Origin of the sequence: Qipengyuania benthica (assembly GCF_030717865.1) — a bacterium.
GTDB classification, from domain to species: Bacteria; Pseudomonadota; Alphaproteobacteria; order Sphingomonadales; family Sphingomonadaceae; genus Qipengyuania; species Qipengyuania benthica.
The window spans coordinates 56,464-110,823 of sequence record NZ_JAVAIL010000001.1; the positions used below are offsets into that span (position 1 = coordinate 56,464).

Below are 54,360 nucleotides of genomic sequence, written 5' to 3' on the forward strand. Positions count from 1 at the left end.
ATATAGGAATTCGCCCGGTCGAGCCGTGGCGGCTCCCGGCCCATCGCTGCGGCGGCCGCGTGCATCCCCGCTACCAAGCCTTGTGCTCCCGCTTCCTCATAGCCCGTCGTGCCATTGATCTGGCCGGCGCAATAGAGCCCGGGAATTGCCTTGGTCTGCAGATCCGAACCCAGCGCTCGCGGATCGATGTGATCGTACTCCACCGCGTAGCCGGGCATCATCATCTCGACCCGTTCGAGCCCCGCCATGCTGCGCAACATCGCGAGCTGCACATCCTCTGGCAGCGATGTGCTTATACCATTGGGATAGACGGTGGCGGTATCCAGCCCCTCGGGTTCGAGGAAGACCTGATGTCCTTCCCGATCGGCAAAGCGATGAATTTTATCCTCGATCGAGGGGCAATAGCGCGGCCCTTGTGCCCCGATCGCGCCCGAGAACAACGGCGAACGATGGAGGTTCGCCGCGATGATCTCGTGGCTGCGCGCATTGGTGCGCGTGATGGCACAGAAAATCTGCGGATTGATCCGCGCTGGCGTGAGCGGCGACATCGTCCACTCCTCGCCGTCCGAATGCTGCTCTTCAAGCTGCGACCAGTCGATCGTGCGACCGTCGAGCCGCGGCGGAGTCCCGGTCTTGAGCCGCTCCATCGGAAGTTCGGCTTCGCGCAACTGTTCGGCCAGGCGCCGCGCCGCGGCCTCTCCGACGCGGCCGCCCTCTTGCCGGACATCACCGCGATAGAGGATGCCGCCGAGGAAGGTGCCCGTGCAAAGGATCACGCGCTCGCCGGCCAACGTGGAACCATCGGCCAGGTCGATGCCGACCACTCGTCCGCCGCTTAGCCGCAGGGCCGCCACTTCGCCCGCGATCATCTCGATGTCGCCCTGCACCGGAAGCATCCGCTGGATCGCCGCGCGGAACAGCACCCGGTCGGCCTGCACGCGCGGACCCCAGACGGCGCTTCCCTTCGAGCGATTGAGCATGCGGTAATGGATCGCCGCAGCATCCGCGGCACGGCCCATCAGCCCGTCCAGAGCATCGATCTCGCGGACCAGATGGCCCTTGCCGATGCCGCCGATTGCGGGATTGCAGCTCATCGCCCCGACCGTCTCGAGATCGAAAGTTACCAGGGCCACCCGCGCGCCCATCCGCCCTGCGACCGCCGCCGCTTCGACCCCGGCGTGTCCGCCGCCCACCACGATGATATCGAATTGCGCCATCTGCTGGCGGATTAGTCGAGCAAAAGCCTCAGGTCAAAGCGCGTGTTTCACGTGAAACATCACTTGCCGATGCAGAACCTCCCGAACAGCGCATCGAGCATGTCCTCGGTCGATGCTCGGCCGAGCAGCCGATCGAAAGAAATCCGCGCCTGCCGCAGGTTCTCACCGATGATCAGCAGGTCGGTGCCCGGTGCGATCACTCCAAGCGCCGTGGCCGCCTCGCCCACCCGCTCGCGCTGCTGCGCATTGAGCGCTGCGGCGCCCGGCTTCGGCAGCAGCCCCCGAGCCCGGGCAATCAAATCTTCTTCGAGCTCGGCGAGCCCCATTCCGGTTACAGCCGAAACTACATGGTCGGGCGCCTGCTTGCCCGGGTCCCCGGTCTCGTCGGCGCGCGACTGGATCTCCAGCGCGCCCGCCGGACCATCGCCCTCACCACCGAGCCACAATACGATATCGGCCCGCTCGAGCTGCTCGCGCGCGCGGTCCATGCCGATCGCCTCGATCGTATCGCCGCCGGCCTCGTGCAGCCCCGCGGTATCGACCAGCAGGAAGGGGACCCCGCCAAAGGCCACCGGACGCTCGATAACGTCGCGGGTGGTCCCGGCGACCGGCGAGGTGATGGCCGCAGCTTCGCGGACCAAAACGTTGAAAAGCGTCGATTTACCGGTATTCGGTGGCCCTGCGAGAACCACCCTGACGCCGTCGCGCAGCCGTTCGACTCCCGGGCGCGCGAGCCACTCGCCCATCGTGCCCACCAGCGCAGAGACTTCGCCGTAGAAGCTCTCGGGCAAATCCCCGACATCGTCCTCGTCGGCAAAATCCAGACTCGCCTCGACCTGCGCGCCAAGATGGAGAACCGCAGCGCGCCAGCTTTCGACCTGCCCCGAGATCGCGCCGCCCAGCGCTGCCTGCGCCGAACGGCGCTGCAATTCGGTTTCAGCCGCAAGCAGATCGGCCAGGCCCTCGGCTTCGGCGAGATCGATGCGTCCATTGGAAAAGGCGCGGCGGGTGAACTCGCCAGGCTCGGCCTTGCGCAAGCCCTCGAGCTTGCCCAACTCGCGCTCCACCGCAGCGAGCACCGCCCTGCCCCCATGACAGTGAAACTCGGCGAGATCCTCGCCGGTGGCGGTCGCAGGGCCGGGAAACCACAGCACCAGCGCGCGGTCGAGCACTTCGCCCTCGGTATCGCGCAAGGCCCGCAGGCTCGCCTGGCGCGGCGCGGGCAGCCGTCCTGCCAGCGCCTCGACCGCAGCGGAGGCAAAAGCCCCGCTGATCCGGATGATCCCGATCGCAGCCGGCGGCGCGCCGCTCGAGACGGCGAAGATGGTATCGCTGGGCAAGCGGTCTGCCGCGCCTAGGTCTTGGATTCGTCCGGGCCCGGCTTCGACGAGGGCTTGTTCGCGTTCGCCCCCTCCATGAAGCTCTGGAACAGCTTGAAGCCCGCCTGCCCCATCGGGGCGAGCTGGCGCGCGTATTCCTGCAGCTTGTCGGTGTCGGAAACGCCCTTCATCGCGCCCGCCATCATGTCGACATAGACCGCATTGGCCTTGCCGACATCGGGCAGCCCCATAAAGGCGCGCGCCTCTTCGGGCGTGCAATCGATTTCCACATGGACCTTCATCGGGCTTCCTCCGTTAGTTCTTGTGCAGCCTATCTGGGTCTGCAAAGCGCGCGAGACAAGCGCACAGCGAAATTCCCCCGAAGGAGAGAAGACCGATGAGCGAGACCGTTTCGATTGCGACCCTGGCCGGCGACGACAGCTTCAAGGCCTATGTCGCCCGCCCCGCCGACGCACCCAAGGCCGCGATCGTGGTGATCCAGGAGATCTTCGGGATCAACGCCGGCATCCGCCGCAAATGCGATCGGCTGGCCGAGGAAGGCTATCTGGCGGTGGCGCCCGATCTGTTCTGGAGGCTCGAGCGCGGGATCGAACTCGACCCCGATGTCGAACCCGAGTTCCAGCGTGCGCTCGAGCTGATGGGCGATTTCGACCAGGATCAGGGCATTCGCGACATCGAGGCTGCGATCACCTGGGCGCGCAAGGAAAGCGGCGGCAAGAAGGTCGGCTGCGTCGGTTACTGTCTGGGCGGCAGGCTCGCCTATATGACCGCTGCGCGCACCGATGTTGACGCCAGCGTGGGCTATTACGGTGTCGGCATCGACGGTCTGCTGCGCGAGAAGCAAGCCATCGCCCATCCGCTGCTGCTGCATATTCCGACCGAGGACGGCTTCGTCGACAAGGACACGCAGAAGGCGATGCACGAAGGTCTGGACGACCACCCCAAGGTGACGCTCTACGATTACGAAGGCCTCGACCACGGCTTCGCGACCGAATTCGGCAAGCGCCGTGCCGAGCAGGCAGCGCAGCTGGCCGACAAGCGCACTGCGGAATTCTTCGAGGAGCATCTGCTCTAGGAGCCGGGTTTGGACCGGCTACCTTTACGCTATGTAATCCCCGCGCTGCTGCTTGCGCTGGTTGCCGCCGCCTGGCTCGTCCCGCCGCTGCACTGGGCGCTGTGGCTGCTCGTCCCGATCACCGGCGTGGCGGTGTGGGACTTCTTCCAGCGCAAGCATACGCTGTGGCGCAATTATCCGCTGTTTGCGCGCATCCGCTGGCTGGCGGAGGATTTGCGCCCTTTCGCGCAGGCCTATTTCGTCGAAAGCGACCTGGAGGGGCGGCCCTTCAGCCACCAGGCGCGGGCGCTGGTCTATGCCCGGGCCAAGGGCGATCTCGATTCGCACCCCATGGGGACCGAACTCGACGTCTATTCCGAGGAGTACGAATGGCTGGGCCATTCGATCGTCCCGCGCGACGAAATTCCCGAATTCTGGAGCGTCGAAGTGGGTGCCGGCACCTGCTCGAAGCCCTATACCACCTCGCTGCTCAACATCTCCGCGATGAGCTTCGGTTCGCTCTCCGCCAGCGCGATCGAGGCGCTCAACGCCGGCGCGGCGATGGGTGGCTTCGCTCACAACACCGGCGAAGGCAGCATCAGCCGCTATCACCGCAAGCCGGGCGGCGATCTGATCTGGGAACTGGGCAGCGGCTATTTCGGCTGCCGCCATCCCGATGGCTCCTTCGATCCGGTAAAATTCCGCGACAATGCCGACACCGATCAGGTCAAGATGATCGAGGTCAAGCTGAGCCAGGGTGCCAAACCGGGCCACGGCGGCGTGCTGCCGGGCACCAAGGTCACCGAGGAGATCGCTGCGGCCCGCGGCGTGCCGGTGGGCGAGACGGTGGTCTCTCCCGCCGCCCATCCGGCCTTCTCCACCCCGATCGAGATGCTCCAGTTCCTTACCGATCTGCGCGAACTGTCGGGCGGCAAGCCGGTCGGGATCAAGCTGTGCGTCGGCCAGCCCCACGAACTCTTCGCGATCGCCAAGGCGATGCTGGAAACCGGGATGCACCCCGATTTCATCACCGTCGACGGGGCCGAGGGCGGAACGGGCGCCGCGCCGCTCGAGCTGAGCAATTCGGTCGGCATGCCGCTGCGCGAAGGACAGATCTTCGTGCGCAACATGCTGGTAGGGATCGGCATGCGCGACAGGGTCAGGATCGCGGCGGCGGGCAAGATCCATTCGGGCGCGCAGATGGCGAAATCCTTCGCGCTCGGCGCAGACTGGTGCAATGCCGCCCGCCCCTTCATGTTCTCGCTGGGCTGCATCCAGTCGATGAACTGCCACACCGGCCATTGCCCGACCGGAGTCGCGACGCAGGAGGAATGGCGCCAGCGCGGGCTCGTGGTCGAGGAAAAGGCCCCGCGCGTGGCGCGCTTCCATCGCGCCACGCTCAAATCGCTGCGGGAAATCGTGGTCGCGATGGGGCTCGAGACGCCATGGGACATCAAACCGCACGACATGCGCGAGCGGCTCAACGGTGCCAGGTCCGACGCGGTCGACCGGATCTACAGCTTCATCGAACCCGGCGCGCTGCTGCAGGATGCCGACGCCACCCCCTTGGCGCGTCACTGGCAGGCTGCACGCGCCGACAGCTTCAGGAGAGTGGAATGACGACGAAAGAAGGTCTCGCTCGCTGGCACAAGGTGCTCGCCGACGGCAGTTCGACCGCGGATCTCGCAGCGATCATCCATCCCGATGCAGTGTTCCATTCCCCCGTCGTGCACACGCCGCAGCGCGGCCGCGACCTGGTCGTCGCCTATCTCGCGGCGGCGGGCCAGACGCTGGGCAACGACAGTTTCCGCTATGTGCGCGAGCTGGTGGACGGTGAGAACGCGATGCTCGAATTCACCACCGAGATGGAGGGGATCGCGGTCAACGGCGTCGATATCATCCGCTTCGACGAAGACGGAATGATCCGGGATTTCAAGGTCATGGTCCGACCGCTCAAGGCGGTGAACAAGGTCTGGGAAATGATGGCCGCGCAGTTGGAGCGCAGCAAGCGCTAGGCCGAACGCTTCTGCGAGACGACCTCGGAATAGGTCAGGAACTCGCCCACCAGCTGCATGCATTGCGGCCCGATGTCGCGCTCGGCGAGGATGTGCAGGATTTCCGCGCCGCCCTCGGAGGCCGATCCCAGACGGCGCATCCGCCAGTTCGGGAAGCACCGCTTAATCGCCGGCTCGCGGACATGGATCGCCAGATCGCAATGACGCGGGTCGCGCTTCAGAACGCCGAGCAATTCGTCGAGCGCCTGCCGCTCGCCTTCCACCAGCTGAAGGAATCGATTCTGGTTGAAGATCAGGAAGCCGGTCACATCGCGCGCAGGGTTGTTGCGCGCCGAGGTCTCGATGATCCTGAAGACCTCGTCGCTGGCCAGATCGGTGCGAGCGCGGCTGGTGTAGACAATGCGTTCCATGGCGTAATCCTTTATACGCCAGTGACTTGCACGATTTTCCCTAGCAAGCGGTTAACCGCAATCGCCGCGCCGGTGACCGGGTGGCGATTGCGCGCACCACCTACTGGTTCATCGTCTCGAAGAAATCCTCGTTGGTCTTGGAATCCTTCATCTTGTCGAGCAGGAATTCCATCGAATCGATGGTGCCCATCTGCATGAGGATGCGGCGCAGCACCCACATCTTCGAGAGCTTGTCCTTCTCGACCAGCAGTTCCTCCTTGCGGGTGCCGGACTTGCCGACATCGAGCGCGGGGAAGATGCGCTTGTCAGCGACCTTGCGGTCGAGCACGATCTCGGAGTTGCCGGTGCCCTTGAACTCTTCGAAGATCACCTCGTCCATCCGGCTGCCGGTATCGATCAGCGCGGTGGCGATGATCGAGAGCGATCCGCCCTCCTCGATGTTGCGCGCCGCGCCGAAGAAGCGCTTGGGACGCTGCAGAGCGTTCGCGTCGACGCCGCCGGTCAGCACTTTGCCCGAGCTGGGCACCACGGTGTTGTAGGCGCGGCCCAGTCGGGTGATCGAATCGAGCAGGATCACCACATCCTTCTTGTGCTCGACCAGACGCTTGGCCTTTTCGATGACCATCTCGGCGACCTGGACGTGGCGGTTGGCGGGCTCGTCGAAGGTCGAGGCGATGACCTCGCCGTTGACCGAACGCTGCATGTCGGTGACTTCCTCGGGGCGCTCGTCGATCAGCAGGACGATCAGGAACACCTCGGGGTGATTGTCGGTGATGGCCTTGGCCATGTTCTGCAGCAGCACGGTCTTGCCGACCCGCGGCGGCGCGACGATCAGCGCGCGCTGGCCCTTGCCTTGGGGCGAGATGATGTCGATCACCCGCGCCGACTTGTCGAGCACGGTCGGATCGAGCGTGTCGAGCGAGAGCTTCTCGTCGGGATAGAGCGGGGTGAGATTGTCGAAATTGGTGCGATGGCGAACCTGGTCGGGATCGTCGTAATTGACCTGCGTCAGCTTGGTCAGCGCGAAATAGCGCTCGCCCTCGCGCGGCGCTCGGATCTCGCCTTCGACCGTATCGCCGGTGCGCAGGCCCCATTTGCGGACCTGATTGGGCGAGACGTAGATATCGTCCGGCCCGGCAAGGTAATTGGCCTCGGGGCTGCGCAGGAAGCCGAAGCCGTCCTGAAGCACCTCGATGGTGCCGATCCCCATGATCTTTTCTTCGTATTCCTCGTCCTCGGCCAGTTCGCGAAGGATGCAGAACATCAGATCCTGGCGCCGCATCGTGGACGCGCCCTCGACCCCGAGTTCCTCGGCCATCGCGACCAGATCGGCCGGCGGTTTCTCTTTCAGATCCTTGAGATGCATGGAAGTGTCTCGAACAATAGGGGAATGGCAATCGTGTGCTGACCGGAAAGTCTGTCTGTCCTGAGGCGATGCGCAGAACGTGCTTGGGGAAAGCGGACCCGGTCCCGTCGAAAAGCGGGACCTGCAACCGGTAGGATGGATGCGGAATTAGGACCGCACTGCGCCTGCGTCAATCGACAAAGCGCAAACGTGGTCTGCCGACGGCTAGAAGGGTTTGATCACCGCCAGCACCACGATCAGCGCCGCAGCCGCACCCGGGACCTCGTTGAGCAGCCTCAGCTTGCGACCGCTGAGCGCGTAATCGCCGCGCGCCAGCTTCTTGGCATAGGCGCTCATCCAGCCGTGATAGCCGGACAAGGCCAGCACCAGCAGCAGCTTGGCGTGGAACCAGCCCTGCGTGTGCGCGCCGGTGGTGACGACCAGCGCCAGCCCCAGGAGCCACACCAGCACCAGCGATGGCGTCAGGATGATCCTGAGCAGCCTCTTCTCGCGCTCGACCCAGCGCGCAGCCTCGTCGGACCCGGTGGGTGCCTCCTGATGATAGACGAAAAAGCGCGGCAGCATGAACAGCCCCGCCATCCAGAAGATCACGAAGATCAGGTGCCCGGCTTTCAGCCAGTAATAGGTCATCGAGAGAATTTCCTGCATCGGCCGCCCATCTAGGCAGCCTGCCTGTCCGCGTCACCCCCTGACGCAGGCGAGCAGCCGCTCCACATGGGCGATCGGGGTCCGGCGGTCGATGCCGTGGCCGAGGTTGAACACATGCGGCCGGTCGGCAAAGGCGTCGAGGATGACGCGGCAGCGCTGCTCGAGCTCATCGCTCCCCGCGAGCAGCAGCAGCGGGTCGAGATTGCCCTGCACCGGCATGCCCTCGGGCAGTTCGCGCGCCGCCCAGAGGGGATCGATGGTCTCGTCCACCCCGACCGCTTGGACGCCGGTCTCGCGCGCATAGGCGGGCAGTTTCTCGCCCGCTCCCTTGGGGAAACCGATCACGGGCAGTTCGGGGAACCGCTCGCGCAAGGCCGCGGTGATCCGGGCGTTGGGAGCCACGACCCAGCGTTCGAACTCGCTCGGCGCCAGGCTCCCAGACCAGCTGTCGAACAGCTGGATCGCCTCGGCCCCCGCCGCGACCTGGCCGCAAAGATAATCGATCGTATGCCCGATGATGGCATCGATGATCGCCTGCATCCCCCCCGGATCGCGATAGGCTAGCGCGCGTGCATCGTGCTGATCGCGGCTGCCCTCGCCCGCGACCATATAGGTCGCGACGGTCCACGGGCTACCTGCAAAGCCGAGCATGGTCACCTGATCGCTCAGCCGTGCCCGGCACAACCGCACCGTCTCGTAGACCGGCTCATAGCGGGTGAGATCGGGCTGCAGGCTCTCGAGCGCTGCATCGACCAATCGCGGGGACAGTTTGGGGCCCTCGCCCGCCAGGAACTCCAGGTGCTGGCCCATGGCGTGGGGCACGATCAGGATGTCCGAGAACAGGATCGCGCCATCGAAGCCGAAGCGCTCGATCGGCTGGAGCGTCACCTCCATCGCAGCGGGACTGTCGTAGACGAGATCGAGAAACCCGCCCTTCTCGGCTCGCAAAGCGCGGTATTCGGGCAGATAGCGCCCCGCCTGCCGCATGAGCCATACGGGCGGTCTGGCCGCGCGTTTGCCGGCGAGAGTGTCGAGCAGGAGACCGGGCATCGCGCGAGTCCAATCCAAAAAAATAAGTATTATAAATAGAGATGATGGAGTCTGTTGGCCCTGTGGAGATCGGGCATAGCGGGCCCCTGCCCGAATTCTCCCGCGATGCAAAGGCTCGCCAGCCGATCCGAATCGCCGCCGCGGCGGAGTCGAGTCATACTTATGCCTGCTGTCCCCAGCCTGTTCACATCCCTTCCGGGCTGTCGACAAGCGTCGGGAGCAATGGACTGGCAACGGGCATGGAATCCGCTCCGAACTTGTCGGCAGGTCTGTCCCGTGGTTTATGCCGGCTCTTCTCCACAGGGCCGGGAACCGCAGTGAGCCGTATCCATCTCCATCTCGTTTCGGACTCCACCGGGGAGACTCTGGAGATGATCGCCAAGGCGGCGATCGCCCAGTTCGAGAACGCCGAGGTGGAGCGGCATTTCTGGCCGATGGTCCGGTCGCGCCAGCATCTCGACCGGATCGTGCCCGAGCTCTCCGCCAATCCCGGCATCGTGCTCTATACGCTGGTCAATCCGGAGACGCGCGCGCGACTCGAGGAGCATTGCCGTCATCTTTCGCTCAATGCGGTACCGGTCCTCGATGGAGTGACCGCCGCGCTCGAGGCCGCGTTGGGGCGCGAGGCGCAAGGAAGGCCCGGACGCCAGCATCTGATGGACGAAGCCTATTTCGACCGCGTCGAGGCGATCCAGTTCACCATCGCGCATGATGACGGGGTCGGATGGGAGAATTGGGAGCAGGCCGATATCCTGCTTGCCGGGGTCTCGCGCTCTTCCAAGACTCCGACCAGCATCTACCTCGCCAATCGCGGCTACAAGGTGGCCAATATCCCGCTGGTGGTCGAAAGCCCGCCGCCGCCCTCGCTGTTCAACCTGCGTCATCCGCTGATCGTCGGTCTGACCACCGCGCCCGAGCGGCTGGTGCAGATCCGGCGCAACCGTCTATTGACGCTCAACGAGCGCACCCAGACCTCCTATGTCGATTCCGAACGCGTCACCACCGAGGTGCAATTCGCGCGGCGGATGTTCGCCGACAATGGCTGGCCGGTGATCGATGTCACCCGCCGCTCGATCGAGGAAACCGCCGCGGCGATCATCAGGCTGCTGGGGGAGCGCCAGCGCCGGGACGATACGCTGTTCGAAGGGGTGAAACCGATATGAGCAGCGGCCTGGAGGGAAGCGGGTTGATCCTCGCCTCGGGCAGTGCCTCGCGCAAGGCGATGCTGGAAGCGGCCGGACTGCGTTTCGAGATCGTCGCTCCCGATGTGGACGAGCGGGCGCTCGAGGCCGAGATGCACGGCGCGCTGGCGGACGAGATCGCCCAGGCGCTATCCGCGGCCAAGGCGGCGGCGGTATCGGCGGCGCATCCCGGCATGCCCGTGCTGGGCAGCGATTCGCTGGTCGAGGTCGGCGGGCGCCGCTTCGACAAACCCGCCAGCCGCGAACAGGCCGTCGAGCATCTGCGCTTCTTCTCGGGCAAGACCATGACTCTCCACAGCGCGGCCGCGCTGGCAAAGGACGGCCGGATCCTCTGGGTCGGGTCCGATTTCGCCCGGCTGCGGGTGCGCGAATTGAGCGAAGCTTTCATCGCGGCCTACCTCGATGCCGAATGGCCCGCGGTATCCTATTGCGTGGGGGTGTTCCGGATCGAAGGCCGGGGCGTGCAGCTGTTCGAGAGCATCATGGGCGATCAGTTCACCGTGCTCGGCATGCCGCTGCTGCAGGTGCTGGCAGCGCTGCGCGAGCGGGGAACCCTGCCCGCATGAACACGCCCTATGCCGAGGTGATCGGCGATCCGATCGCGCAATCCAAATCGCCCGCGATTCACGCCTTCTGGTTGGAGAAGCTCGGGATCGTCGGCGAGTATCGTGCAAGCCGCGTCGCGCCCGAAGGTCTGGCGGCATATCTCGAAATGCGCCGGGGCGACCCGGACTGGCTGGGTTGCAACATAACCATGCCGCACAAGCAGACGGCGATGGCGCTGGTGGACCGGGTCGAACCGCTCGCCCGCAGAGTGGGCGCAATCAACACCGTCCACCGTGCGAAAGATGGCGCGCTGATCGGCCGCAACACCGATGTCGGCGGCTTTCTCGAGCCGCTGGCCGAGCGGCTTGGCGAGCGGCACCTGTTCAGGATGGCGCGGGTGATCGGCACGGGCGGCGCGGCGCGCGCGATCGTGGCGGGTCTGGCCAGCGAAGGCTTCACGCTAGTGCTGGCGGGGCGGGACCCCGAGAAGGCGCGCCTGCTGCTCGACGAACTCGCTCCCCAGGGCGAGCATCATGCCGTTCCGCTGACGACCTTCAGCGATGGCACCGATTTCGCTTTCGACGATCGTGCGGGCTGTTGCGATCTGGTGGTCAACGCCAGCCCGCTCGGCATGCGCGGCCAACCCCCGCTGGCCTTCGACTGGAGCCACGCCCCGCCCGGATCCATCGCCTACGATATCGTCACCGATCCGGTGGAGACCCGCTTCCTGCGGGATGCCCACGCGGCTGGCTTCGCCACCATCGACGGGCTCGCCATGCTGATCGGCCAGGCAGCGCGGGCCTTCGAGCGCTTCTTTGGCACCCCGCCGCCACGCAGGCATGATGCCGAACTGCGCGCAAGGCTCTCCGCGTGACGCGCCCGCTGATCCTGGGTCTCACCGGTTCGATCGGCATGGGCAAGTCGACCGTCGCCGCCATGTTCGAGGCCGCGGGCGTTCCGGTGTTCGATGCGGATGCGGTCGTGCGCTCGATGCAGGGACCGGGCGGAGCGCTCGTCGAAGCGATCGAGGCGGCGTTTCCCGGCAGCACCGGTCCCGAAGGCGTGAAACGCGATGCACTCGGGGAACAGGTGTTCGGCGACAAGGCGGCACTCGCGCGGCTCGAGGCGATCGTCCACCCCGCAGTGGCCGCGCGGCGCGGTGAATTCCTGATCGAGCACGGCGGCGCGCCGATGGTGGTGTTCGATATTCCGCTGCTGTTCGAAAAGGGCGGCGCGAGCCAGGTCGACCAGATCATCGTGGTTTCCGCGCCCGCCGATGTCCAGCGTGCGCGGGTGCTGGCGCGACCGGGCATGACTGCGGACAAATTCGCGCATATCCTCTCGCTTCAGACCCCCGATGCCGACAAGCGCACGCAGGCGGACCATGTGATCCCCACTGGCGTACCGCTGGCAAAAACCGAGCAGCAGGTCCGCGCGCTGATCGAGCGACTCCGGGGGGAACGCGGGTCCTCGTCCTGACGCGGTCCGCCCCTTCAATTCGTGCCTTGAATCCCCGCCTTGAATCCATGGCGAAACGCGCCGATAGACTAAGCAATGCGTGAAATCGTCTTCGATACCGAAACCACCGGACTGGACCCGAAAACCGGCGACAGAATGGTCGAGATCGGCTGCGTCGAGATGGTCGATCTGGTGCCGACCGGGCAGACCTTCCACGCCTATTACAATCCCGAACGCGACATGCCCGCAGGCGCCGAAGCGGTCCACGGGCTTTCGGCGATCTTCCTCGCCGACAAGCCGCTGTTCCGGGATGGCGCGGCGGAATTGCTCGAATTCATCGGCGATTCTCCGCTGGTTGCCCACAACGCCGGGTTCGATTTCGGCTTTCTCAATGCCGAGCTGGGTCTGTGCGGTCTGGAGGCGGTGTGCCTCACCCGGATGATCGACACCGTGGCTCTGGCGAAGAAGCGCCATCCGGGCGCCAAGCTTTCGCTCGACGCGCTGTGCTCGCGCTACGGGATCGACCGGAGCCACCGGGTGAAGCACGGCGCGCTGCTCGATGCCGAATTGCTCGCGCAGGTCTATATCGAGCTCAAGGGAGGGCGGCAGATCGGTCTGGCTCTGGCTGCCGAGATCGAAACGGCGGCTCCCGAAGGTCTGAGCGAGGCGCGCTTGCGCCCGGCACCGACCGGAGAATATCGCTCGCCGCGCCCGCATTCGGCTTCCATCGAGGAACTGGCGCGTCACGCAGCCTTTGTTTCAAAGATGCAACAGCCGCTCTGGCAGCGCTAGCCGGGCCGTCACGGGAATTCCGGCGGGCGGGGCCGGATCGGGATCTGCATGGACCAATGAGGAGAACGATTGCTATGGATATCCGCGTTTCTGGGCACCAGATCGATACCGGCAGCGCGCTGCAGGATTACGTTACCGACCGGCTCAACGGCATGGTGGAGAAATATTTCAGCCGCGCGCTTTCGGCGAATGTCACTTTCGGCAAGCCCTCGGGCGGAGCGTTCAGCAGCGATATCGTGACGCATGTGAACAAGGGACTGATCCTCAAGGCGCATGCCGAGGCACACGACGTCCACCAAGCCTTCGACAAGGCCGCCGGCAAGATGGAAAAGCAGCTGCGCCGCTATAAGCGCCGGGTGCAAGACCGCCATGCCCAGCCGGTTCCGACGGAGATGGAAGAGCAGGCCGGTTACACCATCTTCGCGGCTCCGCAGATCGAGGAAGACGCCGAACAGGCCGATTCACCCCCCGTGGTCGCGGAAACCACCGCCGACATTCCCGAGGCGAGCGTGGCCGATGCGGTGATGATGCTCGATCTGCGCGATACCGGAGCGCTGTTCTTCAAGAACGCCGCCAGCGGCCGGCACAATATGGTCTATCGCCGTCGCGACGGAACGATCGGCTGGGTCGAGCCGCGCTGAGGCGCATGGGTCGACCAAGCGGGGGCAAGGAAAGGATTTCGATGAGCGGCGCCGATACGCACTACCGCGCACTGGAGCGGCTGTACGGTTCGGCGCCGATCAACGCGAAATTCGAGTCCTCGCTCGAGATACTCGGCGAAGGAAGCGCGCGGATCAGCTTCGATGTGACCGAGGCGAGCTATCACGCGGCGGGTGCGGCGCACGGGACGATCTATTTCAAGATGCTCGACGATGCCGCCTTCTATGCCGCCAACACGCTCGCGACCGACCGGTTTCTGCTCACCACCTCGTTCAATTTGCATTTCACCAAGCCGGTCCGCGCGGGCAAGGTGGTGGCCGAGGGTCGCTGGATCAGCGGCCGGCGGCGGGTGCTGGTGGCCGAAGCGCGGCTGGTCGACAGCAGCGGCGAGGAGATCGGGCGCGGCACGGGCACTTTCATGCGCTCGCGAATCGCCCTGTCGAGCCTGCCCGGCTATGTCCCCGCCGAGGGGTGAAGCATGGTCACGCGGCTCCCGACGCATCTCGAGGCGGGGGGAATTCTGCGCCGCGCCCAAGCGGAAGGCGGCTTCGCAACCGTGCTGTCGCGCGGCGAGCGGGACGCGGGCACCATCCTCATATTAACCATGGAACGGGGCGGAAATGCGCGGCTGTGGGAACGTATGCCGCAGCTCGACGGAGGACGCAGCTTCCAGGCAATCATGGACGAAGATGCTGAAAAACCGAACAAAATTCAAGAATACGTGACTCGTCGAGCGGCTCAGGATGCCGATTGCTGGATCATCGAGCTGGATATCGACGGTGCAGACCGCTTCGTCGCTTCGCTGCCGGGTTAACTTGACATGATTTCATTTGAGACTATCTGCCCGGCCACTTCGTGAGCGCAGGCGGCTGGTGCGGCAATAGGGTCGATCGGCAAGCGCGCAGACGGGGGGTGGCCGGCAGGCCCGTGACGAACCGGTTTTGAGTGGCGCTCCTTTTCATGCGCCCGGTTCCAGTCTGCGTCGGGTCCATCCACCGCACAGTACTGCAAAAAAAATGGTTCGCAAGACGATGACTGCCACTGTGGCGGCCGTAGCCGCAGGCACAGTACTTACCTTCGCCGGAGCCGAAACCTCCGGCGCTTTTGCGCAAGATTCCGGCCCCGCGCCCGAATCGATCCAGCTCCCCGAAGAGGTGATGCCGGTGTTCGTCGCCAAGCCGGTGGTTCAGCCGGTCCCGGAAGCCTCGCCGGCCGACGATTTTTCCGATCTTTCGGACCCCCAAGTTTCCGACAGCCCTGCAAGCGCCAGCTCGCTTCAGGAGCTCGTCTCCCAGACTCCGACCGACAGTGCGCTGTCCGAAGAGCTCCACTGCCTTGCCGGCGCGGTCTATTTCGAATCGCGCGGGGAGCCGCTGGCCGGCCAGCTTGCGGTGGCGCAGGTCATCATCAATCGCACCGAATCGCGCCAGTTTCCGGCGAGCTATTGCGGTGTCGTCCATCAGCGGTCGCAATTCTCCTTCGTGAAGAACGGCCGCATGCCGAGCCCCCGCCGGGCTTCCTCGGCCTGGCAACGCGCCAAAGCTATCGCCCGGATTGCGCATCAGGGCACGTGGCAAAGCGAAGCCGATGATTCGCTTTATTTCCACGCCAATTACGTCCGTCCAAGCTGGAGCCGCAGCAAGCAGGCCCGTGCCCGGATCAGCACGCATATCTTCTATCGCTGACTCGGCGCGGCTGCCTGGCGTCGCTCGGACGCGGGGCAGCCGCTAGTCCTCTAGTTTTCTAGTCTTCTAGAGCGACCCAGACCGGCGCATGATCGCTGGCCCTCTCGCGCCCGCGGTGCTCTTTGTCGACGCCCGCAGCCGACAGTCTGTCGGCCAGTTCGGGAGAGAGCAGCAGGTGGTCGATCCGGAAACCGTGGTCCCGGGGCCAGGCACCGGCCTGATAGTCCCAGAAGGTCCACACGCCGCCACACGGGTTGAGCGTGTCGACCGCATCGGTCCAGCCATCGGCCAGCAGCCGGGCATAGGCGTCGCGCGACTCGGGCTGCATCAGCGCATCGCTCGCCATCGCCTTGGGTGACCAGACGTCCTTGTCCTCGGGGATTACGTTGAAATCGCCGACCAGCGCGGTGGGAATCTCCTGCGCCCAGAGCGAAGCTGCATGTTTGCGCAACCGCTCCATCCAGGTCAGCTTGTAGTCGAACTTGGGGCCCGGTTGGGGATTGCCATTGGGCAGGTAGATCGACGCGACCCGCACGCCCGCAACGTCGGCTTCGAGATAGCGCGCCTGCTCGTCGTCGGGATCGCCCGGGAGCCCGCGCTGCGTCTCCACCGGTTCGATGCCGTCGGCGAGGATCGCGACCCCGTTGAAGCCCTTCTGTCCGTGCCAGATGGATTTGTAGCCCAGCGCCTCGAACTCGTCGGCGGGGAAGCCTTCGTCCTGCGTCTTGATCTCCTGCAGGCAGGCCACGGTCGGCCGCGTCTCCTTGAGCCATTCCTTGAGCCGCGGGAGCCGGGCCTTGATCCCGTTGATGTTGAATGTGGCGATTTTCATGGGCCCGCTTGTGCCGCAAAGCGCCGCAGGGGTCTAATTCAAATCCCGAAGCTGGAACCGCAGCCGCAACCGGCGGCGGCCTGCGGGTTCTCGACCTTGAAGGCAGCACCCCCCAGCGATTCGACGAAATCCACCGTGCTCCCGGCCACCAGGTCGAGGCTGACGGGATCGACCACAAGTCGCACGCCTTCGGTTTCGCTGACGAGATCGTCGCCTTCGGCGCCATCGCTGAGGCCGAACCGGTACTGGAAGCCCGAGCAGCCGCCCCCTTCCACCGAAAGCCGCAGGATAGCGGGCTTGGCCTGCTTTTGAGCGATCGCGGCAACGCGTTTCGCAGCGGCGGGAGTGAGGGTGAGCATATCGGCCATGCCTCCGATGTAGGAGCCCGAAGGGCCGCGCTCAAGCGGTTGTGATATATTGCCGCATCTGCGCCGCTTCGTTCTTGATCTCGTCGATCTGTGATTTCACCAGATCGCCGATCGATACGAAGCCGCACATGGTGGTGCCGTCGAGTACCGGAAGATGGCGGATCCGCCGCCGCGTCATCAGGGCCAGCGCATCGTCGACCTTGGTCTGCCGCTCGACCGTGATCGCAGGAGAGGTCATCACCTCGCCCACTACCCGGTCCATACAGGCCGAGCCTTCGCTGGCCAGACGATGGATGACATCGCGCTCGGAGAAGATGCCCACCACTTCGCCAGCTTTCATCACCGGCAGCGCCCCGATCCGACGGGCGTCGAGCAGCGCCACCACATTGCGCACTGCTGCTTCTACATCGCAGGTGACGATGTCCGAACTCGGGCGGCATTCGATCAGTTTGGCGATATCCATTGCATCTCTCCTCATGGCCGATTGCACGACTCTCGCCTCAGAATGCCATTTTCGTCCGCAAATTGCGAATCCTGGCCGCTGCGCCGATTTGTGAGGCCCCGCGAGCCTTGCACTTGGTCCCTGCGATGCCCATGGAGCGGGTCATGGCTCGCAAGTCCCCGCTCGATGATCCGCAAACCGCCGCCTTCGCCTGGGCGCGCTACCGACGGCTGATGCGCTTCATGCTGCTTATTACCGTCGGCGTGGTCGCGCTGGCGGTCGCGCTGCTCTACGATGGCGAGAGCGCGGCCTCGATCCATTACTACATTGCGATCGCGTTGGGGATCGGCTTCACCATGCTGCTGGCAGGGGCGCTGATGGGGCTTGTGTTCCTGTCGTCCGGAACGGGGCACGACGATTCCATCGACGACAAGATGCACTAGGGGTGGCCCCCGGATCAGCCTAGCGGGCGCAGGCGGTATTCTTCCACGGGAACGCCGCCGACGAGATGCTCCTGGATGATCCGCTCGAGCACTTCGGGCGTGCAGGAATGATACCAGACGTAATCGGGATAGACGAGTGCGATGGGGCCGCCTGCGCAGACCTGCAGGCAGTCGGCCTTGGTCCGCTGGAACCCGCCCGAGCCATCGGCGCGGCGCGGCCCGGCGAGGCGCAATTGCTTGAGCCGCCTCTTGAGGAAGCTCCAGGCGAGCTTGCCTTCTTCGCGCGAACAGCATTTCTGCTTTTCGGCCAGCGCGCACAGGAAGATGTGCCGCTCGATGCCATCCCCGGCGATTTTCGCCAGCGCCTTGCCTGCTTTTTCGATCTGCTTCTCGGAATTATTCACTGTCGGGGTCGGCTCCGGGATCAGCTCCGGGCGTCAGCCAGCGATCGAGCCAGGCGAAGACGGTCTGGTGCCATTGCAGCGAATTCTTGGCGTTCAGCACCCAATGGTTTTCCTCCGGAAAGACCAGCAGCTGGCTGGGAATCCCGCGCTCCTGCAAGGCGGTGAAGCTCTGGATGCCCTGGGTGTAGGGGACGCGGAAATCCTTCTGACCGGTGATCACCAGCATCGGGGTCTGCCAGCGATCGACGAAGTTGACCGGGTTCCAGCGCTCGTAGGTCTCCGCCTGCTCCTGATAGCTGCCGCCGAAATCCCAGCGTGGAAACCACAATTCCTCGGTGGCGTAATAGAAGCTGCGCATGTCGAACAGGCCATCGTGCTGGACCAGACAGTCGAACCGCTCTGGCCATTGGCCGGCGATCCAGTTCATCATGTAGCCGCCGTAGGAGGCGCCCATGGCGCAGGCGCGGTTCCCGTCGATCTGCGGATCGAGCGCCAGCGCCGCGGCGAGACCCTTCTGCAGATCCTCCAGCGGCTTGCCACCCCAGTCGCGATTGATCGCGTCGGTGAAGGCCTGGCCATATCCCGTGCTGCCGTGGAAATCGACCGAGATCACCGCATAGCCCTGGCTGGCGAGCACGCGCGGGTTCCAGCGGGTCGACCAGGCGTCGTTGAACGAGCCCTGCGGTCCGCCGTGGACGTAGAGAATGGCGGGAAGCTCGCCTTCGGCATTCTCGGGCTTGGTGATCTGGCCCCAAACGGTCTCGCCCTCGGCGCCGGGGAAGCTGAAGCGTCGGGTGACGATCGATGCAAGCTGCCCCATGCGCGTCGACGCGATTTCAGTCAGCGGCTTGGCCTGGTCCCAACCGCGCGAAAGATAGAGTTCGGGCGGCGCGCCGATCGAATCGCGGGTGAACAGCAGGCGCTCGCCCTCAAGTGGTACGACGTTGCCGATATGCGCCTCGTGCCCGGCCATCAGATCGAGCCGTTCGACCGCGCCGGTGCGCGGATCGATGCGATAGGCCGGCGTGTCGAGCACATCCTGCGCGGTTGCCACGATGTACTGCGAATCGGGAGTCCAGGCGAGCGAGCCGAAGCTGCGGTCGAAATCCTGCGTCAGCGCACGCGTCTGCCCGGTGGCGACATCGCGCAATTGGACGACCATCCGATCCGATTCGTAGCCGGGCCGCGCCATGGCCAGATAGGCGAGGTATTTCCCATCGGGGGAAGGCGTGGGCAGCGCGTCGGTGGCATGGTTCGCGGCGGTCAGATTGGTCGGCGCCGCGCCCGACAGATCCGCCCACCAGATATCGAGATTGGTGGAGGTAGGTTCGCCCGCCCCGGTTTCGCGCGCGACGAAATAGACGCCCGAGCCATCGGGCGCCCAAGCCACGTCCTCGCCTCCGCCGAACGGCTTGGTCGGGGTATCGCCCGTCGGACCGGAACCGCCCGGAGCGCCGTCGAGCGCCCGCCCCTCGCCCGCCACGCGGCCATCTTCCAGCCCGAAGACGAAGACGCGGCTGAAGGTGCCCGGGGTCTCCCAGCTGTCCCAATGGCGGACGAAACCGACGTCGCCTTCGTAGAGCAGGCCGTCGCCGGGGCCGGTCAGATGCGCACTGCCGTCGCCCTCGCAGCCGAAGGTCGGGCAGTCGCGCGCGATTTCCGCCCAGACCGCCACGGCATCGCCATCGGGAGCGAGCGCAAAGCCTTCAATTCCGGTGGCAAGGTCGGCGGCGAGCATCGGCGTACCCGCCGTCCCCTGCGGGCCGAGCTGGACGCGCCACAACCGGCTTTGCTCCTCGCCGCCTGCGGCAACCGCACGGCTGGAGAGGAAATAGAGCCAGCCATTCTCGCCGAACATCGCGCTGTTGGCCGGACCGCCCAGATCGAGCCGGACCGGCGTCGCACTGGGATCGGCAAGGTTGCGGAGAAAGAACTCGCTGCTGCGCGCATAGCTTGCCGGATCGGTGACCGTCACCGGATAGACCGTCAGATTGCCGTCGTCCGACACGCTCGGCGCGCCAAGCCGCGGCATGGTGACCAGGTCTTCGGCGCTCATTGCCGCAGGCGCGCTTTGGCGCGGCGCCGATTGTCGGTCCTGCGCCGCAAGCGGAGTGGCAATCGAAAGCGCGGCGGCGCTGGCGGCGAGGGTTGCGAACCCGAAGCGTTTGTTCATGATAACGGCGTAGCCGCGCCGTGCGGCAAAGTTAAGCGCCTTTGCGCAGGCGCCGGATCAGCCGACTATCAGCCGATCGTTCAGTCGCGCTTGCCGGCGATCCGGGAGATCTCGGCCTTGACCAGCTCCTCGACCATCTCGGGCAGGTTCTCGTCGAGCCATTGCGCCAGCATCGGGCGCAGCAATTCGCGGGTCAGCGCCTCGAGCGAGGTTTCGCCCGAGCGGACGATCTGCGGCTGCTTGCCGGGCCGTGAAATCATCGCCAGCGCCTCGAAATTCTGCTGCATCGTGGCGCGAACCGTATCGGTGGTCAGCGGAGCGTCGTCCCCCTCGTAGGTCGTCGGCTTCGCGACTTCCGCGTCCGCATCCGCGGTCTCGGAACCTTGCGCAACCATCGCCTCTTCTTCGAGCTCGAGAACTTCCTCGGCCTCTTCCGCTTCCGCCGGAGCGGGTTCGACTCTGGTTTCGTTCGTCGGGGTACGCGAGCGCTCGCGCCGGGTCGCCATCGCCCCGGCGCGGTTGTCGCGGGCGATCACTTTCTTGATGGAATCGAGAATCTCTTCGACCGACGGTTCACCCGGTTGATGCATAATCACTGGCCCCTGCTTGCCGCCCGCGCCTTCGTCGGCACGCGAATCGGCGCATAGCATCGTGCAACAAGGTTAATAAATGGAATCGCTCTCCTGGTCGTCGACGGGACCGATTTCGCCCTGCTCGATCTCCGCCGTCGCAGGGGGAAGATCGGCGGTGCTGGTGCTTTCCACCACCGGATCGGGTTCGCGCGACCAGTCCCACCATTGACCCTGCACGCGGTCGTAATTGACCACCGGATCGTAGAGCAGGCCTTCGTCGACCAGGCCCAGGTCGCGGGCTTCGGCGCGACCCATCGCCGCCAGCAGGCTGAAGCCCGCGACATAGGCGTTGCGCCGCGCTGTCACCAGATCGACGCGCGCGTTGAGCAATTCCTGCTCCGCGTTGAGCACATCGAGAATCGTGCGGTTGCCGATCGAGTTTTCGGCGCGAACGCCTTCGAGGCTGAGCTCGGCGGCGGCGACCGCGGTCAGGGAGCTTTCGATGATCGCGAGCGAAGCCTGCCAGCTCGAATAGGAAGCGCGGACCTGCGCGATGACGTCGCGCTCGACTTCGATCACGCGCTCTAGCGCCACTGCCGACCGTGCCTGCGCCTGGCGCTCGAGCGCCGCGGGGCGGCCCCCCTGGAAGATCGGGATCGAGAGCTGCACCCCGGCCTGGGCCGCAGTGGCTGTCTGCGGAATGATGGCGCTGTCGACACCGCCCAGAGTACCGGCGAAGTTCTCGTAATCGCCGCCGAGAAACACCGAGACCCGCGGCAGTCGTCCTGCGCCTGCCACATCGATGTCGTATACGGCCGCCTCGGCACGTTCGCGCGCAGCGATCAGATCGGGATTGTTCTCGAGCGCGATATCCACGGCCACGGCGACCGAATCGGGCAGACCGGGCAGCGGCGGCGGCGGCTGCAGATCGTCGGGTATTTCGCCGACCAATTGCATATATATCTCGCGCGCGCCGATCAGATTGGCCTGTGCTCCGCGAAAATCGCCCTGGGCCAGCGCCAGCCGCGCTTGCGATTGCGCCACATCGGTACGCGTGAGATCGCCGATCTCGAACCGGTCGCTGGTCGCCTGGAAGTTGACGGCCAGGACTTCGATCTGGTTGGCGGTGAGACCAAGGATCGCCTGACTGCGCAATACGTCCATATAGGCTGCGACGACCTGGCTGAAGAGTGCGCTTTGCGTGGCGCGCAAATCGGCGCGGCCGGCCCCCACCCGCACTTCGGCGGCGCGGATCGCGTTCTTGATGGCGCCGCCCGAATAGATCGGCACCGAGAGATCGGCACCGACCGAGAAGGCTCGTTCGGGTGCGGTGAAGCTGGTCGAGTTCTGCTTGAGGAATTCGACATAGCTGCCGGTCGCGGTCACGCCGGGCCGTCCGTCTGCACGTTCGATCGCTACATTCTCGTCAAGCGCGCGTTGCTGCGCGCGCGCGGCCTCCAACGTGGGATTGTTGAGATAAGCCTGCGTCAGCGCTTCCTGCAGCGTGTCGGCATGCGCGGGCGCCGCCAGCACGAGCGCCAGCGCTGCGCCGGACAGTCCGAAGCGAACCAACCCCCCGCGTGGCATCAGAAGCTCCAGCTCGCCGGACGGTCGAACTGGCCGAGGCGCGGAATGCCCATTTCGGCGAGCGGCAGCAGGCTCAGCGACTGGCCGGTCTTGCGACCCGTGGCGAGACGCGTGACGCCGCGCTCGACCAGGCCGGTGACGACCCGCCCGTCTTCGACGACGAGCTTGACCAGTTCGGGAGGCAATTGTTCGATGGCCCCGTCGATCAGCAACAGATCGGCGGCTTCGAGCTTGGCCTCGCCTTGCGCACCCTGCGTGGGGGAGATCGCTTCGACCGAGGTGACGAGCGGGCGAACCAGTTCTGCAAGATAGCCGCTCCCGCCGTCGACGATCAGCACCCGGTCGGCGATGCGCGGACGCGCCTCCTCGAGCATTTTGCCGTGGAACACCGGGGCGGGCAGAAAGCCGCCGTCGGGCAGCCGAATGGCGCGATCCATATAGGCGATGCCCCGGGCCTGGTCGGGGACGAAATCCTCGCGCGCGACCGCGCCCATGCGGTCGAGCACGAAGCGCTCGTTGACGCCGCTGGTGCGCAGCTGGCCGTCGATCATCGCGCGGCGGGCGGCAGCGAAATCGTCAGGGCGGGAATCGGCAGGACGGGCGAGTGTCGTCGTCATCATTTCATCCAGAAGCTCGTGTGCTGTATTACATAGACAACACGGTTGGGCAAGGCCCAGCAGCTTTAGGCGGAACGCCCCTCGTGGCCAAGCGCTTTGACAATCGCGAAATCCCCGCCAAGGACCACGGCGAATCTGCGAAACGGAGTGAAGCGGCGATGAGCGACATGATAAATATCCGCGAGGAAGACCTGATCGAAAGCGTGGCCGATGCGCTTCAGTTCATTTCCTACTACCACCCGATGGACTACATCCACGCGCTGGGCGAGGCCTATGCCGCCGAGCAGGGGTCCGCGGCGAAGGACGCGATCGCGCAGATCCTCACCAATTCGCGGATGTGCGCGGAGGGTCATCGCCCGATCTGCCAAGACACCGGCATCGTCAATGTTTTCGTCAAATGGGGCCAGAACTGCCGGCTCGATTCCCCGCACAGCCTGCAGGAAGTGGTCGATGAAGGGGTGCGGCGGGCCTACACCCATCCCGAAAACAAGCTGCGCGCCTCGATCCTCGCGGATCCCGCCTTCACCCGCCGCAACACGCGCGACAACACGCCCTGCGTGCTGTCGGTCGAAATGGTGCCCGGCGACCGGGTCGATATCGATGTCGCAGCCAAGGGCGGCGGCAGCGAGAACAAATCCAAGTTCAAGATGATGAATCCTTCGGACAACATCATCGACTGGGTGGTGGAGCAGATTCCCTCGATGGGCGCCGGCTGGTGCCCGCCGGGAATGCTGGGGATCGGCATCGGCGGCACGGCGGAGCATTGCCTGAAGCTCGCCAAGCAGTCGCTGATGGAGCCGATCGACATGGCGCAGCTCAAGCAGCGCGGCGCGCAAAGCGATCTCGAGCAGCTGCGGATCGATATTTTCGATGCGGTCAACGCGCAAGGGATCGGCGCGCAGGGGCTGGGGGGCCTCGCGACCGTGCTCGATGTCAAGATTCTCGAATGGCCCTGCCATGCAGCGGGCAAGCCGGTGGGCATGATCCCCAATTGCGCCGCCACCCGTCACGCGCATTTCACCCTCGACGGCTCGGGTCCCGCCTATCTCCAGCAGCCCGATCTCGACGCCTGGCCCGATGTGCAATGGCAGCCCGATGCCGCCGCCAAGCGGGTCGATCTCGACACTCTCACGCCCGAGGAAGTGGCCGGCTGGGAGCATGGCGACCGGCTGCTGCTGTCGGGCAGGATGCTCACCGGGCGCGACGCGGCGCACAAGCGCATCGACGAGATGCTGCGCAACGGAGAGGAGCTGCCGGTCGATTTCAAGGGACGGGCGATCTATTATGTGGGGCCGGTCGACCCGGTGATGGGCGAAATCGTCGGCCCCGCCGGGCCCACCACCGCCACGCGGATGGACAAGTTCACCGAGACCATGCTCGGCCAGGGCCTGCTCGCGATGATCGGCAAGGCCGAGCGGGGCGCCGATGCGGTGGAAGTGATCAGCCGCTTCAAGGTCGCCTATCTGATGGCCACGGGCGGCGCGGCCTATCTGGTCGCCCGGGCGATCAAGGCATCGAAGGTCGTCGCCTTCGAGGATCTGGGGATGGAGGCGATCTACGAATTCACCGTCGAGAACATGCCCGTGACGGTGGCGGTCGATGCGCGCGGGAACAACGTCCACACGCTCGCTCCGGCGCAGTGGAAAGAGCGGATCGCGCGCGAAAGGCTCGACGCCTGAGCCATAGAGGCAGCGCCGCCCCATCGACCAACCGCATGATCGCGTCGATCATCGCGCTGGCCTGCACGAGCCCCGAGCGGCTAGTGCGATAGCCAGTGAGCGAAGAAACAGACTTGTCGCCGCGCATCACCCGCGTGCCCTTCCGGATCGTCCTCGCGTCGATCCTCGGGCTATGGTTGTGCTATTTCCTGTTGATCACCCTGCGCGGATCGGTGGTCGATCTGCCGATGCAGGGCGAACTGGTCTGGCGCCGCGGGGTCGTGTGTCTCGCCGGCGCCGCCATCACCCTGCTGCTGTGGCTGGCGATCCGGCTGGTGGAGGCCCGGCCGTTGGCCGTGAAGATCGCGGTGGCGCTGATCGCGGCACTGCCCGCCTCGCTGGCAATCGCGCAGGTCAACCGGGTGATGTTCGAGCCGGTCCAGGATCAGGTGGCCAGGAAGATCGGCGAGGACCAAGGCGTTGCCATCTATCGCGACGATGCCGGCAATCTGCTCGTCGACGTGCCCGCCGCGGCGCCGGTGGCGCTGGATCGCCCGGCGGACGATCGGGTTGCTGAGGATGCCGGCTCGGCCGCGCCGCCGCGCACTCTCGTGCTGGCGCCCGCACCGACCGGGACCGATCGTTGGCAGCAGCTCACCGACATCGCCTTGGGGCGCTATTTCCTGCTCCTGGCCTGGGCGGCACTCTATCTCGCGCTGCTGGCGGGCGCGCAGGCGCAGGCGGCGCAGCGCCGGGAGGAGCGCTTCCGGAGTGCCGCCAAAGCCGCAGAACTGCGCAGCCTGCGCTATCAGGTGAACCCGCACTTCCTCTTCAACGCGCTCAACTCGCTTTCCGCACTGGTGATGACCGGGCGCGCCGACCGGGCCGAGGAAATGATCCAGACGCTGTCCGCCTTCTATCGCCACAGCCTGGCGGAGGATCCCACCGCCGACCTGCCGCTGGCGGACGAATTCGATCTCCAGCGCCATTATCTCGAGATCGAGACCACCCGGTTTCCCGACCGCTTGCGCACGAGGCTCGAACTGCCCGAGGCGCTGAGCAATTGCCGGGTGCCCGGCATGATCCTCCAGCCGCTGGTGGAGAATTCGGTCAAATACGGCGTGTCGGCCAGCCGCCGGCCGGTGACGATCACGATCTCGGCGCGCGAGGAATACGGGCGGCTGGTGCTGACCGTGGCCGACGACGGCCCGGGCAAGGCGGGCAATGCCGCGGCCGGCTTCGGGATCGGGCTCGCCAATGTCCGCGACCGCCTGCTTGCGCGCTTCGGAGAGCAGGCGAGCATCGTTTCCGGCGCGACGCTGGACGGCTACGAAACCCAACTCCGACTACCGCTGGTGACCCATGGCTGAGACTGACAAAGAGAAATTGCGCACGCTGATCGTCGATGACGAACCGCTCGCGGTCGAGCGGATGCAGGTGCTTTGCGCCAGGCTCGACGATCTCCTGGTGGTCGGCACCGCGAGCGATGGCGCGGCCGCCCTGCGGCTGGTGGAGGCGCTGCATCCCGATCTGGTGCTGCTCGACATGACCATGCCCGAAGTGGACGGGCTCTCGGTGGCGCGCGAACTGGCGAAGCACGACCGCCCGCCGGCGATCGTCTTCGTCACCGCGCACGACAATTATGCGGTCGAGGCCTTCGATCTCGATGCGGTGGATTACGTGCTCAAGCCGGTCAAGAGCGAGCGGCTCGAGCGGGCGATCCAGCGCGCGCTGTCGCGGCGCGACGCCGGCACCCGCCCGAAGAGCGAATGGCTGGACGAATTGTGGATCCCGCACCGCTCCGAGCTGGTCCGGATCGAAACCGCGCAGGTTTTCAGGATCGATGCCGAACGCGACTACGTCCGGCTGCATGTCGAGGATCGCTCCTATCTCCTGCTCCAGACCATCGCCGGGCTCGAGGAGCGGCTCGACCCCGCGCAGTTCATCCGCATCCATCGCTCCACCATCCTGCGCCGCGACCGGATCAAGGGTCTGCGGCACGACGGGCTGGGGGTCTGGTCGGTCGAACTCGACGATGGCGAGGCGCTGCGGATCGGGCGGACCTATCTGCCCAAGGTCAAGGCGATGGCCGGGCGCTAGGCCGCCACCGGATGGGGCCGCTGGGAATCGGGCTGCAGCCGAAAGATTAGGGGCCTCGGTCGCGGACTGGTTCGACCGAGGCCCCGGGACGCCGACTTCGGGGAAAGTCGGCCGCCCAGTCTCAGGGATGCATTCTCAGCCGCCCAGGCGCTGCTGCCTGATGAGCGCCGCGACCTGCTGCTTCACCTGGCGCTGGGCTTCGGCGACGCATTGGCGCGCTTCGCTGCTGCTGATCCTGGTGCCGGTGTTGGGCATGTCGGCCCGGCACACCTTGCGCGCGGCGACCAGGATCCGCTTGTCGAGTTCGCGCTGACCCTCGGCAGTGGAAAGCGCCAGATCGTCGTATTTCACCGAGATATCGGCCGCGAGCGCAGGCGCTGCGGGGATCGCGAGGCCGATGACGGCGGCCATGTAAAGGATCGGTTTCATCTCAATTCCTCCTTCTTGCGATCGCCTCCTTCGGGGGGAGAGGAGCGTTTCGCAGGTAGCATAATGAGCGATTACACCTGTCAACGCATCTCCGTGTCGACGAACACGACCGCCGATTTGACCAAAAGCGCGAAGCTGCTGACGAAGGGGCCTTGGCAATCGGCGAAGGGCGAGCGACAACGCCGGTCGATGGTCCTGATCGTGATCTTTCTGCTCGGAATCGGCAATTTCGCGATGCACAAGGCCGTGCTGGAGAGCGGCCACCCGATGATCGAGCGGATCGGCTGGATGCGGCCGCGCTCGAGGGTGCCGGTCTCGCTGGTGCTGGAATTCGCGATCCTGCTGGCGACCCTGCTGTTCGTCGCCAACGGCTGGCCGGGACTGGCGCCGGTCTATGCGATCTACAGCGCGCTCAATGCCATTTCGGCCTGGGCGATCCTGACCGGCAGGATCTGACAGCCTCGCCGCACAGGCCCGCTGCCCGATCGGGAATTCGCGCTGCGGGAACCGGATGGGCCGGACCAGCGCTATGGCTTCATGACTCTGCCCGACAAACTCTGGTTGCTGACCAACGCCAAGAGCGGCAGCAACAGCGAAGCGGCGCTCGAGGAGTTGCAGAGCCATTGCGGCACCGCCGGCCTCTCGATCGAGCGCACCATCCGCTTTCCCGACGAGGATATCCCCACCGCAGCCGAACTGGATCTGGCGGGGATCGGATGCCTCGCGATCTTCACCGGCGACGGCACGCTCAATGCAGCGATCACCAGCCTCTACGGCTGGTCGGGCGCGGTGTTGGTTCTACCCGGCGGAACGATGAACCTGCTCAGCATCCGCATGCATGGCGAGAGCGAGGTCGGCACCATCATCGCGCGATACAAGCGCGGCGCGATGCGGCGCTGGCGCCCGCTGGTCGCGCGCTGCGAGGCGGGGGATGCGCTGGCCGGGCTGCTGATCGGTCCGGGAACCGCCTGGGGTTCGGTGCGCGAGGCGATGCGCGACGGCGATGTGGCGGAAACCACCGCCAAGGCAAGCGAAGCGATGACCGAGACCACCGAAGGCCCTCAGGTCCACTGTCTCGAACCGCCATTGGGCCGCCCCGAAGGCTATCCCCTGATCGAGATGACGCCGAGCCATCGCGGAATGCAGATCGACGCCTTTCACGCGGATACGCCCGTCGAACTGGCGAAACAGGGCTGGGCGCTGTTGCGGCGCAGCTTTCGCGAGGGGCCGCACGATCTGCTCGGTCTGGTAGATCGGGTCGTGCTCGAGGATTGCGGAGGCCAGCCGCTCGGAGTGCTGATCGACGGCGAACCCGCCCAGCTCGGCAGCCGTGCCGCCTTCGAACTGGTCCCGTGCGGGGTCGATCTGCTAGCGTCGCAACATGGCTACTGACGACAAGCTTCTCTTCCACCTCAGCGACATCCACTTCGGGCTCGAGGACAATCGGGCGATCGACTGGGTGAAACAGGAGATCGCCGAGCAGCGGCCAGATGCGGTGGCGATCACCGGCGATCTCACCATGCGTGCGCGCCATAGGGAGTTCGCCGCAGCGACCAGCTGGATCCAGTCGCTCGACGTTCCGGTCACGGTGGAAGTGGGCAATCACGACATGCCCTATTTCAACCTCTTCGAGCGGTTCTTTGCCCCCTACAAACGGTTCTGCGGCATGTCCGAACATGTCGAGCGCGAAATCGACCTGCAGGGGCTGGCGATCGTTCCGCTCAAGACGGCGGTGCGCGCGCAGCCGCGATTCAACTGGTCGAAGGGCTGGGTCACCAGGGCCGCACTGAAGAAATGCCTCGCTGCCATCGATGCGCTGCCGCCGGGCGCACGCGCTCTGGTGGCGGTCCATCATCCGCTGCGTGAAGTGGGCACCGAGGGAACCGCGCTGACCATGCGCGGCGGCGAGGCGCTGCGCGCGCTGGCCAGTCGTCCGGTCGCGGCGGTCATCAGCGGCCATGTCCACGATGCCTTCGACATCATGGAGCAAACCGCCGATGGCCCGGTGCGGATGATCGGTGCGGGCACGCTGTCGAAGCGCACCCGTTCGACCCCGCCCAGCTTCAACGAACTGCGCTGGGATGGGGAAACCATCAAGGTCTGCGTCCGCAACCTCGAGAATGTCGACACGCCCGACATGATGATCGACGACGTTCCCGAAAACGCGATGCCCCCGCGTCGGCCGGGCGAACCGGTGGCGCCGGTGCATCAGGTGCCGCGGACCGATCCGCCGGTTCATTAGAATACCGCCCGCCCCCGCGCGAACGTGAGGATTGCACAAGGAGAAAGGGCGGCCCCTCGCGGGACCGCCCTGTTTCCATAGTAGCTTCCGACCGGGCTGACCGGCCGGGCAGTGCTTAGCGCTTCGAGAACTGGAAGCTCTTGCGCGCCTTGGCCTTGCCGTACTTCTTGCGCTCGACCACGCGGCTGTCGCGGGTGAGGAAGCCGGCGGCCTTGACCGTCGATCGCAGCGTGGGCTCGTATTTGGCGAGCGCCTGGCTGATGCCGTGCTTCACCGCGCCGGCCTGGCCCGAAAGCCCGCCGCCACGCACGGTGCAGATCACGTCGTACTGGCCTTCGCGATCGGTGATGGCGAAGGGCTGGTTGATGATCAGCCGCAGCGTCGGACGCGCGAAATAGATTTCCTGGTCGCGACCGTTGACGGTGACCTTGCCGCTGCCGGGCTTGATCCAGACGCGCGCCTTGGCATCCTTGCGGCGACCGGTGGCATAGGCGCGGCCCTGGGCATCGAGCTCCTGCTCGCGCAGCGGGACGCTGGCAGTCCGCGCGATCTCGGCGGAATCGCCCTCGGGAGCATCGCCGGCGATGCTCTTGAGGTCGGCCAGATCGGAAACCGAATCGCTCTTGGTTTCGGCCCTGGGCTCGGAAGCCGGCTCGGAAGCCGGCTCGGGCTTGGCTTCGCTGGTGGCTTCAGCCGAAGTCTCGGAGGTGGTTTCGGCCGCGGCGTCGACCTTGGTCTCGTCGGCGGTCTTGTCGGCGGGGGTTTCGCTGGTGTTGTCGGCGACCATTAGCTGCTTGCCTTGTTCTTGCGGTTCATCGAAGCGACGTCGAGCGTCTTGGGCTGCTGCCCGTCGTGCGGATGCTCGGTGCCGGCATAGAGATGCAGCGCGCGCATCTGGTCGCGGCCCAGCGGTCCGCGCGGGATCATGCGCTGGACGGCCTTTTCGAGCACGCGCTCGGGGAAGCGGCCCTCGAGAACCTTGGCGGGCGTCGTTTCCTTGATGCCGCCGGGGTGGCCGGTGTGGCGGTAATAGACCTTGTCGGTCATCTTGCGCCCGGTGAACTTCACCTTGTCGGCGTTGATGACGATGACGTGATCGCCGCAATCGACGTGCGGGGTGAAGCTGGGCTTGTGCTTGCCGCGCAGGATATTGGCGATGATCGTGGCGACACGACCGACGACCAGGCCGTCGGCGTCGATAATGTGCCAGTCCTTTTCGACCTCGGCCGGTTTGATCGACCGGGTCATCTTGCTGAGAGCCTTCATGGCTTTGGATTCCGTTATTAGTGTGTGGTTGCGCGAATCCGACCGCTGCCGGACCTGCGAAGCGGGCGGCAAATGGCCTTACACCCGGCGCAAGTCAAGCAAATCCGCGTGTTCCGATTGCGGTATAATAATACCACATCGTCGACGGATCGAATATTCGGCTAGCTTCGGCGCCCCAGCGCGTGGGCGCCCCAGCCGAAGGCCGCAACCAGCAGCGCGCCCACGAGCTGGTGCGCCACCGCGACCCATAGCGCGACCCCCGTCAGCACGGTCGCGATGCCGAGCAGGATCTGCGTTCCGAAGGCGCTATGGATGGCAATCGAGGCGCGGCGATCGAGCGGTTTGACCCGTCTCGCCATCACCACCAGCGCGGCGACCACCGCCCATGCCCACCAGCGGTGGAGGAAATGGATCAGGAAGGGATCGTGGGTAACTGCCCACAGGAGCCCGCGCGAGCTGTCGTATTCGGGGACCAGGCGCCCCTGCATCAGCGGCCAGCTGTCCGACGCGTGGCCGGCGTTGAGCCCCGCGACCCAGGCGCCGAGCAGCAGCTGGAGGAACAGCACCGCTCCGACCCAGCTCGCCATGGCGGTCCAGCGTGCGGGCGGCTCGCCGCTGCGCGCCAGCGCGCGCAGGTCGAGCGCGGTCCAGACCAGCCCGCCCAGCGTGAACAACGCGGTCAGGAGATGGATCGAGAGCCAGAAATGGCTGACGTCGGTCATCTCGCCCGAGAGGCCCGAGCGGACCATGAACCAGCCGAACACGCCCTGCATCCCGCCCAGCGCGAGCAGCGCGAGCAGGCGGGGCTTGTAGCCTGCGGGGATGGCGCCGCGGACCCAGAACCATGCGAGCGGCAGCGCGAAGGCCAGCCCGATCAGCCGCCCGAGCAGGCGATGGAACCATTCCCAGAAATAGATGAACTGGAACCCCGCGAGGTCCATTCCCGCGGGGCCGGTGACGTTGCGATATTCGCCCGTCTGGCGGTAGAGCTCGAACTCGGCGCGCCAGTCCGCCTCGGTCAGCGGCGGAATTGCGCCCGTCACCGGCTGCCATTGCGTGATCGACAGCCCGCTTTCGGTCAGCCGGGTGATGCCGCCGACCGCCACCATCGCGATGACCAGCAAGGCCACGAACAGCAGCCAATTGGCGATCGCGCCCGGTTGCGGGGCAGCGGGCAGGGAGGCGGGACGGTTCATGCGGCGCTGTTTGAGTGGCGGTGCGCCGCCAGGCAAGTGCAAATCCGGCAATTTCGCGGGCGGGCTACGCAAGACGAGCGGCAAACCGGCCGGCTGGCGGTACTTGTATTATGGTACACTATCACATAGATGGGTTCGCGATGCTCCAACGCGCCATCTCTCCGATTCGTCGCCGCCTCGATCGCAGCGGCATCGTGCTGTCGGGTCTGTGCGCCCTGCACTGCCTTGCCAGCATCGTGATCGTCTCGGGTCTGGGCGTGGGCGGACAGTTCTTCTTTCATCCCGACATCCACCGCATCGGGCTGGCGCTGGCCGTGCTGATCGCGGCGGTCGCGATCGGCTGGGGCGCGCTGCGCCATCGGCGCGCCGCGCCTTTCGTCGTGGCGATGACCGGGCTCAGCTTCATGGGCGGCGCACTGGCGGTGCCGCATGGCTTCGAGGAAGCGGTGCTGACGATCATCGGCGTGGCGCTGGTCTCGCTCGGACACGTGCTGAACTTGCGCAACGCGCATTGACCGCTATCTCGCGCGGATCATGACCGCATCCATCACCCTCACCGTCAACGGCGAAACCCGCCGCACCTCCGCCACCACCATCGCCGAACTCGTGCGCGAGCTCGAGCTCGATCCCGCCAAGGTCGCGGTCGAGCGCAACGGCATCATCGCCCCGCGCAGCGAGCTTGCGGAGCATGCCGTGGCAGAGGGCGACCGGCTCGAGATCGTCCATTTCGTCGGCGGCGGGTCCGGACCGCAAGACGACAGCTGGAGCGTCGCGGGCCGCACCTTCAATTCCCGCCTCATCGTCGGTACGGGCAAGTATAGCGACTTTGCGCAAAATGCCGCCGCCCTCGAAGCCAGCGGCGCCGAAATCGTCACGGTCGCGGTGCGGCGGGTCAATGTCAGCGATCCCAAGGCGCCGATGCTGACCGATTTCATCGACCCGAAGAAGGTCACCTATCTCCCCAATACCGCGGGCTGCTTCACCGCCGACGATGCGATCCGCACGCTGCGGCTGGCGCGCGAGGCGGGCGGCTGGGATCTGGTCAAGCTGGAGGTGCTCGGCGAGGCGCGAACCCTCTATCCCGATATGCGCGAGACGCTGCGCGCGACCGAAGTGCTGGCCAAGGAGGGCTTCCTGCCGATGGTCTATTGCACCGACGATCCGATCGCAGCGAAGCAGCTCGAAGAAGCCGGCGCGGTCGCGGTGATGCCGCTGGGCGCGCCGATCGGCTCGGGTCTGGGGATCCAGAACCGCGTCACCATCCGGCTGATCGTCGAGGGCGCCAGCGTGCCGGTGCTGGTCGATGCCGGGGTCGGCACCGCCAGCGATGCCGCAGTGGCGATGGAGCTGGGCTGCGACGGGGTGCTGATGAACACCGCGATCGCCGAGGCGAAGGACCCGATTCGGATGGCACGGGCGATGAAGCTCGCGGTGGCGGCGGGACGAGACGCCTATCTTTCAGGGCGGATGGGAACGCGCAAATATGCCGATCCGAGCAGTCCGCTGGCTGGGCTCATCTAACCGCCTGTTCTCGGGAGCGTCTGGCCGCAATTAGGGGAACCGGGTCCGGTTCTCGCGCGCTTCTCCATCATAGCCGCCTTTCCTGCGGCCTGCCGCCGACCGGACCCATTCCGATCCACCGGCCCACACATGCAGGAGAACGATCATGGGCGAGATGAAAGACAAGGCCAAGGGCATGGGCAACGAAGCCGCCGGCAACACCAAGCAGGCAGTCGGCAATGCCACGAACGATCACTCGCTGAAGGCCGAGGGCAAGGCCCAGGAGCGCAAGGGCGAAGCCCAGAACCTAAAGGGCGAAGCCAAGGGTGCACTCGGCAACAAGGTCTGACGCCGAGCACGAACAATGAAAAGGCTCGCGGGAGACCGCGGGCCTTTTTTCGTGTCCGGTCTGCGCTCGCTCCGGGCGAGCGTGCAAAAATCGGACGACCGATACCGCCTGTTAACCATCGTGCGCGATAGTCCTCCGGTAACCAGGGAGGCCGATATGGCCATTGCAGCGACGGCGTTCGGTACCATTGCGGAAATGCGCGAATTCGCCGGCTTCACCGCCGCCGAACAGCGCTATATCCGCCGCAGCCTCGATATCGGGCTCGGCCGCTGCGACGCGTTTCGGATCTGGGGCCGCACTGCCGGCGAGACCGCCGCGATTCGCAGCCAGTATGTCGCCTATCAGGAACTCAAGGCTCTGCGCCACGCGATCCCGGTCGCGACCGGCTTCGAGGCGGTCGAAGGCTTCGTCGGCAAGCTGACCCGGGTCGCCGCGTTCGATCTCGCGCAGGAGCGGATCGACTGCTTCTCCGCGTTTCGCTTCCTCTACGAACGCCTGCTCGGCGCCGATTCGCGCCCGTGGCTGCCCAGCGCCTTCTGCGCCGCCGCCGCGCTGCCGCAGATCCAGCCGCAGCGCCGCAAGCTGCTGCTCCAGTCGCTCAGCGAAGCCGCGGCTACCGCGCCCGGCTGGTCCGACCGCGAACCGCGCTTCTACCCCGAATATATCGAGGAAGTCGCCGCCTAGCGGTGCAGGTCAGGCTTTGTAGAGGCCGTCGAGCCGCTGCTGGTAGCGGTCCTTGATCTTGTGCCGCCGGATCTTCAGGCTCGGCGTCATTTCCTCGTTCTCGATCGTGAAGGGCTCGTCGGCAAAGGCGAATTGGCGAACCTTTTCGGTCACCGACAACTCGCGGTTAACCCGGTCTAGCGCCTCGCGCACCGCAGTTCGGAACTCGGGATCGCCCTGCAGCGTCCCGAGGTCGAATTTCCTGTCTTGCGCGGTGGCCCATTCCAGCGCCCATTCCGCATCGGGGACGATCAGCCCGACGATATAGGGCCGCTTGTCGCCGGTCACCATTGCCTGCGCGATTTCGGGCTGCAGCGTGAGCATCCCCTCGACCTTCTGCGGCGCGACATTGTCGCCCTTGTCGTTGACGATCATGTCCTTCTTGCGATCGGTGATGACGATCCTGCCGTGGTCGTCGATATGCCCGATATCGCCGGTGTGCAGCCAGCCGTCCTGGATCGTCCGCTCGGTCTCGGCCTTGTTTTGCCAATAGCCGTGCATCACCAGCTCGCCGCGGCACAAGATCTCGCCATCCTCGGCGATGCGGATTTCTACCCCGCGCATCGGCGGGCCGACGCTGTCCATCGCGATCCCGGCGGAGGGGCGGTTGCAGCTGATGATCGGCCCCGCCTCGGTCTGGCCATAGCCCTGCAGCACGGTCAGCCCCATCGAGCTGAAGAAGGTGCCGACCTCGGGGTTGAGCGGCGCGCCGCCCGACACCATCGCCTTCAGCCGTCCGCCGAACCGCTTGCGGATCTTGGGCCGCAGCAATCTTTCGAGCATGAGATCGCGGGCGCGATCGCCGAACTTGCGCTTGCCGGCGACGCGGCGGTCGCCCAGCTCCAGCGCGCTGTCCATCAGCCGCGCGGCCATCCCGCCTTGCTTGGTCACCTGCTTCATGATCCGCGTGCGCAATACCTCGAACAGGCGCGGCACCACCACCATCACGGTCGGGCGGGTCTCCTCGATGTTGCTGGCAAGCTTGTCGAGCCCCTCGGCGTAGTAGATCTGCGCGCCGACCGAGATCGGCAGATATTGCCCGCCGGTATGTTCATAGGCGTGCGACAGCGGGAGGAAGGACAGGAACCGCTCCTCCTCGCCGAGGCCGAAATCCTCGATCAGCACTTCCGCCGCGCCCGCGACATTGCACAGGATCGCGCCGTGGTGCTGGAGCACGCCGCGCGGTGCGCCGCCGGTGCCGCTGGTGTAGATGATGCAGGCGGTGTCGCCGCGCCCGATCGCGGCGATCCGGCGATCCACCGCGGCGCGAGCCGCGGCGGCATCGCCCTGGACGAGATCGCTCCAGCTGTGCGCCCGCAGATCGCCTGCCTGGTACTGCCGAATGCCGTCGAAGGAGATGATGTGTTCGGCCAGCCCGGTACGCATAATCGCCGGCAGCAGCGGCTGCGACAGCTTCTCGCTCGAGACGATGACCGCACGCGCGCCCGAATTGTCGAGGATATGCGCGTGGTCGCGCTCGGTGTTGGTGGTATAGGTGGGAACCGTGATGCAACCGGCGGCCATGATGCCAAGATCCGCGATGCACCATTCGGGGCGGTTCTCGCTGACCAGGCAGACCCGGTCGCCGGTCTCGAGGCCCAGCTCGCGCAAATGCTCCGCCAGCAGGCAGACCTGTTCGGCGGCCTCGGCCCAGCTGATGGTCCGCCATTCCCCGGCGGATTTCGTCCCGAGGAAAGGCGTGTCGCGCTTTTCGTCGGCGCGTTTGAGGAACAGCTCCACAAGGCTGTTCGCCGCATCGATATCGGACAGCATCCGGCCAAGCTCCCTGTCGTCTGTTCTATTGGCAGATCGTTGCGCGGCTTAGGCGGCTGGCCGGTTCACGGCAAGTGGCCGCACCCGTTCAGGGCACGGTGACGCCCCGATCGATCCGCGGATCGCGCGCGGCTTCCCAGATGGCGCCGTCGCGCTTGACCGCGCCGCCCTTGAGCGGCGCCTCGCGGACGACGACCTTGGCATGACCGAGTTCCTGCAAGCTGGAGATCGCGGTTTCGAGCCAGGTGCCTTCCTCGACCATGACGGTATCGCCGAAACCCATGATGAAGGGCAGCCCGAGCGCTTCCTTCGCCGAGAGACCGAAATCGACCACGCCGATGATCCCGCGCGCGGTCTGCACCGGGATGGTGGGACCGCCGGCCGCACCGATCGCCAGCACCGGGCGCCCCTGCGGGTCCCACACCACCGTGGGCGCCATCGAGCTGCGCGGACGTTTTCCGGGCTCGACCCGGTTGGCGACCGGAACGCCCTCGACGGTCGGGCTACGGCTGAAATCGGTGAGCTCATTGTTGAGGTAGAACCCGCCCGCCATCAGGCTCGAGCCGAACACTCCCTCGATCGTCGAAGTGTAGCTGATCATGGTGCCGTCGGGATCGACCGCGGCGATATGCGAGGTGCCGTGCTCCTCGGGTTCGTCGCCATCGGCGAGTGCGGTATCGGCGCCCGCGGGGCGGCCGGGAGCCGCTTCGGCCATGCTGGTTTCGAGCGAGATGAGGTCGCTGCGGCGCGCGATGTAGCCCGCGTCGATCAGCCCGGCGACCGGAACGGACACGAAATCGCTGTCGGCGATGTACAATTCGCGATCGGCATAGGCGAGCCGCTGCGATTCGACGAACAGGTGCCAGGTCAGCGGATCGTACAGCCCCAGCGCCGCGAGATCGAACCGCTCGAGCTGCCCGAGGATCTGCAGGACGGCGATCCCGCCCGACGAGGGCGGGCCCATGCCACAAACCCGATAGCCCCGATAGGAACCACACACGCCGTCGCGCTCAACCGCACGATAGGTGGCGATGTCTGCGAGCGTCATGGCCGCATCGTGCGGGGTTCGGGTGGCAACCGTCCCGGCGATCTCTTCGGCGATCGCGCCGCTGTAGAAGGTCTCAGCGCCCTCCGCCGCGATCCGCTCGAAAGTCTGCGCCAACCGTTCGTTGCGGACGATATGGCCGGCGGGATGAGGCCGCCCCGCAGCGTCGTAGAACAAGGCGCGGGCGCTCGGCACCGCACCGGCGCGCTCGGGCAAGTCCTCCAGATACTTCGCGAGCCGCAGATTGATTGCGAAACCCTCGCGCGCCAATTCGATTGCGGGTTCGAACAGCGCGGCCCAGGGCAGCTTGCCGAAGCGATCATGCGCCCGGGCGGCGAGCGCGATATTGCCCGGCACCCCGACGCTCAATCCACTCAGCACGCTTTCCATGAACGGCGGGACGCTGCCATCCTCGGCGAGAAACCATTCCGGGGTTGCACCCGAGGGCGCGGTCTCGCGGCCGTCGATCGTCTCGACTTCGCCTGCGGCGGTGCCGCGGACATAGAAGCCGCCACCGCCGATCCCCGAGCTTTGCGGTTCGACCACGGTGAGCGCGAGCATGGTCGCAAGCGCAGCATCGGTGGCGCTGCCGCCTTGGCGAAGCATGGCCATGCCCGCCGCCTGCGCGCGCGGGTCGGCGGCGCTGACGGTGCCGATGAAGGGGAGTGCGACCGCAGCATCGGATTGAATCGCCGGTGCGGAGGCTGGCCGGGGCGCCGGGGTGGAAGTTTGGGCGACGGCACCGGTGGCGAGCGACAGCGGCAGGGCGAGCGTGGCGAGGAGGCGGGTGATCATGACCGTCCTGCTATTCGCTCCCGACCGCATCCGCAATCGTGGCGAAGCCGTCGCGGAGCATCAGCCGCTCGAGGTCTCGCACCATCCGGCGAGCCAGGCCCGGCCCGTGATAGACCAGCGCCGAATAGAGCTGCACCAGGCTCGCGCCCGCGCGAATTCGCACCCAGGCATCCTCGGCGCTGGCGATGCCACCCACTCCGATCAGCGGGATTGCGCCGCCGGTCGCGCTGCGGAAATCGCGCAACCGCTGCAGCGCGAGGTCGCGCAGGGGGGCGCCGGAGAGCCCGCCTGCCTCACCGCCGTGGCGTGAGCGCAATGCAGGCCGAGCGATGGTGGTGTTGGAGACGATCAGCGCGGCCAGATCCCGGTCGATCGCGATGCGGGCGATGGCGTCCACATCGGCGGGTTCCAGATCGGGCGCGACCTTGAGGAAGATCGGCGGGCCGGCCTCCCCGCAGACCTCCGCACGCGCCTCGAGCACCGCATCCAGCAACCCGGTCAGCGCGCCCTCGTCCTGCAGCGCGCGCAAGCCCGGCGTGTTGGGGCTGGAGATATTGACCGCCAGATAGCTTGCCAGCGGCGCCATCAACCGCGTTAGCTGCGCATAATCGACGATCCGGTCGGGGCTGTCCTTATTGGCGCCGATATTGGCTCCGACGATCCCGGGGCGCGCGCGGCGCGCCTCCAGCCGGCGCGCGACCGCTTCGCCGCCCTGATTGTTGAACCCCATCCGGTTGATCACCGCACGATCCTCGACCAGCCGGAACAGCCGCGGGGCGGGGTTGCCGGCCTGCGGGCGCGGCGTGACCGAACCGACCTCGGCAAAACCGAACCCGAGCGCCAGCAGCGCATCGGGAACCTCGCCATTCTTGTCGAAGCCGGCGGCGAGCCCCACCGGATTGGGAAATTGCAGCCCGGCTACCGTGGTGGCCAGCGGACCGTGAGTCGCAGGTGCGTGGCCCGCCACGAGTTTCAGCGCCGCGACCGTGAGACGATGGGCACGCTCGGGATCGAGCGCGAAGATGGCCGGGCGGACGAGGTCGAACAGCATGGCGCTCGCCTATGCGCAAAGCGGTGCGCGGTGTCGAGCAGGTGCGAGAAGGGTTCAATCATATTGCGCACCGGGCGCGACTGTCGTTTGCATACAATCGAAAACATCCGATTCGGCGTAGTCATCGTTCCGCGACCCGAAGGGCCCGGCGCCATTGCGGCGGGTTCCTCTACTCAAAGGGCGGTCTCTTCGGGGGCCGCCCCTTTTTTGTCCGGGATTTCAAGCCGGTTCTTGGTTAACGCAGGATCCGACGGACGATTCGCGAGGGGTGGCAATCGGTTAGGTTTTGCGCCATGCCCTTGGATAAATACGCCATGGGGAAACCGAACGATGCATTTGCGACAGGTGGGAATTTCGATAGCGGCGCTGGCTCTGGCTTCCTGCGCCACCACCCAACCGGTGGGCCAGACGACGGGCAACGATGTCGCGGTAGTCGCGCCGCAACCCGGTCAGGATCTAGGCCAGCTGTTCGAAACTTACGACGCGCAGCAACTCGCGCTTTCGCCGCTGTCCAAGGCCTATCGCGGGATTCGCGATGAGGATTACAGCCGCTGGGGCGATTTCTCCGATGCCGCCGAGGCGCGCGAGGAAGCCTTGCTGCAATCCACCGCCGCCGCCATGCGCACCAATTACGACCTTGCCGAATTGTCTCCCGAGGATGCGCTCAGCTATCGCTTGTTCGATGCGATGGCGGATCGCAGCGCGGCGCTGTTTCCGTTTCGCGACTATGGCTATGTCTTCGATCAGATGCGCGGCGCGCAGAGCCAGCTGCCCGCGTTCCTGATCAACATCCACCGCGTCGACGATGCCGAGAGCGCGCAGGCCTATGTCAGCCGGATTGCCGGGCTGGGCGAGGTGATCGACACGCTGACCGCCGAATCGCGCGAGCGCGCCGCAGCCGGGGTGATGCCGCCCGACTGGGTCTATCCCTACGTCGTCTCGGATATCGAGAACCTGCTCGCCGCGGGCGACGACAATGCGATTCTCGAGGATTATCGCAAGAAGGTCGCTGCGCTCGATGCCGCCGAGAGCGCGGGCCTAGAACAGGGCGCCGCGACGCGCGCCTGGAACGCCAACGCACGCCCCGCCTACCAGCGGCTGCTCGCCGAGATGAAGCGCCAGCAGGCGATCGCGCCGACGCAGGACGGCATCTGGCGCTTCCCGCAAGGCGCGGAATATTATCGCGCGCTGCTCGCCAATTACACCACCACCGATCTCACTCCCGACCAAATCCATCAGATCGGCCTCGACAATGTCTCGCGCATCCACGACGAGATGCGCGCCATCATGGAGCAGGTCGGGTTCGAGGGAACCCTGCAGCAATTCTTCGAATTCACCCGCACCGACGAACGCTTCTACTACGACGATCGCGAGACCTATCTCGCCGATGCGCAAGCCAAGCTCGCGGCGATGGAAGCCCGCCTCCCCGAATTCTTCTCGACGCTGCCCACCGATCCGCTGGTCATCAAGCCGGTCGAGGCGTTCCGCGAGAAGAGCGCCGGCAAGGCCTTCTACCAGCGTCCGGCGCCCGACGGTTCGCGCCCGGGCACCTACTACGTCAATCTCTACAATCTCGACGACATGAGCAAGAACGAGCTCGAGGCGCTGGCCTATCACGAAGGCCTGCCCGGGCATCACCTCCAGCTGTCGATCCAGACCCAGCTGGGCGATGTTCCGCCGTTTCGCCGCTTCGGCGGGGTGACCGCCTATTCCGAAGGCTGGGGCCTCTATTCGGAAGAGCTGGGCAAGGACATGGGCTTCTACACCGATCCCTATTCCGATTTCGGCAGGCTGGGGATGGAGCTGTGGCGCGCCGCGCGGCTGGTGGTCGACACCGGGTTGCACCACAAGCGCTGGAGCCGCGAGGAGGCGATCCAGTATCTCACCGACAACACCCCCAACCCCGATGGCGACATCCGCAAGGCGATCGAGCGCTACGCCGTCTATCCCGGTCAGGCGACCGCCTATATGATCGGCAAGCTCAAGATCATGGAACTGCGCGATCGCGCCCGCACGCAACTGGGCGACGAATTCGACATCCGCGCCTTCCACGACGTGATCCTGACCAGCGGTCCGGTGCCGCTGTCGATCATGGAAGAAAACGTCGATGCCTGGATCGCCGAGGTGAAGGCGAACTAGGGAGAGCGGGGGTGGCGCAATCGGCGGGAGCAAAGGGCGGCCAGGGGCCGCTCACCCCCGCCAACCGCTTTGCCATCGACTATCTCGGCGTATCGCCGCAATTGAGCGACTACGTCACCACCTTCTATCACTTCCGCTGCGACGACGAGAAGGTCGACGATATCCAGCCCGCGGCGATCGGCCATTTCAGCCTGTTTGCTTTCGGCGAGGGCGAGATGGGTCTGCCCGAAGGCGGGATCGATCCCTCGCACCGGGTCAATCTGCTGACCCCTTTCTCGCGCGCCGCGCCGTTCCGCGTCGACGGGCCGTTCCATGCGATCGGTGCCGCTCTCAGCCCGCTGGGCTGGGCGGCGCTCACCGGGCTTTGTGCCAAGACTCATTGCAACCGCCTCTACCGCGCCGACGACTGGCTCGATCCCGCGCTGGTCGCTCTCGGCCACGCGCTGTGCGCCGCCTATCGCGCGGGCGAGAAGGACGCGAAACAATGCGTGGCCGAGCTGGAGCCGGCGATGCTGGCGGCGATGCAGCCGCTCAAGCCCGGCCACCCCGAGCTGATCGCCGCGACCAACGCCTGGCTGGCGGGCGATTTCCTCCCCGAGATCGACGATCTCTACGCCGCATCTCCCTATTCGCGGCGCCAGACGCAGCGGCTGGTCGAGCGCTATTTCGGGCTTTCGCCGGTGGCGCTGCGGCGCAAATACCGCGCATTGCGTGCCGCGACGCTGCTGTCGCTCCCCAGCCTGACGCTGGAATACGAGGCGCAGATCGGTCAGGCCTTCTACGACCAGCCGCACATGATCCGCGAGATCCGGCTGTTCGCGGGGCGCACCCCGGCGCGGCTGACCGATGCGAGTTCGCCCTATCTCACCGAGATGCTCAACAAGAAGAACCTGCGCCAGGTGGGCCTGCCGATCGCGATGGACGAGGATGCTAACGACTCGCAAGAGTCGGAAACGGGTTGAAACCACGCCTTTGCGACCATAGGTGCTCAATCGGAACAAAATGGTCCGATTTGAGAAACTGCTTTGACGATGCGCCTCTCCAACCTCGCCGATTATGCCGTGGTCGCCATGTGCGCGGCGGCGCGCCACTGCGGCGGCGGGCGGACCAGCGCGGCCGCGCTGGCGGCGGAGACCGGCCTGCCGGTGCCGACGGTGCAGAAGCTGGTGAGCAAGCTCTCGGCGGCCGGACTGCTGCGCTCGACCCGGGGTTCGGGCGGCGGTCTGCAACTCGCGCGCCCCGCAGCCTCGATCAGCGTCGCGGATATCGTCGAGGCGGTCGAAGGCCCGATTGCGCTGACTGCCTGCGCCGATGGCGGCGAGTGCAGCGTCGATGCGCTGTGCAGCGTCCGCCCGCATTGGCCGATGATCAACGAAGCGCTGCGCGGAACGCTGGCGGGCATTCCGCTGACGCAGCTGGCGGGACGACCTGCCGTCGATAATCCACCGCTGCGAACGCCGACGCAATCCGCCAGGGCCAACGCCGTTCCGCGAGCAACTCAGTGACTGCCCCAATGACCGCCAAAACGATTGAAAGCCCGACCATGACCGACAGCCTCGACCTCCAGGACCAGGACGCCCGCGACGCCGTCGCCCGCGCCGCCGAATACGAGCACGGCTGGTCGTCGGACATCGAACAGGATTTCGCCCCCAAGGGTCTCAACGAGGACACCGTCCGCTTCATCTCGGCCAAGAAGAACGAGCCGCAATGGATGCTCGACTGGCGGCTCAAGGCGTTCCGCCTGTGGCAGGACATGGAGGAGCCCGACTGGGCCAAGCTCGGCTATCCCGAGATCGACTATCAGGACGCCTATTACTACGCCGAACCCAGGGCCAAGCCGAAACTGGAATCGCTCGACGAGCTCGATCCCGACATTAAGGCGGTCTACGACAAGCTGGGCATCCCGATCGCCGAGCAGGAAGTGCTCGCCGGGGTAGAAGGCGCGCGCAAGGTCGCGGTCGATGCGGTGTTCGATAGCGTCAGCGTCGCCACCACCTTCCGCAAGGAGCTGGAAAGCGCGGGCGTCATCTTCCGCTCGATCTCCGAGGCGATCCGCGAATATCCCGAGCTGGTGAAGAAGTGGCTGGGCAAGGTGGTGCCGCAGCGGGACAATTACTTCGCCACGCTCAATTGCGCGGTCTTTTCCGATGGCACCTTCGTCTACATTCCCGAAGGCGTGCGCTGTCCGATGGAGCTGTCGACCTATTTCCGCATCAATGCCGAGAACACCGGGCAGTTCGAACGCACGCTGATCATCGCCGAGAAGGGCAGTTATGTGTCCTATCTCGAGGGCTGCACCGCGCCGATGCGCGACGAGAACCAGCTCCATGCCGCGGTGGTCGAACTGGTGGCGATGGACGATGCCGAGATCAAGTATTCCACCGTGCAGAACTGGTATCCCGGCAACGCCGAGGGCAAGGGCGGGATTTACAATTTCGTCACCAAACGCGGGCTGTGCCAGGGCGCGCGCAGCAAGATTTCCTGGACGCAGGTCGAGACCGGCAGCGCGGTGACGTGGAAATATCCCTCCTGCGTCCTCAACGGCGAGGACTCCGTGGGCGAGTTCTACTCGGTCGCGGTGACCAACAATTACCAACAGGCCGACACCGGCACCAAGATGATCCACAACGGCTCGGGCACACGTTCGACGATCATCTCCAAGGGCATCTCCGCCGGCAAGAGCAACAACACCTATCGCGGGCTGGTCCGCGTCGGCGCCAATGCCGAGAATGTCCGCAACCGCACCGAATGCGACAGCCTGCTGCTGGGTGACAAGTGCGGCGCGCACACCGTGCCCTATATCGAGGTCAAGAACCCCAACGCGCAGATCGAACACGAGGCGACCACCAGCAAGATTTCCGACGACCAGCTGTTCTACGCCCAGCAGCGCGGGCTCGACGAGGAAGAGGCGATCGCGCTGATCGTCAACGGCTTCGCCAAGGATGTGATGAAGCAATTGCCGATGGAGTTCGCGGTCGAGGCGCAGAAGCTGCTGGCGATCAGCCTAGAGGGATCGGTCGGGTGATACAGCGCACCACCCTTTCCCCCCGTCATGCTGAACTCGTTTCAGCATCCATTCCCCCGGCTGGGCCGAAGGTGCAGTTGGCGCGATGGACCCCGGATCAAGTCCGGGGTGACGAAACAGCAATGAGCGCGCTCTTGGCGCGGACCGACGAAGCGGGCTACCTGCAATGACCGAGCGCAAAACCCTCAATCTCCGCTCGGCTTCAGAGCAGGCCGATGCCGCACCCACGCTCAACAAGAAGGGCCGCGGGTGGAAGATTTCCGAGGCTCGGCTCGACGCGCTGCATGATCGCGCGCGCGAGATGCGGCGGCATTCGAGCCCGGCGCACAAGGCGCTGGCGGAGCGCTTCGCCATGGCCGATTTCGGGCGCCACAAATTCACCCGCCACGCGGTGGTCGGTTCGGCGATCGTCGATTTCAACTGCCATACGCTCGGCCTCGCGATCGCGATCGACGAGGAGGACACGCCCGAAGCACTCGCCACGCGCCGCGACAAGAGCCTCCACGCGGTCGGCATCCGCGTGATCCACATCCCCGCCGCCGACATCCTCTCCGATCTCGACGCGGTGACCGCCATGATCGGCGACGCGATGCGCAAGCGGATCGCCGAAAAGCAGAGCGCGCGCCGCGAGAACCGGACGCCTAGTCGCACTTCCGCCCCGCCTCGCAACCGCGGCGCTTACGCCCCCAAGGACCGATAGGAGAACGCCGTGCTTTCCCCCGCGATACTGACCGCCGGCGCCGTGCTCGCGCTCCTCCAGCAATCGGGCCAGAACGTCACCGCGCTCTACCCCGAGGACCGCGAGACCTGGGTGCTCGAGTATCCGGCGGTGATCGCACCCTATGTCGAGGATTACTATAGCTGTCTGAAGGGCGGTTCCTACGCCATCGGGCGAGGCCGCGAATTCGAAGTGCAGTATCGCGAGGATATCCCGCGCTGCGCGGGCGAAGCCGCCCGGTTCGAGCAGGCAGCGATCCGGCGACTGGCGGATTCCGCCAGCGGTGCCGAGACGACGCCCGGCGATGTCGCGCAAATCTTCGAGACCGTGCGCGGGCTTCATGTGGCGCGCGGTCGCAGTCTCGACCAGACCATCGGCACCAATCTGCGCCACTCGGAAACCTATCGCGCGAGCCGCGGTCAGGCTGCGGCGATCGCACCCGAATCGAGCGCCTGCGTCGCTGCGATCCGCACGTTGATCGGGCGGCGCGACGCCTTCGTTGCTGCAGGTTCTGCGGAGATCGAGGCGCGTTATGCCAAGGATGAATTCAGCGACGAAGATCGCGCAGCCTTCGCCAACTGGACCAACGAGGTTTCGCGCTTCGCCGCGATGATCGCCTTCGAACGCAGTCGCTGCCCGGCTTCGGATTACGTCGATCTGACTGCCGACGCCGGACCCGCAGCGGCCTCCCCTCTCGCCCCCACCGACGGATGACGCGGTTTCGCGCCCGATCCCACCAATGAACGAAAGTCCTATGTCCCAGCCCATGCTCCAGATCGACAACCTCTCCGCCGAAATCGGTGGCACCAAGATACTCGACGGCCTCTCGCTCAGCGTCGGCGCGGGCGAGGTGCACGCGATCATGGGCCCCAATGGGGCGGGCAAGTCGACGCTGGCCTATGTGTTGGGCGGACGGCCCGGCTACGAGGTCACCGGCGGCAGCGTGCGGTTCCAGGGCAAGGATCTGCTCGAGATGGAACCGCACGAGCGCGCCGCGGCGGGACTGTTCCTGGGCTTCCAGTACCCGGTCGAAATTCCCGGGGTCTCCAACGTACAATTCCTGCGCGAAGCGCTCAATGCGCAGCGAAAGGAGCGCGGCGAGGAGCCGCTGACCGGCGGCGAATTCCTCAAGCTCGCCAAGGAAAAGGCCGCGCTGCTCAAGCTCGACATGGACATGCTCAAGCGCCACGTGAACGTCGGCTTCTCGGGCGGCGAGAAGAAGCGCGCCGAGATGGTCCAGATGGGCATTCTCGACCCCGCTTTCGCGGTGCTCGACGAGACCGACAGCGGGCTCGACATCGATTCGCTGCGCGTGGTCGGCGACGGGATCAACGCGATCATGCGCCAGCCCGAAAAGGGCGTGCTGCTGATCACGCACTACCAGCGCCTGCTCCAGGTGGTGCAGCCCGATTACGTCCACATCCTCAGCCAGGGCCGGATCGTGAAGACCGGCAGCGCCGATCTCGCGCACCAGCTCGAGGCCGAGGGCTACGACCGGGTGATGGCCGCATGAGCGAAGTCGCGACCCGCCCCACCCGCCCCAATCTACCCACCCGGAGAGACGAGGCCTGGCGCTATTCGGCGGTCGAGGCGCTCGAGGGCGTCGATCTGGATGTCTGGCGCGAGATCGACATCGCGCCGGGCGAGACTTGGCGCGAGTGTCTGATCATCGAGGACGGTGCCGACATCGCTCCGACCGAACTGCGCCGCTTGCGGATCACGGTCGGCGAAGGCGCGCGCTGCGAGATCTTCGCCATCGCCGCCTCGGCCGAATTCGCGCGGATCGAAATCGAAGTCCGCATGGGACGCGGTGCGCATTTCGAGATGGGCGGGATCACCGTGGGCGGGCGCGACACGGTGCGCGAATTCGTCACCCGCGTTGTCCATGCCGAGCCCGAGGCGACCAGCAACCAGACCGTCCGCTCAGTCCACTGGGGCAAGGGCACGGGCAATTTCCTCGGCAGCATCGATGTCGTGCGCGATGCGCAAAAGACCGATGCGGCGCAGGATTTCAAGGGCCTGCTGCTCGACCGCGGCGCCAGCGTCAACGCCGTGCCGCAGCTCGAGATCTTCGCCGACGACGTCAAATGCGCGCATGGCGCTACCGTGGGCCAGCTCGACGAGACCGCACGCTATTACATGGCCGCGCGCGGCCTCCCGCCAGAACTGTCGCGGCGGCTGCTGGTCCAGGCTTTCGTCGGCGATGCGCTGGTCGGGCTGGCCGACGACGACGACGCGCGCGAGCGGCTGATGCGGGTCGCGCTCGACAAGCTGGACAAGCACCTGTGAGCCAGACTGCGCCTCTCCATATCGCCAGTGCCGGACTGGGGCTGAAGGCCGATTTCCCCGGCATGGTCACTGCCGACGGCAAGCCCTGGCACTATCTCGACACCGCCGCCACCGCGCAGAAACCGCAGGCCGTGCTCGACGCCATGAACAATGCGCTGGGCCGGGACTACGCCACCGTCCATCGCGGCGTGTATGGCCGCAGCGCGCAGATGACGCTGGGCTACGAGGCAGCGCGGCGCAAGGTCGCCGGTTTCATGCGCGCCGCAAGCGAGAACGAGATCGTCTTCGTGCGCGGCGCGACCGAGGGCATCAATCTGGTGGCGCAAAGCTGGGGCATGGCGAACCTGCGCGAAGGCGACCGGATCATGCTCTCGCAATTGGAGCATCATTCCAACATCGTGCCCTGGCAGATGGTCGCCGAACGCACCGGTTCCGTCATCGACGTCTGCCCGCTGACCGAGGACGGACGGATCGATTGCGACGCGCTCGAGACCATGCTGACGCCGCGCCACAAACTGGTTGCGTTGGCGCATCTCTCCAACGTGCTGGGCTCTGTGCTCGACGCCCGCCGCGCCGCCGATCTGGCGCATGGCGTGGGCGCCAAGCTGCTGCTCGACGGCTGTCAGGCCGCGCCGCGCATGAAACTCGACATGGCCGCGCTCGATTGCGACTTTTACGTGTTCTCGGGGCACAAGCTCTACGGCCCCACCGGCGCCGGCGTTCTCTGGGCGCGCGAGAGCCTGCTCGAGGCGATGCCCCCGTGGCAGGGTGGGGGCGCGATGATCGAACAGGTCAGCTTCGCGCGCACCACCTACGCCCCGCCGCCGCAGCGCTTCGAGGCGGGCACGCCGATGATCGCCGAGGCGATCGCACTGGCCGCTGCGATCGACTATCTCGCGCCGTTCGATCTGGACCAGCTGTTCGCTCATGAATCCGCGCTCGCCCGCCAGACCCGCGACATGCTGCGCGGCTTCAATTCGGTGCGGTTGTTCGGCCCCGAGGATTCGGCGGGAATCGTCTCCTTCGCGATCGAGGGGGTTCACCCGCACGATCTGGGCACCATATTGGACGAGGAAGACGTCGCGATCCGCGCCGGGCATCATTGCGCGCAGCCGCTGATGGAACACCTCGGGGTCCCTGCCACCGCGCGCGCCAGCTTCGGCCTCTATTCGGACGAAGCCGATATCGCCGCGCTGGCCCGCGGGATCGAACGCACGCTCAAGATTTTCGCCTAGGAAAGATGGTATGAACAAGCCCAGCAACGACCAGGATTTCATCGCCGCCCCCGCCCCCAACGAGCAGGTGCTGCAAAAGCCGCCGCGCGCCCGGGTCGAGGATGCGGTGGATCCCGATGCGGACCCAACGGCCGAAGCGCCGCGCCAGACGCTCGAGCGCAAGCGCGACTATCTCGAGGGCTTCCTGAAGAAGCAGCCCGAAGCCATGCAGGCTGGCGAACCCGGCGGCGAGCTCTACGAGGCGGTGGTTGCCGCGATCCGCGAGATCTACGATCCCGAAATTCCGGTGAACATCTACGATCTCGGGCTGATCTATGGCGTCGAAGTTTCCGCCGACAATGACGTGGTGGTCAACATGACGCTGACGACGCCGCATTGTCCCGTCGCCGAAACCATGCCCGGCGAGGTCGAATTGAGGGCCGCCAGCGTACCCGGGGTGCGCGATGCGCAGGTCAATCTGGTGTGGGATCCGCCGTGGGGCCCGGACAAGATGAGCGACGAGGCACGGCTCGAACTGGGGATGCTGTGATGGCCGAATCCACCTTGAGAAAACGCCCCGCCGCGGTCGAATTGACGCAGCGGGCCGAAGCGCGCGTCGCCGATCTGATGGCCAGAGCGCCCGCAGACGCGATCGGGGTCAAGCTCTCGACCCCGCGCCGCGGCTGTTCGGGGCTCGCCTATTCGGTCGATTATGTCACCGAGGAAGCGCCCTTCGACGAGAAGATCGAGACCCCGGGGGGCGTGTTCTACATCGACGGGTCGAGCGTGCTCTATCTCGTCGGCAGCACGATGGACTGGGTCGAGGACGATTTCACCGCCGGCTTCGTCTTCGCCAACCCCAACGCTAAGGGCGCGTGCGGCTGCGGCGAAAGCTTCATGGTCTAGCGCTGGCCTCTAGCGCCTGAGCGCGGCCACGCAGGCGGCGCGGTCGACATCGATCCCGTCGCTGGCCCGCCGCGCATCGACATAGGTCGCGCTCGGCTCCGCTCCGGGTCGCAGCGGGTAGAGATAGATATCGAGCACGCAGGCGGTGCCGGTAAATTGCAGTTTGAGCGCATCGCCCTCGCGCACTTCGAGCCGCGGGGGCCCAAAGATGTTGGCGAGCGCGGTGGCGTTGCGGCCGATGACCGTTTCCAGCCCCGGCACCTGCATGATCCGGGGCGCGATGAAGCCGCCGGTGCTGGGGGCGACCGAGGGTCTTGCCGGCGTCATCGGCGGCGGAGCCTCGCCGCGGGCCACCGGAGGCGGCGCCGGGCGATCGGCGGCTGGCACGGTGGCGCAGCCGGCCAGCAGGCCGAGGGCGAGGAGCGAGGCTCCGGGTCTAGACATTGTCTGATCTTCCGCGATGAACGAGATGGGTGGCACTCGCCGCGCCGAGCACGGGGGCGAGCAGATTCAGGAAGGGTACCGTCAGCAGGGCGGCAACCAGTCCCCCCAGTGCGAAACGCGTCGGCGCGGCGATCGGGGCGGACGCTTCGTTCGCATGGCGGTGGCGCAGCCAGACCATGTCCTGCAATTCGCGCCCCAGCAGCACCGCATTGGCAAGCCAGAAGACCAGCGCCGTACCGACCCCGGTGAACAGCAGCACCAGCGCGAGCGGCAGGATAACGATATTCACCAGCAGCGCGCGCAGCGCGGAACGCGCGCTGTTCGCCAGCTCCTGCCGGAACGGCAGATCCGCGACGGCTGCGGCATGAGGATAATGCTTCGCCTCGACCGCGCGGACGATCTCGTCGGCGAAGAACTGCAGGACGAACAGGGCGACGATGCGAAACAGCAGCCAGGCGGCGATCGCGCCGATTGCGATCGCAAGGATGCCGGCGACCGCAGCGCTGTAATCCGCGGGCAGGCTGGCAACGACCCAGCGATCGATCGCTGCGTCGAGCGCGCCCCACAGGGCCAGCCCCAGCAGCGCGAAGATCGCCAGCGTCACCGCCAGGCACTTGCCCAGCACGCGAAGGATCGCGGGGTCGCCCAATTGGCCGATCGACAGGGCAAGGGCGCGGGGGAGCGAAGTCATCAGAGCGCCAGCGATTGCGCGCGCCGCCCGCGCAAGTCAACGCCGCGCTTGGCGCGCCGGGGACGAGCCGCTAACGGGCCACGACAAAGCGCAATCTACCGGAGCCTGCATGACCGACCCCCGCTACGACGTAATCGCCATCGGCAACGCCATCGTCGATGTGATGGCCCCTTGCGAGGATGCGCTGATCGAGGAGCTCGGGCTCAACCGCGGCGGGATGACTCTGGTCGACACCCCGCGCGCCAACGAGCTCTACGACGCGATGGGCCCGGCGCGGGAGATTTCGGGTGGATCGGCGGCGAACACGCTGGCGGGAATGTCGGCGCTGGGCGCGCAATGCGCCTTCATCGGCCAGGTCGCCGACGACCAGCTGGGGCAGATCTTCGGCCACGACATTCGCGCCGGCGGGATCGATTTCGACACTCCGCCGCGCGCCACCAGCAACGATGAGAGCAATCCGCCCACCGCGCGCTGCCTGATCTTCGTCACCCCCGATGGCGAGCGGACGATGAACACCTTTCTGGGCGCGAGCCAGTTCCTGCCGCCCGCTGCGCTCGACGACGCGACGATCGCCAGCGCCGCCATCCTCTATCTCGAGGGCTATCTCTGGGATCCCGAGGAACCCCGCCGCGCGATGCGCCGCGCGATCGAGGTCGCGCGCAATGCCGGGCGAAAAGTCGCCTTCACCGCCAGCGAGAGCTTCGTGATCGAGCGGCACGGCGACGATTTCCGCCAGCTGATCGAGGACGGGATGATCGACATCCTGTTCGTCAACGAGGGCGAGCTGGCGACGCTGACCGGCGAAGAGACTTTCGAGGACGGTGTCGCCGCGCTCAAGGACAAGGTCCCGGTGCTGGTCGCCACGCGCGGCCCCCAGGGCGCGATCGCCATCGCCGATGGCATTCGCGCCGAAACCAAGGCCGAGCCGGTCGAGCGCGTGGTCGACACCACGGGCGCGGGCGATCTCTTCGCTGCCGGCTTCCTCACCGGCCACGCACGCGGCGACACGCTCGAGACCTGCCTGCGCATGGGTGCGATCTGCGCCGCCGAAGTGATCAGCCACTACGGCGCGCGGCCCGAAGCGGACCTCAAGGCGCTGGTCGAGCAGGCCCTCGCCTGACGCGGAGCGGCGTGGGCGCTATTCGGCGCCCTGGCTCGCTTCGCGCTCGACCTCGCGCCAGCCGATGTCGCGGCGGCAGAAGCCATCGGGGAAGTCGATCGCATCGACCGCGGCATAGGCTGCGGCCTGCGCCTGCGCGACCGACGGGCCTCTGGCGGTAACGTTGAGGACGCGTCCGCCGGTCGCGACGAGGCTGCCATCGCTCGTAGCAGTCCCCGCGTGGAAGACCTTGGCCACGCCCGCCTCGGCCTCGCCCAGCGCGATTCTGCCGCCCTTCTTCGGGGTCGCGGGATAGCCCTCGGCGGCCATCACCACGGTCAGCGCGTAATCGTCCGAAAACTCCGGCGCAGGCGCCTCGGCCAGCCGCTCCTGCGCGCAGGCGAGCATCAATTCGCCCAGGTCGCTCTTCAGCCGCATCATCAGCACCTGGCATTCGGGGTCGCCGAAGCGCGCGTTGTATTCGATCAGCTGCGGGCCGTCGGGGGAGAGCATCAGCCCGGCGTAGAGCACGCCCGAATAGGGCATGCCCGCCGCGCGCATCGCCGCCACCGTAGGCTCGATGGTGTCCGCCATCACCCGCGACTGCAGCTTCTCGTCGAGCACCGGCGCGGGCGAATAGGCGCCCATCCCGCCGGTGTTGGGCCCGGTGTCGCCCTCGCCGACGCGCTTGTGGTCCTGCGCGCTGCCGAAGGGGACGATGCTGGTGCCATCGGTCAGCGCGAAGAAGCTCGCCTCCTCGCCGGTCAGGAACTGCTCGATCACCACCTCGGAACCGGCGCTTCCGAACTGGCCGCCGAACATCTCCGACAGCGCTTCCTGCGCTTCTTCGCGGGTCTCGGCGATCACCACGCCCTTGCCCGCGGCGAGCCCGTCGGCCTTTAGCACGAAGGGCGCATCGAAACTCTTGAGCGCGCCCCAGGCCTGTTCGAGCGAAGTGGCGCGGGCATAGCGCGCGGTCGGGATGCCGGCGCGGATGCACAGATCCTTGGTGAAGCCCTTGCTGCCCTCGAGCTGCGCCGCTTCGCGCGAGGGACCGAACACCGCGACGCCCAGGCCGCGCAGATGATCGCCGAGCCCGGCGACCAGCGGCGCCTCGGGACCGATCACCACCAGCCCGATGTTCTCGGCTTGGCAGAAGGTGCCGACCGCGTCATGATCGGTCATGTCGAGATCGATGCAGCGGGCGTGTTCGGCGATCCCCGGATTGCCCGGCGCGGCGTAGAAACTGTCCCCCGCAGCGGCCAGCAGGCGGGATTGCGCCAGCTTCCACGCCAGCGCATGTTCACGGCCACCCGAACCCAGCAGAAGGATATTCATGGCGAGCGATTCTCCGGATGACGATGCGAATGCGGGGCTCGTAGCGCGCAGCGGCGACGGCGACAACGCGCAGCCCTATTCGATCAGCGAGATTTCATCGCTGCTCAAGCGCACGGTCGAGGACCGTTTCGGCTTCGTGCGGCTGCGCGGCGAACTGTCGGGGGTCAAGCGCGCCGCCTCGGGGCATCTCTACGCCGCGCTCAAGGACGACAAGGCAGTGCTCGATGCGGTGATGTGGCGCGGCAATTGCCAGCGGCTGCCGTTTGCGCCCGAGGACGGGTTGGAAGTCGTCGCGACCGGCAAGCTCACTACCTATCCGGGGCGCTCCAAATACCAGATCGTGATCGAGCGGATGGAACTCGCCGGCGAGGGCGCGCTGCTGGCGCTGCTCGAGCGCACCAAGACGCGGCTCGAAGCCGAGGGATTGTTCGCAAGCGAACGCAAGCGCGCGCTGCCTTATCTGCCGCGCACCATCGGAGTGGTGACCTCGCCCACCGGCGCGGTGATCCGCGACATCCTCCACCGGCTGGCGGACCGCTTCCCCAGCCGCGTGCTCGTCTGGCCGGTGCTGGTGCAGGGCAAGGGCTCGGCGGATCAGATCGCCGCCGCGGTGCGCGGCTTTTCCGACCTGCCCGAGGGCCACCCCGACCGTCCCGATCTCGTCATCGTCGCGCGCGGCGGCGGCTCGATCGAGGATCTGTGGAGCTTCAACGAGGAAGTGGTGGTGCGCGCCCTCGCCGAGTGCTTGATCCCGACGATCAGCGCGGTCGGGCACGAGACCGACACCACGCTCGCCGATTACGCCGCCGACCGGCGCGCGCCGACGCCGACCGCCGCCGCCGAACTGGCGGTGCCGGTGCGCGCCGAGCTCGCCGCAACGCTGGCGGATCTCGGCCATCGCCAGCGGCAATGCGCGCTGCGGCCGGTCTCGTTGGGACGCGAGCGGCTGGAAGCGCGGGTGGGGCGGCTGCCCCGGCCCGAGGCATTGCTGCAGGGGCCGGCGCAAAGGCTCGACGAGCAGGGCGAGCGGCTCCGCCGGGCGTTGCGGGATCGCGCGGGCAAGGGGCGCGAGGCGCTGGGGCGCCTGCGGCTTTCGCCCGCGATCCTCGAGCGCGGGCTGCGCGACGGCCGCCTCGCGCTTGCTGGCCAGCGGCTCGATCCCGCGCTGGTCGCCCGCCCGATCGCCGAACGGCGCGCAGCGCTCGCCGCGCTGGCGCGGCTGGCGGAACAGCTCCACCCCGACCGTCCGCTCGCACGCGGCTATGTCCGGGTCATGGATGGCGAGGGGCGGACGCTGACCAGCCGCACCGATGCCGCTGCCAAGGACCGGCTGGTGCTCAAGTTCCACGATGGAGAGCTGGGCGCGACGCCGGACGGGAGCGCCGCGCCCCCAACCCCGCCTTCCCTCGCTCCCAAGCCGCCCCGGGCGCGTCGCACTGCAGGAACGCCCGCACGACAAGACGATTTGTTCGAGTAACCGCAGCTTGCT

General features: G+C 66.3%; 61 protein-coding genes (1 of these 61 only partly in view). 36 read left to right on the forward strand and 25 right to left on the reverse strand.

Translation table 11 applies throughout. From position 1 onward, the window contains the following. The 3 genes in view from mnmG to Q9K01_RS00285 are tightly spaced (at most 59 nt apart) and all read right to left on the reverse strand, a layout consistent with a single transcriptional unit that may run on beyond the window. Positions 1–1,217, reverse strand: the 5' portion of a protein-coding gene (mnmG, locus tag Q9K01_RS00275) for a tRNA uridine-5-carboxymethylaminomethyl(34) synthesis enzyme MnmG (RefSeq protein ID WP_305928215.1). 640 nt of this gene lie to the left of the window's left edge; the window shows 1,217 of its 1,857 coding nt (coding positions 1–1,217); the start codon lies at positions 1,215–1,217; the stop codon falls past the left edge of the window. Between the two features lie 59 nt (positions 1,218–1,276). Further along, positions 1,277–2,557 (reverse strand): tRNA uridine-5-carboxymethylaminomethyl(34) synthesis GTPase MnmE, encoded by a 1,281-nt coding sequence (gene mnmE, locus Q9K01_RS00280; RefSeq protein WP_305928216.1) that lies wholly within the window; start codon positions 2,555–2,557, stop codon positions 1,277–1,279. Between the two features lie 14 nt (positions 2,558–2,571). Next, positions 2,572–2,838, reverse strand: a complete 267-nt coding sequence (locus Q9K01_RS00285; protein WP_305928217.1) for a DUF6489 family protein — start codon at positions 2,836–2,838, stop codon at positions 2,572–2,574. Positions 2,839–2,933: 95 nt separating this feature from the next. Between Q9K01_RS00285 and Q9K01_RS00290 the strand changes: the two genes are divergently transcribed. From Q9K01_RS00290 to Q9K01_RS00300, 3 genes are read left to right on the forward strand one after another with little or no spacing between them, the layout of a single operon-like run. Next, positions 2,934–3,632 carry a dienelactone hydrolase family protein gene (locus Q9K01_RS00290; protein ID WP_305928218.1) on the forward strand — a complete coding sequence of 233 codons (699 nt, stop codon included), beginning with the start codon at positions 2,934–2,936 and terminating at the stop codon, positions 3,630–3,632. A 9-nt stretch (positions 3,633–3,641) separates the two neighbouring features. Further along, a complete protein-coding gene (locus Q9K01_RS00295) occupies positions 3,642–5,231 on the forward strand; it encodes an FMN-binding glutamate synthase family protein (RefSeq protein WP_305928219.1) in 1,590 nt (529 codons plus the stop codon). Further along, entirely contained in the window at positions 5,228–5,626 is a 399-nt protein-coding gene (locus Q9K01_RS00300) for a nuclear transport factor 2 family protein (RefSeq protein WP_305928220.1), read from the forward strand. Before Q9K01_RS00295 ends, Q9K01_RS00300 begins: the two co-directional genes overlap by 4 nt. Here the strand turns inward: Q9K01_RS00300 and Q9K01_RS00305 are convergent. The 4 genes from Q9K01_RS00305 to hemE all read right to left on the reverse strand — a co-directional run bounded on the left by Q9K01_RS00305 (position 5,623) and on the right by hemE (position 9,100). Next, positions 5,623–6,036 (reverse strand): BLUF domain-containing protein, encoded by a 414-nt coding sequence (locus Q9K01_RS00305; RefSeq protein WP_305928221.1) that lies wholly within the window; start codon positions 6,034–6,036, stop codon positions 5,623–5,625. The genes Q9K01_RS00300 and Q9K01_RS00305 overlap by 4 nt on opposite strands. Positions 6,037–6,136: 100 nt before the next feature. After that, positions 6,137–7,402, reverse strand: a complete 1,266-nt coding sequence (rho, locus tag Q9K01_RS00310) for a transcription termination factor Rho (RefSeq protein ID WP_305928222.1) — start codon at positions 7,400–7,402, stop codon at positions 6,137–6,139. A gap of 204 nt (positions 7,403–7,606) precedes the next feature. Continuing rightward, positions 7,607–8,050, reverse strand: coding sequence for a CopD family protein (locus Q9K01_RS00315; RefSeq protein WP_305928223.1), 444 nt, complete (start codon positions 8,048–8,050; stop codon positions 7,607–7,609). A gap of 33 nt (positions 8,051–8,083) precedes the next feature. Continuing rightward, positions 8,084–9,100, reverse strand: coding sequence for a uroporphyrinogen decarboxylase (gene hemE, locus Q9K01_RS00320; RefSeq protein WP_305928224.1), 1,017 nt, complete (start codon positions 9,098–9,100; stop codon positions 8,084–8,086). A 317-nt stretch (positions 9,101–9,417) separates the two neighbouring features. On the opposite strand from hemE, the gene Q9K01_RS00325 reads away from it, so the two are divergent. From Q9K01_RS00325 to Q9K01_RS00365, 9 genes are all read left to right on the forward strand, one after another. Continuing rightward, on the forward strand, positions 9,418–10,263 hold the full coding sequence (locus Q9K01_RS00325) for a pyruvate, water dikinase regulatory protein (RefSeq protein ID WP_305928225.1): 846 nt from the start codon (positions 9,418–9,420) through the stop codon (positions 10,261–10,263). Beyond that, positions 10,260–10,868: a Maf family protein gene (locus Q9K01_RS00330; protein ID WP_305928226.1), complete on the forward strand. Its 609-nt coding sequence runs from the start codon at positions 10,260–10,262 to the stop codon at positions 10,866–10,868. Before Q9K01_RS00325 ends, Q9K01_RS00330 begins: the two co-directional genes overlap by 4 nt. Continuing rightward, positions 10,865–11,722: a shikimate dehydrogenase family protein gene (locus Q9K01_RS00335; RefSeq protein WP_305928227.1), complete on the forward strand. Its 858-nt coding sequence runs from the start codon at positions 10,865–10,867 to the stop codon at positions 11,720–11,722. The genes Q9K01_RS00330 and Q9K01_RS00335 overlap by 4 nt, the downstream gene beginning before the upstream one ends. Then, a complete protein-coding gene (gene coaE, locus Q9K01_RS00340) occupies positions 11,719–12,327 on the forward strand; it encodes a dephospho-CoA kinase (RefSeq protein ID WP_305928228.1) in 609 nt (202 codons plus the stop codon). The genes Q9K01_RS00335 and coaE overlap by 4 nt, the downstream gene beginning before the upstream one ends. 75 nt (positions 12,328–12,402) lie before the next feature. Continuing rightward, the gene (gene dnaQ / locus Q9K01_RS00345) at positions 12,403–13,098 is read left to right on the forward strand and encodes a DNA polymerase III subunit epsilon (protein WP_305928229.1); all 696 of its coding nucleotides are present in this window, start codon (positions 12,403–12,405) and stop codon (positions 13,096–13,098) included. Positions 13,099–13,172: 74 nt separating this feature from the next. Further along, positions 13,173–13,739 carry a ribosome hibernation-promoting factor, HPF/YfiA family gene (hpf, locus tag Q9K01_RS00350; RefSeq protein ID WP_305928230.1) on the forward strand — a complete coding sequence of 189 codons (567 nt, stop codon included), beginning with the start codon at positions 13,173–13,175 and terminating at the stop codon, positions 13,737–13,739. A 41-nt stretch (positions 13,740–13,780) separates the two neighbouring features. Beyond that, a complete protein-coding gene (locus tag Q9K01_RS00355) occupies positions 13,781–14,233 on the forward strand; it encodes a PaaI family thioesterase (RefSeq protein WP_305928231.1) in 453 nt (150 codons plus the stop codon). A gap of 3 nt (positions 14,234–14,236) precedes the next feature. Further along, entirely contained in the window at positions 14,237–14,572 is a 336-nt protein-coding gene (locus tag Q9K01_RS00360) for a DUF1491 family protein (protein ID WP_305928232.1), read from the forward strand. 217 nt (positions 14,573–14,789) lie between these two features. Continuing rightward, entirely contained in the window at positions 14,790–15,443 is a 654-nt protein-coding gene (locus Q9K01_RS00365; protein WP_305928233.1) for a cell wall hydrolase, read from the forward strand. Between the two features lie 58 nt (positions 15,444–15,501). Here Q9K01_RS00365 and xth read toward each other — a convergent pair whose 3' ends face one another. The 3 genes from xth to Q9K01_RS00380 are packed head-to-tail and all read right to left on the reverse strand — an operon-like array spanning position 15,502 to position 17,106. Next, a complete protein-coding gene (gene xth, locus Q9K01_RS00370; protein ID WP_305928234.1) occupies positions 15,502–16,275 on the reverse strand; it encodes an exodeoxyribonuclease III in 774 nt (257 codons plus the stop codon). Between the two features lie 38 nt (positions 16,276–16,313). Then, entirely contained in the window at positions 16,314–16,643 is a 330-nt protein-coding gene (locus Q9K01_RS00375; RefSeq protein WP_305928235.1) for a HesB/IscA family protein, read from the reverse strand. Positions 16,644–16,674: 31 nt separating this feature from the next. Continuing rightward, positions 16,675–17,106 carry a CBS domain-containing protein gene (locus Q9K01_RS00380; protein WP_305928236.1) on the reverse strand — a complete coding sequence of 144 codons (432 nt, stop codon included), beginning with the start codon at positions 17,104–17,106 and terminating at the stop codon, positions 16,675–16,677. A 143-nt stretch (positions 17,107–17,249) separates the two neighbouring features. Here Q9K01_RS00380 and Q9K01_RS00385 point away from each other — a divergent pair, with 143 nt between their 5' ends. Next, positions 17,250–17,528 (forward strand): hypothetical protein, encoded by a 279-nt coding sequence (locus tag Q9K01_RS00385; RefSeq protein WP_305928237.1) that lies wholly within the window; start codon positions 17,250–17,252, stop codon positions 17,526–17,528. Positions 17,529–17,542: 14 nt separating this feature from the next. On the opposite strand, the gene Q9K01_RS00390 is transcribed toward Q9K01_RS00385, so the two are convergent. The 5 genes from Q9K01_RS00390 to Q9K01_RS00410 form a co-directional block, all read right to left on the reverse strand. Beyond that, a complete protein-coding gene (locus tag Q9K01_RS00390) occupies positions 17,543–17,932 on the reverse strand; it encodes a (2Fe-2S) ferredoxin domain-containing protein (RefSeq protein ID WP_305928238.1) in 390 nt (129 codons plus the stop codon). Continuing rightward, positions 17,925–20,105 carry a S9 family peptidase gene (locus Q9K01_RS00395; RefSeq protein ID WP_305928239.1) on the reverse strand — a complete coding sequence of 727 codons (2,181 nt, stop codon included), beginning with the start codon at positions 20,103–20,105 and terminating at the stop codon, positions 17,925–17,927. The genes Q9K01_RS00390 and Q9K01_RS00395 overlap by 8 nt, the downstream gene beginning before the upstream one ends. A gap of 80 nt (positions 20,106–20,185) precedes the next feature. After that, positions 20,186–20,695: a DUF2497 domain-containing protein gene (locus Q9K01_RS00400; RefSeq protein WP_305928240.1), complete on the reverse strand. Its 510-nt coding sequence runs from the start codon at positions 20,693–20,695 to the stop codon at positions 20,186–20,188. Positions 20,696–20,767: 72 nt separating this feature from the next. Further along, positions 20,768–22,264, reverse strand: a complete 1,497-nt coding sequence (locus Q9K01_RS00405) for a TolC family outer membrane protein (RefSeq protein ID WP_305928241.1) — start codon at positions 22,262–22,264, stop codon at positions 20,768–20,770. Then, the gene (locus Q9K01_RS00410) at positions 22,264–22,884 is read right to left on the reverse strand and encodes a protein-L-isoaspartate O-methyltransferase family protein (RefSeq protein ID WP_340324240.1); all 621 of its coding nucleotides are present in this window, start codon (positions 22,882–22,884) and stop codon (positions 22,264–22,266) included. Before Q9K01_RS00410 ends, Q9K01_RS00405 begins: the two co-directional genes overlap by 1 nt. A gap of 155 nt (positions 22,885–23,039) precedes the next feature. Between Q9K01_RS00410 and Q9K01_RS00415 the strand changes: the two genes are divergently transcribed. The 3 genes from Q9K01_RS00415 to Q9K01_RS00425 all read left to right on the forward strand — a co-directional run bounded on the left by Q9K01_RS00415 (position 23,040) and on the right by Q9K01_RS00425 (position 26,639). Further along, positions 23,040–24,560 carry a fumarate hydratase gene (locus Q9K01_RS00415; RefSeq protein WP_305928242.1) on the forward strand — a complete coding sequence of 507 codons (1,521 nt, stop codon included), beginning with the start codon at positions 23,040–23,042 and terminating at the stop codon, positions 24,558–24,560. 95 nt (positions 24,561–24,655) lie between these two features. Then, a complete protein-coding gene (locus tag Q9K01_RS00420; RefSeq protein WP_305928243.1) occupies positions 24,656–25,909 on the forward strand; it encodes a sensor histidine kinase in 1,254 nt (417 codons plus the stop codon). Beyond that, complete coding sequence (locus tag Q9K01_RS00425; RefSeq protein WP_305928244.1) at positions 25,902–26,639, forward strand: LytR/AlgR family response regulator transcription factor; 738 nt, start codon at positions 25,902–25,904, stop codon at positions 26,637–26,639. The genes Q9K01_RS00420 and Q9K01_RS00425 overlap by 8 nt, the downstream gene beginning before the upstream one ends. 135 nt (positions 26,640–26,774) lie before the next feature. Here the strand turns inward: Q9K01_RS00425 and Q9K01_RS00430 are convergent, their stop codons facing one another. Further along, on the reverse strand, positions 26,775–27,068 hold the full coding sequence (locus Q9K01_RS00430) for a UrcA family protein (protein WP_305928245.1): 294 nt from the start codon (positions 27,066–27,068) through the stop codon (positions 26,775–26,777). A gap of 189 nt (positions 27,069–27,257) precedes the next feature. On the opposite strand from Q9K01_RS00430, the gene Q9K01_RS00435 reads away from it, so the two are divergent. From Q9K01_RS00435 to Q9K01_RS00445, 3 genes are all read left to right on the forward strand, one after another. Further along, positions 27,258–27,524, forward strand: a complete 267-nt coding sequence (locus Q9K01_RS00435) for a hypothetical protein (protein ID WP_305928246.1) — start codon at positions 27,258–27,260, stop codon at positions 27,522–27,524. 81 nt (positions 27,525–27,605) lie between these two features. Further along, positions 27,606–28,460, forward strand: a complete 855-nt coding sequence (locus Q9K01_RS00440) for a diacylglycerol kinase family protein (protein ID WP_305928247.1) — start codon at positions 27,606–27,608, stop codon at positions 28,458–28,460. Beyond that, the gene (locus Q9K01_RS00445; RefSeq protein ID WP_305928248.1) at positions 28,450–29,310 is read left to right on the forward strand and encodes a metallophosphoesterase family protein; all 861 of its coding nucleotides are present in this window, start codon (positions 28,450–28,452) and stop codon (positions 29,308–29,310) included. Before Q9K01_RS00440 ends, Q9K01_RS00445 begins: the two co-directional genes overlap by 11 nt. Positions 29,311–29,425: 115 nt before the next feature. Here Q9K01_RS00445 and rpsI read toward each other — a convergent pair whose 3' ends face one another. The 3 genes from rpsI to Q9K01_RS00460 form a co-directional block, all read right to left on the reverse strand. Continuing rightward, a complete protein-coding gene (rpsI, locus tag Q9K01_RS00450) occupies positions 29,426–29,914 on the reverse strand; it encodes a 30S ribosomal protein S9 (protein ID WP_305929141.1) in 489 nt (162 codons plus the stop codon). A 182-nt stretch (positions 29,915–30,096) separates the two neighbouring features. After that, positions 30,097–30,576, reverse strand: coding sequence for a 50S ribosomal protein L13 (gene rplM / locus Q9K01_RS00455; RefSeq protein ID WP_305928249.1), 480 nt, complete (start codon positions 30,574–30,576; stop codon positions 30,097–30,099). A gap of 161 nt (positions 30,577–30,737) precedes the next feature. After that, on the reverse strand, positions 30,738–31,772 hold the full coding sequence (locus Q9K01_RS00460; RefSeq protein WP_305928250.1) for a COX15/CtaA family protein: 1,035 nt from the start codon (positions 31,770–31,772) through the stop codon (positions 30,738–30,740). Between the two features lie 140 nt (positions 31,773–31,912). Here Q9K01_RS00460 and Q9K01_RS00465 point away from each other — a divergent pair, with 140 nt between their 5' ends. The 4 genes from Q9K01_RS00465 (at position 31,913) to Q9K01_RS00480 (ending at position 34,305) form a co-directional block, all read left to right on the forward strand. Then, entirely contained in the window at positions 31,913–32,287 is a 375-nt protein-coding gene (locus Q9K01_RS00465) for a MerC domain-containing protein (protein WP_305928251.1), read from the forward strand. 19 nt (positions 32,288–32,306) lie between these two features. Then, entirely contained in the window at positions 32,307–33,293 is a 987-nt protein-coding gene (gene thiS / locus Q9K01_RS00470; protein ID WP_305928252.1) for a sulfur carrier protein ThiS, read from the forward strand. A 145-nt stretch (positions 33,294–33,438) separates the two neighbouring features. Beyond that, the gene (locus tag Q9K01_RS00475) at positions 33,439–33,621 is read left to right on the forward strand and encodes a CsbD family protein (protein ID WP_305928253.1); all 183 of its coding nucleotides are present in this window, start codon (positions 33,439–33,441) and stop codon (positions 33,619–33,621) included. A gap of 156 nt (positions 33,622–33,777) precedes the next feature. Then, positions 33,778–34,305 carry a hypothetical protein gene (locus tag Q9K01_RS00480; protein WP_305928254.1) on the forward strand — a complete coding sequence of 176 codons (528 nt, stop codon included), beginning with the start codon at positions 33,778–33,780 and terminating at the stop codon, positions 34,303–34,305. A 9-nt stretch (positions 34,306–34,314) separates the two neighbouring features. On the opposite strand, the gene Q9K01_RS00485 is transcribed toward Q9K01_RS00480, so the two are convergent. The 3 genes from Q9K01_RS00485 to Q9K01_RS00495 form a co-directional block, all read right to left on the reverse strand. Then, positions 34,315–36,117, reverse strand: a complete 1,803-nt coding sequence (locus Q9K01_RS00485) for an AMP-dependent synthetase/ligase (RefSeq protein ID WP_305928255.1) — start codon at positions 36,115–36,117, stop codon at positions 34,315–34,317. Between the two features lie 88 nt (positions 36,118–36,205). Then, complete coding sequence (ggt, locus tag Q9K01_RS00490; RefSeq protein ID WP_305928256.1) at positions 36,206–37,957, reverse strand: gamma-glutamyltransferase; 1,752 nt, start codon at positions 37,955–37,957, stop codon at positions 36,206–36,208. A 10-nt stretch (positions 37,958–37,967) separates the two neighbouring features. Beyond that, complete coding sequence (locus Q9K01_RS00495) at positions 37,968–39,008, reverse strand: quinone-dependent dihydroorotate dehydrogenase (RefSeq protein WP_305928257.1); 1,041 nt, start codon at positions 39,006–39,008, stop codon at positions 37,968–37,970. Positions 39,009–39,338: 330 nt separating this feature from the next. On the opposite strand from Q9K01_RS00495, the gene Q9K01_RS00500 reads away from it, so the two are divergent. From Q9K01_RS00500 to Q9K01_RS00550, 11 genes are all read left to right on the forward strand, one after another. Further along, positions 39,339–41,147, forward strand: a complete 1,809-nt coding sequence (locus Q9K01_RS00500; RefSeq protein WP_305928258.1) for a DUF885 domain-containing protein — start codon at positions 39,339–39,341, stop codon at positions 41,145–41,147. A gap of 11 nt (positions 41,148–41,158) precedes the next feature. After that, positions 41,159–42,109 (forward strand): helix-turn-helix domain-containing protein, encoded by a 951-nt coding sequence (locus tag Q9K01_RS00505; RefSeq protein WP_305928259.1) that lies wholly within the window; start codon positions 41,159–41,161, stop codon positions 42,107–42,109. 69 nt (positions 42,110–42,178) lie between these two features. After that, positions 42,179–42,652: an SUF system Fe-S cluster assembly regulator gene (locus tag Q9K01_RS00510; RefSeq protein WP_305928260.1), complete on the forward strand. Its 474-nt coding sequence runs from the start codon at positions 42,179–42,181 to the stop codon at positions 42,650–42,652. A gap of 38 nt (positions 42,653–42,690) precedes the next feature. Next, positions 42,691–44,172: a Fe-S cluster assembly protein SufB gene (gene sufB / locus Q9K01_RS00515; RefSeq protein ID WP_305928261.1), complete on the forward strand. Its 1,482-nt coding sequence runs from the start codon at positions 42,691–42,693 to the stop codon at positions 44,170–44,172. 166 nt (positions 44,173–44,338) lie between these two features. Next, the gene (locus Q9K01_RS00520) at positions 44,339–44,872 is read left to right on the forward strand and encodes an endonuclease domain-containing protein (protein WP_305928262.1); all 534 of its coding nucleotides are present in this window, start codon (positions 44,339–44,341) and stop codon (positions 44,870–44,872) included. Positions 44,873–44,881: 9 nt separating this feature from the next. Further along, the gene (locus Q9K01_RS00525; protein WP_305928263.1) at positions 44,882–45,604 is read left to right on the forward strand and encodes a hypothetical protein; all 723 of its coding nucleotides are present in this window, start codon (positions 44,882–44,884) and stop codon (positions 45,602–45,604) included. A gap of 52 nt (positions 45,605–45,656) precedes the next feature. Next, positions 45,657–46,403 carry a Fe-S cluster assembly ATPase SufC gene (gene sufC, locus Q9K01_RS00530; protein ID WP_305929142.1) on the forward strand — a complete coding sequence of 249 codons (747 nt, stop codon included), beginning with the start codon at positions 45,657–45,659 and terminating at the stop codon, positions 46,401–46,403. Further along, entirely contained in the window at positions 46,400–47,179 is a 780-nt protein-coding gene (locus tag Q9K01_RS00535) for a SufD family Fe-S cluster assembly protein (protein ID WP_305928264.1), read from the forward strand. Before sufC ends, Q9K01_RS00535 begins: the two co-directional genes overlap by 4 nt. A gap of 62 nt (positions 47,180–47,241) precedes the next feature. After that, positions 47,242–48,414 (forward strand): cysteine desulfurase, encoded by a 1,173-nt coding sequence (locus Q9K01_RS00540; RefSeq protein ID WP_422785287.1) that lies wholly within the window; start codon positions 47,242–47,244, stop codon positions 48,412–48,414. Between the two features lie 10 nt (positions 48,415–48,424). After that, positions 48,425–48,943 carry an SUF system Fe-S cluster assembly protein gene (locus Q9K01_RS00545; protein WP_305928266.1) on the forward strand — a complete coding sequence of 173 codons (519 nt, stop codon included), beginning with the start codon at positions 48,425–48,427 and terminating at the stop codon, positions 48,941–48,943. Beyond that, complete coding sequence (locus tag Q9K01_RS00550; RefSeq protein WP_305928267.1) at positions 48,943–49,299, forward strand: HesB/IscA family protein; 357 nt, start codon at positions 48,943–48,945, stop codon at positions 49,297–49,299. The genes Q9K01_RS00545 and Q9K01_RS00550 overlap by 1 nt, the downstream gene beginning before the upstream one ends. 9 nt (positions 49,300–49,308) lie before the next feature. On the opposite strand, the gene Q9K01_RS00555 is transcribed toward Q9K01_RS00550, so the two are convergent. Together Q9K01_RS00555 and Q9K01_RS00560 are read right to left on the reverse strand one after the other, a co-directional pair. Beyond that, positions 49,309–49,743, reverse strand: coding sequence for a hypothetical protein (locus Q9K01_RS00555; RefSeq protein ID WP_305928268.1), 435 nt, complete (start codon positions 49,741–49,743; stop codon positions 49,309–49,311). Then, positions 49,736–50,434, reverse strand: a complete 699-nt coding sequence (locus tag Q9K01_RS00560; protein ID WP_305928269.1) for an EI24 domain-containing protein — start codon at positions 50,432–50,434, stop codon at positions 49,736–49,738. The genes Q9K01_RS00555 and Q9K01_RS00560 overlap by 8 nt, the downstream gene beginning before the upstream one ends. 109 nt (positions 50,435–50,543) lie before the next feature. On the opposite strand from Q9K01_RS00560, the gene Q9K01_RS00565 reads away from it, so the two are divergent. Then, on the forward strand, positions 50,544–51,554 hold the full coding sequence (locus tag Q9K01_RS00565; protein ID WP_305928270.1) for an adenosine kinase: 1,011 nt from the start codon (positions 50,544–50,546) through the stop codon (positions 51,552–51,554). Positions 51,555–51,572: 18 nt separating this feature from the next. Here Q9K01_RS00565 and purD read toward each other — a convergent pair whose 3' ends face one another. Then, on the reverse strand, positions 51,573–52,871 hold the full coding sequence (gene purD, locus Q9K01_RS00570; protein WP_305928271.1) for a phosphoribosylamine--glycine ligase: 1,299 nt from the start codon (positions 52,869–52,871) through the stop codon (positions 51,573–51,575). Here purD and xseA point away from each other — a divergent pair. Beyond that, positions 52,870–54,348, forward strand: a complete 1,479-nt coding sequence (gene xseA / locus Q9K01_RS00575; protein ID WP_305928272.1) for an exodeoxyribonuclease VII large subunit — start codon at positions 52,870–52,872, stop codon at positions 54,346–54,348. The genes purD and xseA overlap by 2 nt on opposite strands. Positions 54,349–54,360 lie beyond the last annotated feature (12 nt).

Coding starts and splice junctions, on each gene's coding strand:
- Q9K01_RS00285 (WP_305928217.1), bottom strand. CDS start 2,838: ATGAAGGTCCATGTGGAAATCGATTGCACGCCCGAAGAGGCGCGCGCC.
- Q9K01_RS00290 (WP_305928218.1), top strand. CDS start 2,934: ATGAGCGAGACCGTTTCGATTGCGACCCTGGCCGGCGACGACAGCTTC.
- Q9K01_RS00300 (WP_305928220.1), top strand. CDS start 5,228: ATGACGACGAAAGAAGGTCTCGCTCGCTGGCACAAGGTGCTCGCCGAC.
- Q9K01_RS00305 (WP_305928221.1), bottom strand. CDS start 6,036: ATGGAACGCATTGTCTACACCAGCCGCGCTCGCACCGATCTGGCCAGC.
- rho (WP_305928222.1), bottom strand. CDS start 7,402: ATGCATCTCAAGGATCTGAAAGAGAAACCGCCGGCCGATCTGGTCGCG.
- Q9K01_RS00315 (WP_305928223.1), bottom strand. CDS start 8,050: ATGCAGGAAATTCTCTCGATGACCTATTACTGGCTGAAAGCCGGGCAC.
- hemE (WP_305928224.1), bottom strand. CDS start 9,100: ATGCCCGGTCTCCTGCTCGACACTCTCGCCGGCAAACGCGCGGCCAGA.
- Q9K01_RS00330 (WP_305928226.1), top strand. CDS start 10,260: ATGAGCAGCGGCCTGGAGGGAAGCGGGTTGATCCTCGCCTCGGGCAGT.
- Q9K01_RS00335 (WP_305928227.1), top strand. CDS start 10,865: ATGAACACGCCCTATGCCGAGGTGATCGGCGATCCGATCGCGCAATCC.
- dnaQ (WP_305928229.1), top strand. CDS start 12,403: ATGCGTGAAATCGTCTTCGATACCGAAACCACCGGACTGGACCCGAAA.
- hpf (WP_305928230.1), top strand. CDS start 13,173: ATGGATATCCGCGTTTCTGGGCACCAGATCGATACCGGCAGCGCGCTG.
- Q9K01_RS00355 (WP_305928231.1), top strand. CDS start 13,781: ATGAGCGGCGCCGATACGCACTACCGCGCACTGGAGCGGCTGTACGGT.
- Q9K01_RS00360 (WP_305928232.1), top strand. CDS start 14,237: ATGGTCACGCGGCTCCCGACGCATCTCGAGGCGGGGGGAATTCTGCGC.
- Q9K01_RS00365 (WP_305928233.1), top strand. CDS start 14,790: ATGACTGCCACTGTGGCGGCCGTAGCCGCAGGCACAGTACTTACCTTC.
- xth (WP_305928234.1), bottom strand. CDS start 16,275: ATGAAAATCGCCACATTCAACATCAACGGGATCAAGGCCCGGCTCCCG.
- Q9K01_RS00375 (WP_305928235.1), bottom strand. CDS start 16,643: ATGGCCGATATGCTCACCCTCACTCCCGCCGCTGCGAAACGCGTTGCC.
- Q9K01_RS00380 (WP_305928236.1), bottom strand. CDS start 17,106: ATGGATATCGCCAAACTGATCGAATGCCGCCCGAGTTCGGACATCGTC.
- Q9K01_RS00385 (WP_305928237.1), top strand. CDS start 17,250: ATGGCTCGCAAGTCCCCGCTCGATGATCCGCAAACCGCCGCCTTCGCC.
- Q9K01_RS00395 (WP_305928239.1), bottom strand. CDS start 20,105: ATGAACAAACGCTTCGGGTTCGCAACCCTCGCCGCCAGCGCCGCCGCG.
- Q9K01_RS00400 (WP_305928240.1), bottom strand. CDS start 20,695: ATGCATCAACCGGGTGAACCGTCGGTCGAAGAGATTCTCGATTCCATC.
- Q9K01_RS00405 (WP_305928241.1), bottom strand. CDS start 22,264: ATGCCACGCGGGGGGTTGGTTCGCTTCGGACTGTCCGGCGCAGCGCTG.
- Q9K01_RS00410 (WP_340324240.1), bottom strand. CDS start 22,884: ATGATGACGACGACACTCGCCCGTCCTGCCGATTCCCGCCCTGACGAT.
- Q9K01_RS00415 (WP_305928242.1), top strand. CDS start 23,040: ATGAGCGACATGATAAATATCCGCGAGGAAGACCTGATCGAAAGCGTG.
- Q9K01_RS00425 (WP_305928244.1), top strand. CDS start 25,902: ATGGCTGAGACTGACAAAGAGAAATTGCGCACGCTGATCGTCGATGAC.
- Q9K01_RS00430 (WP_305928245.1), bottom strand. CDS start 27,068: ATGAAACCGATCCTTTACATGGCCGCCGTCATCGGCCTCGCGATCCCC.
- Q9K01_RS00435 (WP_305928246.1), top strand. CDS start 27,258: ATGGTCCTGATCGTGATCTTTCTGCTCGGAATCGGCAATTTCGCGATG.
- Q9K01_RS00440 (WP_305928247.1), top strand. CDS start 27,606: ATGACTCTGCCCGACAAACTCTGGTTGCTGACCAACGCCAAGAGCGGC.
- Q9K01_RS00445 (WP_305928248.1), top strand. CDS start 28,450: ATGGCTACTGACGACAAGCTTCTCTTCCACCTCAGCGACATCCACTTC.
- rplM (WP_305928249.1), bottom strand. CDS start 30,576: ATGAAGGCTCTCAGCAAGATGACCCGGTCGATCAAACCGGCCGAGGTC.
- Q9K01_RS00460 (WP_305928250.1), bottom strand. CDS start 31,772: ATGAACCGTCCCGCCTCCCTGCCCGCTGCCCCGCAACCGGGCGCGATC.
- Q9K01_RS00465 (WP_305928251.1), top strand. CDS start 31,913: ATGCTCCAACGCGCCATCTCTCCGATTCGTCGCCGCCTCGATCGCAGC.
- thiS (WP_305928252.1), top strand. CDS start 32,307: ATGACCGCATCCATCACCCTCACCGTCAACGGCGAAACCCGCCGCACC.
- Q9K01_RS00475 (WP_305928253.1), top strand. CDS start 33,439: ATGGGCGAGATGAAAGACAAGGCCAAGGGCATGGGCAACGAAGCCGCC.
- Q9K01_RS00480 (WP_305928254.1), top strand. CDS start 33,778: ATGGCCATTGCAGCGACGGCGTTCGGTACCATTGCGGAAATGCGCGAA.
- Q9K01_RS00485 (WP_305928255.1), bottom strand. CDS start 36,117: ATGCTGTCCGATATCGATGCGGCGAACAGCCTTGTGGAGCTGTTCCTC.
- ggt (WP_305928256.1), bottom strand. CDS start 37,957: ATGATCACCCGCCTCCTCGCCACGCTCGCCCTGCCGCTGTCGCTCGCC.
- Q9K01_RS00495 (WP_305928257.1), bottom strand. CDS start 39,008: ATGCTGTTCGACCTCGTCCGCCCGGCCATCTTCGCGCTCGATCCCGAG.
- Q9K01_RS00500 (WP_305928258.1), top strand. CDS start 39,339: ATGCATTTGCGACAGGTGGGAATTTCGATAGCGGCGCTGGCTCTGGCT.
- Q9K01_RS00510 (WP_305928260.1), top strand. CDS start 42,179: ATGCGCCTCTCCAACCTCGCCGATTATGCCGTGGTCGCCATGTGCGCG.
- sufB (WP_305928261.1), top strand. CDS start 42,691: ATGACCGACAGCCTCGACCTCCAGGACCAGGACGCCCGCGACGCCGTC.
- Q9K01_RS00520 (WP_305928262.1), top strand. CDS start 44,339: ATGACCGAGCGCAAAACCCTCAATCTCCGCTCGGCTTCAGAGCAGGCC.
- sufC (WP_305929142.1), top strand. CDS start 45,657: ATGCTCCAGATCGACAACCTCTCCGCCGAAATCGGTGGCACCAAGATA.
- Q9K01_RS00535 (WP_305928264.1), top strand. CDS start 46,400: ATGAGCGAAGTCGCGACCCGCCCCACCCGCCCCAATCTACCCACCCGG.
- Q9K01_RS00540 (WP_422785287.1), top strand. CDS start 47,242: ATGGTCACTGCCGACGGCAAGCCCTGGCACTATCTCGACACCGCCGCC.
- Q9K01_RS00545 (WP_305928266.1), top strand. CDS start 48,425: ATGAACAAGCCCAGCAACGACCAGGATTTCATCGCCGCCCCCGCCCCC.
- Q9K01_RS00550 (WP_305928267.1), top strand. CDS start 48,943: ATGGCCGAATCCACCTTGAGAAAACGCCCCGCCGCGGTCGAATTGACG.
- Q9K01_RS00555 (WP_305928268.1), bottom strand. CDS start 49,743: ATGTCTAGACCCGGAGCCTCGCTCCTCGCCCTCGGCCTGCTGGCCGGC.
- Q9K01_RS00560 (WP_305928269.1), bottom strand. CDS start 50,434: ATGACTTCGCTCCCCCGCGCCCTTGCCCTGTCGATCGGCCAATTGGGC.
- Q9K01_RS00565 (WP_305928270.1), top strand. CDS start 50,544: ATGACCGACCCCCGCTACGACGTAATCGCCATCGGCAACGCCATCGTC.
- xseA (WP_305928272.1), top strand. CDS start 52,870: ATGGCGAGCGATTCTCCGGATGACGATGCGAATGCGGGGCTCGTAGCG.
- purD (WP_305928271.1), bottom strand. CDS start 52,871: ATGAATATCCTTCTGCTGGGTTCGGGTGGCCGTGAACATGCGCTGGCG.